Here is a 42898-nt window from a genome sequence, read left to right as displayed (position 1 = left end):
AAAAAAACAAAAGACACCCCCCCCCCCCCCCCCAACACACCCCCCCCCCCCCCCCCCCCCCCCCCCCCCCCCCCCCCCCCCCCCCCCCCCCCCCCCCCCCCCCCCCCCCCCCCGGGGCCGGGTCGATCAGTGGTCGGTCACTTCCAGGACCAGTCCTGGAAGTACATGAAGTTCATCGGGTCCTGCGGCTCGACGCCCTGCAGGCCGGACCGGTACGCCGAGACCTGGTACACCGGGTTCGGCATCCAGAGCACCGGCAGGTCCTTGGCGAGGAAGTCGTTGTACGCCTTGAGCGCGCTCTCGTCGCCGGAGAACTGCGTGGCCTCGATGAGCTTGTCGGCCTCGGGGTTGCTGTAGCTGCCCAGGTTGACCGGGGCGCCGGTGGCGAAGAGCCGCTCGCCGCTGGCGAAGGCCGGGTAGTACCAGCTGCCCTGCGAGCCGAAGAAGGACATGTCCCAGGAGCAGGTAGCGTCCGTCGGCTTGCAGGCCGGGGTGACGGCGACCGAGTCGGGCACCTCCTTGATGGTCAGCTGGATGCCGAGCTTGGCCATCTGCGACTTGATCTCGGCGAACATCTTGGTGGTGGCGGCGAAACCGGTCTGGCTGGTGACGGTGAAGTTCAGCGCCGTGCCGGCGGCGATGCCGTCGCCGCACTGGTTCGGCCCGGTGCCCGGGGTCTGGCAGGTGGTCTTCCCGTCCGGGGTCACCTTCCAGCCGTGGCTCTCCAGGAGTTCCTTGGCCTTGGCCGGGTCGAAGGAGTAGGCGCAGCCGGTGGCGTCGGTGCCGTTGGTGCCCGGCTTGGCCGGGACCGGGCCGCAGGTCGGCGCGGCCGTGCCGGACCAGATCACCTTGCTGATCGTCGGCTGGTCGATGAGCATCTGCATCGACTGCCGCAGGTACGGCTGCTTGAACAGCACCCCGGTCTTCGGGTTGTTGAAGTTCAGCTGCAGGTAGGTGACGGACCAGCCGTACCAGGGAGAGACCGTGTAGCCCTTGGACGTGAGGTAGTCCTTCTGGGACAGGTTGGCCGCCGGCACGTACCCGTAGTCGATGTCACCGGCGCGCAGCACGTTGAACTCGGCGTCGTCGCCGGTAAACGGCCGGAGCACGACCTTGGCCAGCTTCGGCTTGTCCGTGCCGGAGTAGTTCGGCTGGGCGGCGAGGGTGACCTCGCCGTTCGGCACGTACTTCGCCAGCTTCCAGGGGCCGCTGGTGACCTTCCACAGCTCGTTGGAGTCGTACGTCTTGGGGTCCTTGGCGGCGGCGGTGAGGAAGGCGAAGACCTTCTTCGCGCCCTCCGGCGTGCTGGCCAGGTTGCTCACGGCCGCGGTGGCGGAGTCCTTGTCCCAGGCGTGCTCCGGCATCGGGGTGATCTTGTTGAGCTGGTTGTCCACGAACCAGGCGGTGTTGTAGACCTTCGTGGTGGTGATCGAGAAGGTCTTGTCGTCCTTCACCGACCACTGCGCGATGTTGTCCGGGAGGCCGCCGGCCCGGTAGGACGCCCACTTGTCCTTGTTCGCGGTGACCAGGTCGTACCAGAACTGGATGTCCTTGGTGGTGACGGGCTTGCCGTCGGACCAGGTGTTGTCCTTCAGCGTGATGGTCAGGGTCTTGCCGCCGTTGCTGACCACCGGCGGTTCGGCCATCGAGCGCTGCGGGTCGATGTTGTACTGCGCCGTCCCGTCCAGCTTGTACTGGTAGAGCGACCGGTACAGCGCCTGGCCGAAGATGGCGTTCTCGCCCTGGGTGAAGCCGGGGGCCGAGATCGGCAGGATCCAGTTGGGGGTGCGGAAGGCGACGGTCACGGTGTCCTTGCCCTGACTACCGCCGTCCTTCGACGAACCGCTGCCGCCACCGCAGGCGACCAGGCCGGCCCCGAGGGCGACCGCGCCGGCTACCGCCACCGCGCCGCGGAGGGCGCGACGGGGAAATCTGCTCCTCATGAATCTCCTCGATTGATCTGCATGTGCCCGCGTCTCCGGGCGCCGGCGGCGCTGCCGCGCGTCCAGCCGCCCGGTGCTGCCTCGTCGTCGACGCGGAGAATGTATCCGCGCCGAAGTGCCGAGTCAACGAAAATTAACCTCTTTGTTCGCGGACTTTGGTCAGGATACGATCAAAGTCGGCGAAGCATCGAACGATGCTCTTCGCGTGGACTCCGGAGCGCAACCGGGCTTTGGCACTGCGACACACTGGGGCGGCGCCGGAGGACCGCCCGAACAAGGAGAGACATCTTGGAACCACCGATCTCCGCCACCCTGCGCGACCAGACGCTCAGCCTGCTGGCCAGCGGCGCGGCCACCTCGCGCGCCGACCTGATCGAGGCGTTGCAGGTCGCCCCCTCGACCGTCACCACCGTGGTGCGCCGGCTGCTCGAGGAGGGCGCCATCCTGGAGGAGGGGGTGGGCCGGTCCACCGGCGGGCGGCGGCCCCGGATCCTGCGCCTGCGGGAGACCAAGGGGGTCCTCGCCGTCGCGGAGTTGGGCGGCAAGCACGCGCGGGTGGGGTTGTGCGCGCCCGGCGGAGGGCTGAACACCACCGAGGAAGTGGCGATCGACATCGCCGCCGGGCCCGAGAAGGTTCTCGAGGTCGTCGCGGCGACCTTCGCGCGACTCCAGGCGGCGACCGCGCCCGGCCAGGCGTTGCTCGGCGTCGGCGTCGCCCTGCCGGGCCCGGTCGAGTTCCCCCAGGGGCGGGTGATCGGCCCGGCCCGGATGCCCGGCTGGAGCGGCGTCGACGCGAAGGCGCTCCTCACCGAGCGTTTCCAGGTGCCGGTGATCGTCGAGAACGACGCCAAGGCCGCGGCGATCGGTGAGTACGTCACCCGGGGTCAGGAGTCCGGCGACATGATCTACGTCAAGGCCGGCACCGGCATCGGCGCCTGCCTGGTCAGCGACGGCCAGGTCTTCCGCGGCGGCCGCGGCCTCAGCGGCGACGTCACGCACGTACGCGTGGAGGACAGCGGCGAGCGGACGTGTTCCTGTGGCAGCCGAGGCTGCCTGGAGACCGTCGCCAGCGGCGCGGCCCTGGCCCGCGAGTTGGCCGAGCAGGGTTCGTCGGCGACCACCGTCCGGGACATCATGGCGGCGGTCAGCGACGCCGACCCGACCGTGGTGACCATGGTGCGCCACGCCGGCCGGCTGCTCGGGGTGGCGCTCTCCGGACTGGTCAACTTCCTCAACCCCGACGCCGTCGTCATCGGCGGTGCCCTGTCCAGCCTGGACGTGTACGTGGCCGCCACCCGCGGGATGCTCTACGAGCGCTGCCTGCCGTCCATGACCCAGTCCCTGACCATCGAAGCCAGCGTCGCGGGCCCGGATGCGGCCCTGGTCGGCCTCGGGCACCTGCTGCGCACGACGGCCGACGTACGAGTTTTCTGAGGAGCCACCACCCGTGCCCCGTCCCCTCCGCGTCGCCATCGGCGGCATCCACATCGAATCCAGCACGTTCTCCCCCCACCTGAGCACCGCCGACGACTTCGAAGTCACCCGGGGCGACGCGCTGCTGGCGCGATACGACTGGCTCTCCCCCGCCCAGCCCTGGGCCGTCGACGTCGAGTGGATCCCGCTCGTGCACGCCCGCGCCCTGCCCGGCGGGGCGGTGGACCCGGAGACGTACCAGGTCTGGGCCGCGGAGATCGTGGAGAAGCTCGGGGCCGCCGGCCCGTTGGACGGCATGCTGCTGGACATCCACGGCGCGATGAGCGTCGTCGGACACGACGACGCGGAGGGCGAACTGGTCACCGCCATCCGGTCGGTGATCGGCCCGGAGCCGTTCATCTCCGCGGCGATGGACCTGCACGGCAACGTCTCGCCGGTGCTCTTCGACGCCTGCGACCTGCTCACCTGCTACCGCACCGCCCCGCACGTCGACGTGTGGGAGACCCGGGAGCGCGCCGCCCGGAACCTGGTCGAGGCGCTGCGCCGACGGCAGCGTCCGCACAAGGCGCTGGTCCACGTGCCGATCCTGCTGCCGGGTGAGATGACCAGCACCCGCGAGGAGCCGGCCCGGGGCCTCTACGCGAGGATCCCCGAGGTCGAGGCCCGGGACGGCATCATCGACGCGGCGATCTGGATCGGGTTCGCCTGGGCCGACCAGCCGCGCTGCCGCGGCGCGGTCGTCGTCACCGGCACCGACGCCACCGCCGCCGCCGAGGCGGCCCGGGAGCTCGGCGGGCAGTTCTGGGCGGCCCGCGACGAGTTCGCCTTCGTCGCGCCCACGGGTTCGATGGACGAGTGCCTCGACACCGCCGTGGCCGCGGTCGCCGATCCGACCCGCCGGCCGTTCTTCATCAGCGACTCGGGCGACAACCCGGGCGCCGGTGGCGCCGACGACGTGACCTACGCCCTCGAGCGGCTGCTGGCCCGCCCCGAGATCCGCGACGGCTCGCACCGCGCCGTCTTCGCCTCGCTGGTCGACCCGGAGGCCGTGGCGCAGATCGCCGACCGGCCGCTCGGCTCACCCGTCCAGGTCGCCGTCGGCGGCCGGATCGACTCCCGGGACCCGGGTCCGCTCACCCTCGACGGGACCCTGGAGGCGGTCGCCGACGATCCCGACGGCGGGCGGTGCGTCAGCGTACGGGTCGGCGGACTGAGCGTCTTCGTCACGTCCCGCCGGATGCAGTACCGCCTGCTGGACTCGTACGCGCGGCTGGGGATCGCGGTCGACGCGATGGATCTCGTCGTGGTCAAGATCGGCTACCTCGAGCCCGAACTGTTCGATGCGGCCGGCGACTGGCTGCTCGCGCTGACGCCCGGCGGCGTCGACCAGGATCTCGCGCGGCTGCCGTACCAGAAGGTGGCGCGACCGGTGTTCCCCCTGGACCGCGACTTCACCGCGGACCTCACCGCGGTGACCGGGTGATCGCGTGACGCAGCCCGAAGGCCGGTCCGTCCTCGCCGTCGACGTCGGTGGGACGACCATCAAGGGAGCCGTGGTCGGCGACGACGGCCGGTTCCGGCAGTCGCTGATCGTGCCGTCCCGGGCCGACGACGACCCGGTCGCGGCGGTCCGGTCCCTCTGCCTCCAGTTACGCGACGAGGCGCGCGCCCTCGGCACCGCGCCCGTCGCGATCGGCGTGGTCACCCCCGGCCTCGTCGACGAGACCGAAGGCGTGGTGCGGTACGCCGCCAATCTGCGCTTCCGTGACGTGCCGCTGCGCGCCCTCGTCGGGGACGATCTCGGGCTGCCGGTGGCGGTCGGGCACGACGCCCGGGCGGCCGGCGTCGCCGAGGCGGTGGCCGGAGCGGCCGACGGGCTGGACAACTTCCTGCTGCTCCCGCTAGGTACCGGCATCGCCGCGGCGGTGGTGGTGCATGGCGCGCCGGTGGCGGGCGCGACCGGCGCGGCCGGCGAGGTCGGCCACATGCCGGTCTACCCGGGCGGGGAGCCGTGCAGCTGCGGGCAGCGGGGATGCCTGGAGGTGTACGCCTCCGCCGCCGGTCTGGCCCGCCGCTACGCCCGACTCGGCGGGACACCGGGGCTGGACAGCCGGGCCATCGCCGACGCCGTGCCCACCGACCCGGTGGCCCGCGCCGTCTGGGACGACGCGACCCAGGCGTTGGGGACCGCCCTGGCCACGCTCACCCTGACCCTCGACCCGGCGCGCATCGTGCTCGGCGGTGGGCTGGCCGACGCGGGCGCGCTGTTCTTCGACCCGGTACGCGACGCCCTCCGCGCGGCCCTCGCCTGGCGGACCCCGCCGCCGGTCCTCCGCTCCGCCTTCGGCGCCCAGGCCGCCCAGGTCGGTGCCGCCATCATGGCCCGACGGGAGGCCGGTCTGCCGGTGCCGGCCGGCTGGGGCGCCCCCGGGCTCGTGCTGCCCGTGGCGTGACGGCACGGGGATCGGGCACGGCCGCCACTACGTGGCGAAGATCTGCGACTCGTCCCGGAACGACTTGAACTCCATGGCATTGCCGGCCGGGTCGCGGAAGAACATCGTCCACTGCTCGCCCGGCTCGCCGGCGAACCGCAGATACGGCTCGATCACGAACTCGGCGCCGGCGGCGCGGATCCGGTCCGCCACAGCATGGAAGTCCTCGATCGACAGGATGAGTCCGAAGTGCGGCACCGGCACGTCGTGTCCGTCGACCGGGTTGCGCCCCGCATCGGACGGCCGAGCCGCCGGTACGACGTGGGTCACCACCTGGTGTCCGTAGAAGTTCCAGTCGACCCAGGCGTCGGAAGAGCGCCCCTCGGCGAGTCCGAGGACGCCACCGTAGAAGGCGCGGGCCCGCGCCAGGTCATCGACCGGAATCGCGAGGTGGAACCCGGCACGACTCGTCATCATCTGCTCCTTCTCGTGACCGGAACGCCGGTTCGCACGCGTCCCCTTCGCATAGAGGGGTGTAACAACCAGCCTGCCTCTGCCGCAAGCCGTGTTTCCGACCGCGCACCGCTCGGGCATGTAGTGCGGGTGCGGTCGGAAGGGGAGTGACAGCAATGCTGGTGACCGGTTATCTCGGCGCCGTACTCATCGGTGCCCTCGTCGGCATGCTCGGACGGCTCGTCCTGCCGGGCAGGCAGCGGATCGGCGTGTTCGCGACCTTCATCATCGGTGTCGGCGCGGCAGTGCTGGGCACCTTCGTCGCGCGGATGCTCGACGTCGACCACGCTGCCGGCGTCGAACTCTGGGTGCTCCATTGGGACTGGATCGTCCTCGCGCTCCAGGTCGGGTTCGCGGTCGTCGGGGTGGCGCTGGCGAACATGCTCACGTACACCCGGCTCGCCGGCGGTGATGACGCTCCCGCCAGGCGGTCCGGTCGTGCCCGCGCCAAGGGATGAGAGAGCGGGTGAGGGGACAACGACGTGGTGCGCGAGGCGCAGGGGAACGCCAGTTACCGATGAAGGCAGTAGACCTGGTCGCTGACGAGTCTGGCGGCACCGATGACGCCAGCTTGGCGGCCCGCGTCGCTCATCGTGATCCGAAGATTCCTGGTGGCGAGGGGCAACGAGCGGCGATAGATCACGCTGCGCATCTCGGCGAGCAGGACGTGTCCCAGCTTCGTCAGTCCGCCACCGAGGACGATGAGGCTCGGGTTGAAGAATGACACCAGGCCCCTCAGCACCTCGCCGACGCGCCGTCCACCGTCGCGCACCAACTGCACGGCCGTGGCGTCGCCGGCGCTGACCGCCTGGCCTACCTCCGCCGCGGTCAAGGTGCCGTTGCGGTCGAGAAGCTCTCGGAGAAGTGGTGAGCGACCCGATCGGGCCGCGGCAAGAGCTTCGCGGCCCAGTGCGGCTCCGCCGAAGGACGCTTCCAGGCATCCTGTGTTGCCGCACAGGCAGAGGACGTCGGAGTCGGGGACCCGGATGTGCCCTATGTCCCCGGCGCATCCGTCCATGCCGCGGTAGAGCTCGCCGTTCGCCACGACGCCACAGCCGATGCCAGTGCCGATCTTCACGAACAGGAAGTCGTCGACGGCGGTGGCTGCGCCTGCCAGCTGCTCGCCCAGGGCCATGACGTTGACGTCGTTGTCCATCGCCACCGGACAATCGAACTGTCCGGCGAGGAGATCGCGGACGGGGTAACGATCCCACTTGGGCATGATCGGTGGTGACACCGAGATCCCGCGACTGAAGTCGACCGGGCCGGGGACGCCGACACCGACCCCGAGCGGCTTGTTCACCCCCAGGTTCGAAAGGAGTTGGCGGCTCAGCTTCATCGCGAGTTCGAGCACCGGTTCCGGGCCCTGACGTACGTCGCACTCCGTTCGCTGCAGCTCAAGCACCTGTAGCCGACCATCGGTCACCGCGATGGACACCGAGGTGGCGCCGATCGCGATGCCAACGAATCGGACATTGCCGGATATGTCGACGGCCGTGGAGCGGCCGCCGCGAGACCCTGCCGGCTTGATCTCCTCGACGAGGCGAAGTCCGGTGAGCCGCTTGAGCTCGGTGGCGATCGCCGTACGTGTCACCTCGAGGTGCTCCGCCAACTGGAGGCGGGACTGCGGACCGGCCTCACGCAGTCGCGTCAGCACTCTGGCCGGCAGCGGCATCTCGGCGCGGCCCGGCAACGAGGTCGCCATCCGGTGCGCCTTCCACCAGGGATCGCGTCGACTGTCCTGGGCGCTCGATCGCTGCCTCAGGCGCTGATCGGTGCCGCCGCGGCCATCAGCCCGCATGGAGGAAGGCCTCTGCGCAGCGAGCTGGGGCGCGCCGAGAGCGCTGCCGGCAGGACGGGCCGCCGGCATCGAGCGCCCGGTGGTGCGCGAGGCGACACCGCGCCTGCGGCGGCCGACCGGAATGATCCCGAGGCACCGCCCCGCTCGCGCCGTTGACAGCGCGAGCGGGGCGGCGAGCCGGCGGCTCAGCCACGGAGTGCGGCCATGTTGCCGGCGCTGATCTTCGCGAAGCGCAGCGACCGGCCCGGGTCGGCGCTGCCGCCCGGGGCGTTGTCCTGCTCGTAGTTGGGGTTGTGGTAGCCCTTGGCGCCGATGTTCCCGAAGAACGACTGGAAGTTGATGTCGCTGCGCGGGTCACCGAAGGGGATCATGGTGTAGCCGTCGCCGACGCCGTCCGGCTGCGTGGTGGCGTCACCGTCCTTGGCGTGGAACAGCGCGTAGCGCATGGTCTGCGTCGCCACCTGGGCGGTCGGGTCGAAGATGTCCTCCACCCGCCGGCCGTTTTCGTCGTAGCGCCACCGCCACTGGTGCTGTGCGACGTGCGCCCAGTAGATGTCCATCTCGACGACGACCAGCCCGGGATCCGTGACGTCGAGGTAGTGCTGCATGAGCCGCTTGCCGGATTCGGCGCGCACCACGGTCGGCGCGATCGGCGCGCCGGTGACGCGGTCCTCGGTGACGGTGACCAGCGGGCCGTCCTGGAGGAAGTTGTATGCCGGCGAGTGGTTGTGGGTGTACATCTGAATGCCCCACTGGAGGCTGATCCGGTTCAGCGCCTCCCACTTCTCCCCTGCGACCGTCCACGGCTCGATGTTGCGGTTGTTGGCGCTCGTCGGGTCGCTGCCGGTGCCCATGTAGGGCATGCCGAGGATGGCCGCGAACTCCAGTTCGGTCTGCAGCCGGTTGTAGTCCTCGGTCGACATGGCCCCGCCGGGGCTGTTCGGGCCGTTCCACGTGTTCGGGACGAACCCGTGGTTGCCGATCGCCTGCAGGCCGTAGGCGTCGAGGAAGCCGCGCAGCGTGCGCGCGTAGGCCAGGTAGGCCGCCCGAGACTCGGGCGTGGTCACCCCGCCCGGCGCGGGGTTGGGCGCGGCGCCGCCGGCGTTGGCGGCGTGTTGCCCGTAGCCGGCGAACTCGATCTGCTTGAATCCGCAGCCCGCCAGGAACTCGAACAGCTCCACCCAGCCGCCGGGCAGCGGCACCAGTGGGCCGAGGTCGTTCGGGTCCTGGGGGAAGGTCGGGCCGCCCAGGTAGCCCATCGTCGGGGCGACGCCCATCGCGGCGCTGGCCGCGATGCCGACCCGGGTGGGCACGTCACGCTGGCTGTACGTGATGTTGCCCAGCTTGCCGTCCGGGATGAGCCGCCCGTTCGCCGCGCTCGCCAGACTCGGCGAGAACACCGCTGCCGGGCCGAGCGGGCTGAACGCCGCGGCGGCTGCCGCGCCGGCGCCGGCCATGAGTCGCCGGCGGCTGATCCTGCTGTCAAAGGCCATTGTGGTTCCTCCCTCGGAGAGTGATCGATGCGATTTGGGGGCGGGTGCGCCGCGCGGTGCGGCGCACCCGCCCGCGTGTACTAGGGGCCGCTCACCCCTTGTCCGCCGAACTCGGTCCAGTTGAGGTTGACCAGGTTGCCGCCGGTCTGACCACCGGTGACCGACCGGAACACGAGGTAGACCTTGTGCAGGCCACCCGGATCCGTGATCGGGAACGTCTGGCTCTGCCAGGTCGCCGTGTCACCGGTCGAGGTGAGCGCCGCGGTGGTCAGGATCGGTCCGTTGACCGTGTCGAGGTGGACTTCCACGGCGGCCATCGGGCCGCCCGCCGGTACCTGCGTCGACGTGCTCGCCACCCGGAAGGTGAGCGAGTTGATGTTCTGCAGGTTGAAGGGGCCGTTGAGCGCGATCCAGTCGCCGCTGCCGAGGCTGCCGCGGTGCTGGCTGCCGCCCGCCGGGTCGTTCGTCGTGGCGACGTTCGTCCCGGACTCTTCGGCGGCGAACTCGACCTCCTGCCGCTTCTGGCGGACGTTGTTCTGCGCGACCGTGGTCAGCGCCGGCACCCCGCCCGGACCGCCCAGGTCGGTGTAGGAGGCGCTGATGACGCCGAAGACGTTGCCGCCGTGCGACACGTCGTTGGCGTCGGTCGGCAGGACCCCCGTGCAGCCGTTGACGGTCTGCTCGGCGTGCCCGTGGGTGTCGTGGCCGAGCACGAACGTCACCGCGACGCGGCTGCAGTCGATCGTGCCGTCCTCCGGGTCGGTGACCGTCACCGAGAACGGGATGTTGTCGCCGAAGGCGAACGTGCCGCCCTCCACCGGGGTGTTGATGGTCACCTTGGGGGCGGTGTTGCCCACCGTGATGGTGGTGTTCGCGGACGCGGACTTTCCGCTGGAGTCCAGCACGGTCAGCCGCGCCGTGTACTGGCCGGGCGTGGTGTAGGTGAACTGCGGGTCCGGGTCGGTGGAGTCGACGACGCCGTCGCCGGTGAAGTCCCACTCGAACCGGATCGAGTCACTCGGGTCGGGGTCGCGCGAGCCGGCGCTGGAGAACTGCACGGTCAGCGGCGCGGCGCCGCTGGTCGGGGAGGCGGCGAGTACCGGGGTCGGCGCGCGCTGGCCCTTGACGTAGTCCCACCGGTAGAGGCCGGCATCGTTGTTGATGTTGAAGAAGCCGTCGCCGTAGCCGAGGAGGTAGAAGTGTCCCTTCCCGTCGAACTGCATGTCCATCGGGTTGTCGCACTCGAACGGGTTGCTCGTGTCCGGCACCCGCCGCGCGTTGAGGCCGCCGCAGTCCAGCACATTGTTGATCTTGAAGACGCGGTTCTGCGAGTCGAGCCGGACCTCGCGCAGCGTGTCCCGGGTGAACTCGCCGACGAAGACCGCGTTGTCGTAGTAGGGCGGCAGCTTCGTCGGGTCGGCATTGTTCGGGTCGAAGTGGTACTTCGCCGACCCCTGCGGGCCCACGCCGCCGGTGCCCAGCTCCGGGAACAGCCGCGGGCAGGTCGTGGCGCCCGAGCCGTTGTAGTACGCCAGGCACGGCGTACCGATCGGGTTGGTGGCCCGGTTCTCCGGCGTGTACGAGTACCAGATGTCCGGGTTGGTGATCGGCGGTCCGTACTCGAGGCCGGGCTCGACGCTGGGCCCGCCGTTGAGGTTCCAGCGCGAGTTGTTCTGCGGTCCCCGGGTCGGGTTGTCACACTCGAACGTCTGAGCCGGGTTGTCGAGTGGGGTGGAGGTGTTGAAGTCCCACCGGTAGTACGGCAGGTCGGTCTTGTAGCACAGTGGCCACCCGTAGTTCGCCGGCTTGCGGACGATCTCCACCCGGCCGGTGCCCGCCGGGCCGCGGAAGTTCTGCGGCGTCTGTGAGTCGGGTGAGTAGTCGGTGATGTAGGCGACGTCGTTCTCGTCGACCTGGATCCGGAACGGGTTCCGGAAGCCCATCGCGTAGATCTCCGGGCGGGTCTTCTCCGCGCCGACCGGGAACAGGTTGCCCGTCGGCGCCGTGTACGCCCCGCCGAAGTGGTTGGCCTCGCCGGACGCGATGTCGCCGTCCTTGACCGTGATCCGCAGGACCTTGCCGCGCAGGTCGTTGGTGTTCTGCGCGGAGCGCCGGGCGTCCACGAACGGGGCGTTGTACTGCCCGGTCGTGGTGAGCTGGTCGTTGAACGGGGAGAAGCCGCCGGAGTTGCCGCCGCCGGCCGGCGTGTCGTCGCCGGTGACCAGCCAGAGGTTGCCGTGCTTGTCGAAGTCGATGTCGCCGGCCACGTGGCAGCAGGCACCGCGGTTGACCGGCACGCGCATGATCTCCTGCTCGGACGCCGTGTCGAGGTGGGCCGGCGTGTCCGCCGTCGCGTCCACGAACTTGAAGCGGGAGAGCTGGAAGTAACCGACCCAGGGGTCCCACACCGCCGGTGAGTCGCCGGTGTTCGGGGCGTTGGCCGTCGGCGTCGTCTGGGTGACGATCTCGCCGGTGGACAGCTTCACGTCCTTCACGGTCGGCGGCGCGTAGTAGAGGTAGACCCAGTGGTTGGTCGCGAAGTTGTTGTCGATGCCCGGCCCGTACAGGCCGTCCTCGCTGGCCGTGTAGACCGGGATCTGGGCCAGCACGGTCGTGGTGTTGGACTTGGGGTCGTGCAGGCGGACGCCGCCGCGGCGGTCGGTCTGGATGACCCGGCTGTCGGGCAGGACGTCGAAACCGATCGGCTCGTTGGTGTTGGGCGGGAGCGCGACGGCGGTCTGCTGGTAGTTGGCGAGCACGGTCGCCCCGCAGTCGGAGTAGACCGGGTCGGCCTGCCCCGCGGCCCACTTGATGGCGCCGCCCAGATGGGATCGCAGGTTCGCCTCGCCGAAGCCGGCGGCGGTGTTGCCGAGCGCCGTGTAGAACGAGCGGCCGCCCTGCCAGTCCTTGCACCACGTGACCGGGTGGTCGGCGCCCATGGTGCCACCGGTGATGCCCGTGAGCGTGCCACCCCACGACTGCTGCGCGAAGGTGTCCTCGACGACGGTGGCGAGGACGTGGCTCTTTCCACGAACGTTGGACTGGAAGTTGTACCAGGCGTCGCTGCGGGTCCAGTACTCCGGCAGGTTCTTGGACGCGTCGTGCACGCGATCGGCGACCTTGATGGTGCCGGACTGGACGCCGGTCCGGCCGGAGGCGCGGGTGCCGAGCACATCGGACAGGAACTGCCAGCCGGGCTGGGCTTCGATCGCCGAGCCGATGCCGACGAAGCCGCCGCCGGCGCGGTAGTACGACTCGAACGCCGCCTGTTGGGCCGCGTTGAGCACGTCGCCGGAGGTGTTGAGGAAGACGACCGCGCGGAACTTCTTCAGGTAGGCGAGGTCGAACTTGCGGGCGTCGTCGGTCGTCTGGACGCTGAACCGCAGCTGCTCGCCGAGTTCTCTGATGGCTTCGACGCCGGCGGTGGTCGCCGCCGGGTCGGCGCTTGTGGACTTGGTGAAGACGAGCACCCGGTACTGGATGCCGTCGCTGGCGGGGGCGGGTGCCGCCGCCGCGGGGGTGGGAGCGGACGCCGGGCCGATGAGCGTGGCGCCGACGAGCGTCAGCACACCGGCGACGGCGGTGAGGCGACGGCCGAGAGGTCTGCGCATGGAACCTCCTCGCAAGGGCATGACCGACTGGCGGACCGTCGCGAAGAGGCGGCCCGGGAACGGTGCGGTCAGGAACCGTGTGGAACGGGAATGGTGTGGTCGGCGGGATGCGCCGGTACGGCCGGAGAGACGGCGTACGGGGATAGACGGTCGCTGTGTTGCTGTGCGGTGCGCCGAGGTCCACCTCAGTGTCGCCGGGGGTGCCGCTCGGCGGGCGAGTGACTGGTTGGCGGCCTTCGGCGTGACTCTATATCTGCATGTCGCGCAAAGAAAGAGTCTGTTGCACGGAAGTTTCCTTGCAGATACGGCTGCTTTTGTTCGTGTCAACGAAAGTTCTTGCCAGGTGAAGGCCGCGACCCGCTCCGGTCCTTCGCATGGCCGTTGCCGGGCCGGGTACGCCAGGGGGCGTGACCACGGGCCGGCATCCGACGCGGCGGGAGTGAACATGGGGCGCTACGACGACGAGGTGACCGGGCTGGCAGCGCCGCTGGCCGACCCGGGTGACCTGGACGTGCTGCTGGACCGGATCGGGAACGCCCGGGTGGTGATGCTCGGCGAGGCGAGCCACGGCACGCACGAGTTCTACGCCTGGCGCGCGGCGATCAGCCGGCGGCTGATCGAGGAGAAGGGCTTCTCGTTCGTCGCCGTGGAGGGCGACTGGCCCGACTGCGACCGGGTGGACCACAGTGTCCGTTGCCAGGCCGGCGCGCCCAGCGACCCGCGGGACGCGCTGGCCACCTTCGAACGCTGGCCGACCTGGATGTGGGCCAACGAGGAGGTCGTCGACTTCACCCGCTGGCTGCGTACCCGCAACGCGCGGGTGGACGAGCCGGACCGCGCCGGGTTCCACGGCCTGGACGTGTACTCGTTGTGGGAGTCGTTGCGCGAGATCATCACCTGGTTGCAGGAGCACGACCCGGAGCAGGTGCCGGCGGCCCTGGCCGCGTACCGCTGCTTCGAGCCGTACGACGAGAATCCGCAGCAGTACGCGTTGGCCACCCGGTTCGTGCCGAACAACTGCGAGAACGAGGTGGTGGACCTGCTCGTGGGGCTGCGCGAGCGGGCCGTCGCCGACGGTGCGGGCCGCTTCGGGGCCTGGCAGAACGCCGAGATCGTCGCCGGGGCCGAGCGCTACTACCGGACGATGGCGCGCGGTGGCCGGGAGTCGTGGAACGTGCGAGACCGGCACATGGACGACACCCTCGACCGGCTGTTGCGGCACTACGGGCCGGGGTCGAAGGCGGTCGTCTGGGCGCACAACACCCACGTCGGGGACGCCCGCGCCACCGACATGACCGACGCCGGAGAGGTCAACATCGGTCAGCTCGCGCGGGAGCGGTACGGCCCGGACCAGGTCGTGCTGGTCGGCTTCGGCACCCATCACGGCACGGTGGTGGCCGGTGACGCGTGGGGCGCGCTGATGGAGGTGATGCCGGTGCCGCCGGGCCGCCGGCACTCGTTGGAGGAGGTACTGCACGGCGCCGCACCGGCGCAGACCCTGTTCGTCTTCCCGGACGACGGCAAGCCCGACGTGCTCACCGACGAACTCGACCACCGGGCAATCGGGGTCGTCTACCACCCCGAGCGGGAGAGCTACGGCAACTACGTGCCGACGGTGCTCGGCGACCGCTACGACGCCTTCTGCTGGATCGACGAGACCCAGGCGGTCCGGCCGCTGCGCGTACGCCCCGTCAGCCTGGCCGAGCCCGAAACGTATCCGTCGGGCGTCTGACGGCGATCATCGCGCCGGCCGTTTGCCGCCGGACGTCGCGGGCAATCGCGCGGCGGATTACGGAGAGGAGCACGTGATGAAGATCCACGACCCGTCCAGCCAGGCGATGCAGAAGGACTACGACGTCACCGACATCGAGCGCCTGATGGGCAAGAAGGACTGGAAGAGCTACGACGACGTGATCGGCTGGCTGAAGAAGTCGGGCGACGAGGACCGACGGTTCACCCCCGGCGAGGTGCAACACATGATCGACGACTTCTCCCGGGCACGCGACCGGAAGATGGACTTCGTCCGCGATCCCCAGCAACTCTGCGACCAGCTCAAGAAGAGCCGGTAGGACGTCAGGTTCCGGCCCGTTGCCGACTCGGCAACGGGCCGCGACATCGCATCGGTGGAGAGCCGAGGGACGTGATGCGGCGCAGCATCAAAGTGGAGCCGGAGGTCACCGGCGGGGAGTCGGTGGGCCTGGCCGACGTGGTGTGGGACAACGCGCGGCGGGACCCGGGCGCGGTGCAGTTCCGGCGCCCGGACCTAGACGCCCGGACGTGGCCGCACCCGCCCGGTGACCCGACGGCGGTGACCTGCCGGCAGTTCCGCGACGACGTGCTGGCCGTGGCGCGGGGGCTCATCGCGGCCGGCGTGGCGCCCGGGACCCCGGTGGCGCTGATGAGCCGCACCCGGTATGAGTGGACCCTCGTCGACTACGCGGTGTGGGCGATCGGCGCGGTGACCGTGCCGGTGTACGACACGTCGAGCGCCGAACAGCTGGCCTGGATCCTCGCCGACTCGGGCGCGGTGGCGTGCGTGGTGGAGACGGCCGACCACGCCGCCCTGCTGGCCGGCGTACGCGACGGGCTGCCGGAGCTGCGCGAGGTGTGGCAGATCGACTCCGGCGACCTGATCCAGCTGGCTGAGCGGGGCCGGGCCGTCGACGAGGAGGTCGCCGACCGCCGGCGTGCCGCGGTGTCGGGCGCGGACCCGGCCACGATCGTCTACACCAGCGGGACCACGGGCCGGCCCAAGGGCTGCGTGCTGACGCACCGGAACATCCACCTCGACGTCGGCAACGCGGTCGCGGCGCTGCCGGAGCTGTTCAACCAGACGGCGTCGACGGTCCTGTTCCTGCCGCTGGCCCACGCCTTCGCCAGGATGGTCCAGGTGGGGATGGTGCAGACCCGGGCGACGATGGTGCACAGCCCCAGCGCGCGCGGCGTACTGGACCAGCTACGCCGGTACCGGCCGACGTTCGTCCTCGCGGTGCCGCGGGTGTTCGAGAAGGCGTACACGAGCGCGCGGCAGAAGGCCGCCGACCAGCATCGGGGGTGGCTGTTCGCCATCGCGGACCGGGTGGCGGTGCGGTACAGCCGCGCGCTCGACGCCCCGTCCGGCCCCGGTACGGGCCTGCGGCTACTGCGGGGTCTGCTGGACCTGTTGGTCTACCGGAAGCTGCGGGCCGCGTTCGGCGGCCGCTGCCGAGTCGCCGTCGTCGGCGGGGCTCCGCTCGGTGAGCGGCTCGGGCACTTCTTCCGGGGTGCCGGCCTGACGGCCCTGGAGGGGTACGGGTTGACGGAGACGTCCCCGGCGCTGGCGGCGAACCGGCCCTCGGCGATGCGGATCGGCACCGTCGGCCGCCCCCTGCCCGGCGTGGAGTTGGCCATCGCCGACGGCGGGGAGATCCTCGTCCGCGGGGACGTCGTGTTCCAGGGCTACTGGCACAACCCGGCCGCGACCAGCGAGACGTTCACCCCGGACGGCTGGTTCCGCACCGGCGACCTCGGCAGCCTCGACGACGACGGCTATCTGCGGATCACCGGACGCACCAAGGAGATCATGGTGACCGCGGAGGGAAAGAACATCGCTCCCGCCCCGCTCGAGGACCGGGTCCGCGCCCATCCGCTGGTCAGCCAGTCCATGCTGACCGGAAACGGCAAGCCGTACGTCGCCGCCCTGGTGACCATCGACCCGCAGGCATGGTCCCGGTGGCGCGACGCGCACGGCCACCCGCGCGCCTCCGTCGCGGAGTTGCGTGAGGACCCCGCCCTGCGCGGCGAGATCCAGCACGCGATCGACCAGGCGAACCGGGCGGTCTCCCACGCGGAGGCGATCAAGACCTTCCGGATCCTGCCCGACGACTTCACCGAGGCCAACGGTGAACTCACTCCCACCCTGAAGATCAGGCGCGAGGCGGTGCAGCGGCACCGCGCCGCCGACATCGACGTGCTCTATCGCGGCCACTGACCCGGTTCAGGTGACGGTGAGCCGCTTCGGTGTGGTCTTCGAGTCCAGCCAGGTGTTGATGAGCTTGGTGAAGTCGCGCCCGGTCTGCTTGTTGACGAAGGCGATGAACGACGACCGATCCTGCTGGGTGTTGCGGTGTTCCTGCACCCAGGCGCGGGCCAGCGCGAAGAACGCCTTGTCGCCCAACTGGCGGTGAATCTCGTGGAGCATGGCTTCCGGGCACAGGTAGACGTTGCCCTCGGCGAAGTTCTTCGGACTGGGCTTGCCGGGTGGGCCGAGCTTCTTGCGCGACGCGGCGTCGGCGTCCCGCAGGTACCGGTCCAGGCTCGCGTCGCTGAGGTGCAGGGTCTCCTTGGTGTGCAGGTCCTGGGCGTACTGGGCCCAGCCCTCGTTCAGCCACAGATCCGTCCAGGTGGTCGGGGTGACGGAATCTCCGAACCACTGGTGGGCGTACTCGTGCAGCAGGTCGCTCCCCCAGCGGTCCCGGCGGGCCTTGGTGTTGTCGATCTTCCGGCCCATCGTGATCATCTGCTGGGTCTCCATGCCGGACTCCGAGTCGACCACCACGACGCCGCCGGAGGGGAAAGGATAGGGACCGAACTTCTTCTCCAGCCAGGCCAGATACTGCGGGGACTTCTTCAGGTACGGCAGCAGCTTGTCGTCAGCGCCCTTGCGGTACCAGTAGGTCAGCGGGATGCCACGCGGCCCCTTGGCGGTCAGCTTCTGGTACTTCCCGACCGCGAGGGTGGTCAGGTAGGTCGCCACCGGCTCGGTGCTGTGATAGGTGAAGGTGGTGCCGGACTGGCCGGCCGCGGTGCCGCTGGCGATCGCGGACCAGCCCGCTGGGACGGTCACCCGGATGTCGTAGAGGGCTTCGTCGGACGGCTGGTCGTTGGCCGGGTACCAGGTGAAGGCGCCGAACGGCTCCTGCATGGTCCACAGGCCGCCCTCCTTGGTGACGGTGAGGCCCAGATCCTCCACGTCCTTGCGGTGCGACGGCATCGGCGTCGTCTTCGGCCTGCCGTGGTACTTCAGCACCAGGGTCACCGGCTGGTCGGCGACGACCGCGGCGGTCACGGTCAGCTTCTCCTTGGCCACGGTGCCGGTGACCGCCGCGCCGTCCAGGGTCACCCCGTCGACCTGATACGGCATGAAGTCGAGCACCAGATCGGAGGCGTCCTTGGTGGGCCGGATCCGCAGCGTGGCGGTGCCGGTCAGCGTCCTGGTCGACGGTGCCCAGTCCAACTCCAGGTCGTAGTGCAGGACGTCCAACGCCGTGGTGCCCCGCGCGGGGTAGACCCGGTCGGCCACCGGGGCGGAGCGCCCGGCCTGCCAGACGGTGTAGTCGACCGCGGGCGCGGTGGAGCTCGGGGCGGTCGTGGGCGCGGCGGACGAGCCGGTGGCCGAAGTGGCCGGGTCGGCGGTGCAGCCGGCGATGAGCAGCGGGCCGAGGAGCAGGGCCAGTGGCAGGCGGTGACGCATCAGCGCACCCTACGGTAGAGATCGACTTCCGTGGGTCCCATCGCGGCGTCGCTGCCCGCGTGATCGACGACTCAGGCGAACGTCATTGTCGTGTCTTCGATGCCGGAGAGACAGCCCGCCAAGTGCCCCGGCGCCGCACGTCCTGGTTGCAGAACGAGCCCGTGATCACGTGTGGCCGGTCTACTCGCCGGTCGTACCGCGATCGACATGATCAAGAGCGGCGGATACCGGATCGGGGCGGGCGAGGTGGCGAACGCGCTGCTCGCTCACGGGGCGATGCGGGAGGCCGCGCGGTGATCGGCGCGCCCCGCCCCGACCTCGGGCAACCGGTGTCGCCTATGTGGTCGCCGACGCGGCGACCGAGGCCGGGCGCCGGCCGGACGTCCTTCACCGGTATGCCAGCGACTCGACCGGCCCCGACGGCCTATCGCCTGTTCGGCAGGGTGCGTCGGCCGAGGGCGACGGCCAGGTCGTACGCGTGCTGGGTGGGGCCGAGGTGGGCAATGCCTCTGCCGACGATCTCGAACGCGGTGCCGTGCGACGGGGTCGCTATCGGTACCGGCAGGCCACCTTGGACGGTGACCCCTCGATCGAACCCCATCAGCTTCATCGCGATCTGGCCCTGGTCGTGGTACATGGTGACCACACCGTCGAAGTGGCCGTCTCTGGCCTTGATGAAGATGGTGTCGCAGGGGTATGGGCCGGTGGCGTCGATTCCCTCCGCCCGGGCGGCCTCGATGCCGGGCGCGATGTGATCGATCTCCTCTCGGCCGAACTGTCCGTTCTCGCCGGCGTGTGGGTTGAGTGCGCAGACGGCGAGACGGGGGGCCGCGTTCCCCGATCCCTTGAGCACGTCGTCGAGGAGGCGGACGGCCGCGCGGACGGAGTCGGCGCTGATCCGTGCGGCAACCTCCTTCAGCGGGATGTGTGAGGTCACCCGGGAGGTCACCAGTCCAGGCACGAAGTTCAACTCCGAGGTGGTACCGGCGTAGCCGAGGTTCTTGGCGAACCAGCGAAGTTCGTCCTCCTCGTCCATGCCAGCCAGGTGCAGCGAGGCCTTGTTCAGCGGGGTGAACATGATGGCGTCCACCGCGCCCGCCTGGAAGAGGCTCAGCGCCTTGTGGAGGTCGCTCATCACCCGCTCGCCGGCCTCTCGGCTGACCGCCCGGCGCGCCACCGTTCGCCCGGACAGGTCGCTGCCGACGAGGACGGCGTGGCCCGGGGTGGCTACGTCGGCCACCGGGACGTCCACGCCGAACTCGCTGACGACCGCCTTGAACTCCGCGGCGTCGCTGAGGACGTACACCTCTGCCCGGTCGAGGTTGCCGGGCGTGGCCAGCAGCCGGACGGCGAGTTCCGGGCCGATGCCGGCCGGGTCACCCAGCGTCAGGGCGAGCCGGGGCAGGATTCCTTCGGTGGTTTTCTGCAGCATCTGGTTCCTCTTCTGGGCATCTCGGCGCTCGTTCCGCGGGAACGCATCCACGGACCATGTTTCCTATAGGGTTCCTGTCCCAGCGTCGGTCCGTCAAGCACGGACCGTACGTCAGCTCTCCGCCAAGGACCGGGCCCGTACGCCGAGCAGATGGGCACGCATGGCATCTTCGGCCCGCTGGTTGTCGCCGGACGCGATCGCCTCGAGGATCAACCCGTGCTCGGCCACCGCCTGGTCCACGTCGGTGAGGCCGTGGCCGAGTGACTGGCGCATCCGATGGACCTGGGGCGAGAGAAACTCGACCAACTGCAGCAGGTATTGGTTGCCGCAGTGGTGCAGGATGACCCGGTGAAAGGCCCAGTCCGCGGTGTAGTACCGGCGGACGATCGACCAGCTTGTCTCGTCGCCGGCCCCCCTGCGCTTGACGTACTCGGCCGCCAGCACGTGGTCGGAATGCGCGGCTTTCAGCTCCAGCAGTGCCTCGGCGGTCATCGGCACGGCACCGCGGACGGCGGCGACTTCCAGGAGCGTGCGGGCGTCGACCAGCTCGGACATGCGATCCGCCGACAGGGGCGGCGCCACCCGATAGCCCTTCAGCGCGGCCCGGGTGACCAGGCCGGTGTGCTCCAGCTGCACCATCGCCTCGCGAACGGGCGTGGGTGAGACGCCGAGCTGCCGGGCGAGGGCGTCGATGCTCAGCGACGCGCCGGGTTTGACCCGGCCTTCCAGGAGTAGCTCCAGGATCGCGTCGTAGACGCCATCCCGTAGCGCGCGTCGCTCGACGGTGCGGGCCACATCGGGCTCCAGCGACGCGGGATTCAAGGGCGTTGTCATGGTGGCTGAGATCCTACCGGCGGTACCTCTGGACACATGGCGCACGATCGTGGATCCTACAGGATCTACGGACAAGGATGTCGGCGAGCGACGGCAGTGGGACGGCCATCACCGGCGGCGACGTGGATCGGAGACAGGAATGGTTTGGACGGCAGAGCGGTGGCCCATCGGCGCTGCCCTGATCCAGTTCCCCGGGCAGTCCCGGGCGGGGAGAAGTGTCCAGGACGCTGGTCCCGCCGAATGGGGCAGAGTCTTCGCCGAGATCAGCGCCTGCGGCTTCGATCACGTCGACATCACCGACAGTTGGCTGCGTCCAGGTGACCTCGATGACCGCCAGCGGGCCGAGCTGGCCGGCACGCTCAAGGAACGCAACCTGGGGGTGACCGCCATCTCGGTCGTCCGGCGCAGCATCCTCGACCCCGACGACGGCGAGGCCAACCTTCAGTACGCGTTGCGCACGGTCGAAGCCGCAGCAGCCATCGGCACAAGCGTGGTCTGTCTGGGACTGCACCGCCCGCTGACCGTCCGGCAGCAGGCGGCCCAGTGGTTCTGGACCGAGCCCGGCCCGGCCGACACCCAGCAGGACCAGGCGAGCTTCGAGCTCGCGGTCAACCGGTTCGCGCAGATCGGGCGGCACGCCGCCACCTTCGGCGTCGCGCTGTCCCTGGAGATGTACGAGGACACCCTCCTCGGTACGGCGGACGGCGCGGTTGCGCTCGTGAGGGCCATCAACCTGCCGAACGTCGGACTGAACCCGGACATCGGCAATCTCATCCGCCTGCACCGGCCCGTCGAGGACTGGGAGCAGCTGCACCTGACCACACTCCCGTACGCCAACTACTGGCACATCAAGAACTACTACCGCGACCATGACCCAGCCACCGGGGCGTACTTCACCGTCCCCGCCCCGGCCGAGTCCGGCCTGATCAGCTATCGGCGGGCCATCGAGATCGCCATCGACGCCGGTTTCCAGGGCCCGATTTGTGTCGAGCACTACGGCGGTGACGGGTTGGGTGTGTCCGCCCGCAACCGCGACTACCTGCGCGGTCTTCTCCGGACCAGGCTGGGGGCCATACGATGACGCGCCTGGTCAATGCCGCCGCAGAGTTTGCCACGGAAGCGCTTGAAGGATTCGTTGCCGCCCATCAGGAGTACGTCCTCGCGGTACCCGGCGGTGTCGTGCGCGCCGCAGCCGCACCGGCCGGTCAAGTCGCGATCGTGCTCGGCGGCGGCTCCGGGCACTACCCAGCCTTCGCCGGCTGGGTCGGCCCCGGGTTCGCCCACGGCGCCGCGTGCGGCAACACCTTCGCCTCGCCCGCGGCGAACCAGATCTACTCGGTCGCCCGCGCCGCCGACGCCGGCGCCGGCATCATCCTTGGCTTCGGCAACTACGCCGGGGATGTCCTGCACTTCGGCCAGGCCGCCGAGCGGCTGCGCGCCGAAGGCATCGATGTCCGCACCATCGCCGTGATCGACGACATCGCCTCAGCCCCGCCAGAGCAGCGGCACCGCCGTCGTGGTGTCGCCGGTGACCTCATCGTCTTCAAGATTGTCTGCGCGGCGGCCGAGGCGGGCCTTGACCTGACCGGCGTCGAGGCGGTCGGCCGGCGCGCCAATGCCTCCACCCGGTCCATCGGCGTCGCCTTTCACGGCTGTACCCTACCGGGCGCCGACCGCCCGTTGTTCACCGTCGACAGCGGGCAGATGGCCATCGGGCTCGGTATCCACGGGGAACCGGGGATCGGCGCGAAGGCGCTGCCCAGCGCCGACGAGGTGGCGGACCTGCTGGTCGACGAGATCCTCGATGAGGCCGGCGCCGGCGCATCGCGCGGTCGGGTGGCGGTGCTGGTCAACGGCCTCGGGTCGAGCAAGCACGAAGAGCTGTTCCTCATCTACCGCCGGGTCGCCCACCGGCTGGAGCGGGCCGGCCTGGGCATCGTCCGGCCGGTGGTCGGTGAGCACGTCACCAGCCTGAACATGGCCGGGCTGTCGCTGAGCGTCACGTTCCTCGACGAGGATCTGGAGGCGTACTGGGTCGCCCCTGCCGACACGCCCGCCTTCCAACGCCGTCCGGTGCCGCAGCACCCGCCCCGCCCGCTGTCGCCGGTGGCCCCGCCCCGGCCGCGGCCGCGCCCCGGATCGCCGGCCGCCCAGGCGTGCGCCGCTCGGGTCGCGCAGGCACTGGCCGCTGTCCGGGACGTCGTACTCACGCACGAGGGCCGGCTCGGTGAGATCGACGCGGTGGCCGGCGACGGAGACCATGGCATCGGCATGGCCCGGGGCAGCGCGGCCGCTGCCGAAGCCGCTGCGGCGGCGGTCGGTGCGCAGGCGGGAGTCCGTGGACTACTGGTCGCCGCCGCCAACGCCTGGGCCGAGCGGGCCGGGGGCACCTCGGGTGCGCTCTGGGGCGCCGCCCTCACCGCCGCCGGCGCCGCTCTGGATGACGAGCGGCCACCGACGCCCGACGACATCGTCCGTGCGGTCGCGGCGGCCGTCGAGACCGTTGTCCGGCTGGGCGGTGCGCAACCGGGTGACAAGACAATGGTCGACGCCGCCGTGCCGTTCCTGCACGTCCTGAGGGCCGAGACAGCGGCGGGAACGGCGCTGCCCGCCGCCTGGTCGGTGGCCGCCGCGGAGGCGGCCGTGGCCGCCGCGGAAACCGCCCGGATACCTGCCCGGCTCGGCCGGGCCCGCACCCACGGCGACCACAGCATCGGCACGCCCGACGCCGGGGCGGTCTCCTTCGCCCTGATCGCCACCGCCCTCACCGACCACATCTCCACCGTTCAGCCCGGGGAGGAAGGATGACACTACGAATCGTCGTCGGCGCGGACAGCGCCGGCTTCAGCTACAAGGAGACGCTCAAGGCCGACCTGGCCGCCGATCCGCACGTGCGGGAGGTCATTGACGTAGGCGTCAGCTCCGACGAGGACACGGACTACCCGCACATCGCCGTTGCCGCCGCCCGTCTGATCGTCGAGGGCACCGCTGACCGCGCCCTGCTGGTCTGCGGCACGGGTCTGGGTGTCGCCATCGCCGCGAACAAGGTGCCCGGCATCCGGGCGGTCACGGCTCACGACTCGTTCTCGGTTGAACGCGCGATCCTGTCGAACAACGCCCAGGTGCTCACCTTCGGGCAGCGTGTCATCGGGCTGGAGCTCGCGCGGCGGCTGGCTCGGGAGTGGCTGGCCTACTCGTTCGATCCCACCTCCGCCTCCGCGGCCAAGGTCGCCGCGATCTGCTCGTACGAGGGAGGCTGACGGCGTGGTCCTCTGGATCGGCACCAGCTGGAAGATGAACAAGACCCGGGCCGAGGCGGCCCGATACGCCGACGGCCTGCGGGATGCGACGCCGCCGGGCGGCTGGCCCGGCGTCCAGGCGTTCGTCATCCCCCCAGCCACCGCCATCTCCGTGGTCCGCGACGCGCTGCCGCCGACATCGCGGGTCATCGTCGGTGCACAGAACGCGCACTGGGCGGACAGCGGCGCCTGGACCGGAGAGCTCTCGGTGCCACAGGTCGCCGACGTCGGCGCGACGGTGGTCGAGATCGGACACTCCGAGCGGCGCCAGCACTTCGGCGAGACAGACGACTCGGTCAACCGGAAGGTCCACGCGACGCTGCGGCACGGCCTGACGGCCCTCGTCTGCGTCGGGGAGCCGGCGCACATGCGGGCCGCTGGTGGGGCTGCCGAGTACGTACTCAGGCAGACCGCCGCCGCCCTGGAGCAGGTGACCGATCCGTCGGCGGTGCTGCTGGCCTATGAGCCGGTCTGGGCGATCGGCGAGCACGGCCGGGAGCCCACGGTCAGCGAGGTGGCCGAGGTCACCGAGGCGCTCGCCACCGAGTACGGCGACGGCGTGTCCGCCGTGCTGTACGGCGGCTCGGTCAACGCTGGAAACGCCCGGCAGTTGCTGCATGCGCCCGGCGTGCGCGGACTGTTCGTCGGGCGCAGTGCGTGGACCGTCGACGGCTACCTCAGGTTGCTCCACATCGCGGCCGACGTGGCACAGCAACTCGGCCCCGTACCGGCGTAGCCGTACCCGGACAGGGGTGGGAACTCCACGACCGACGTCGGCCCACACCCTCCATCACTGAGCAAAGACCCTGCCTACCCCCACCACCACACCACGAAGGGCTCATCATGAAGCGCAGTACTTCGCTGCTCACCGCAGTCGCGGCCGCTTCGCTCCTCGCCGCCAGCGGCTGCACCAGCAGCGCCAACGGCCAGAAATCGGACGGCGGATCGTTCAAGCCCAGGGGCAACGTCACCATGGTCGTCCCGTTCGGCGCGGGCGGCGGTAGCGACGTGTCCGGCCGGTCGATCGCCGCGGGTCTGGAGGCTGTGGTCCCGGGCCTGCGCGTCAACACGGAGAACCGGGACGGCGGCTCGGGTGCGGTCGGCTACTCCTACTTCCTGAGCAAGCAGGGCGACCCCAACTACCTGCTGCCCAGCGAGACCGCCCTGCTGGCCCTGCCGCTGAACACCAAAGTCAACTTTGACTACACGTCCTTCACCCCCATCATGAAGATCGGCGATGACTTCACCCTGGCCGTCGCTCCCACCAGCTCCCCCTGGCAGACCTGCACGGACGTGGTGAACGCCAGCAAGACCGGTCGAGTGCTCGCCGGTGTCTCTGGCGCGACCAGCCTGGACAACGTGGTCTTCACGCTGACCGAGCAGGCCACCGGCGCCAAGTTCGACCGGGTTCCGTTCGAGTCCGGCGACGAACTGCTCGCGGCGTTGCTGGGCAACCAGATCCAGGTCGCGTCGCTCAACCCCGGAGAGGTCGTCGAGCAACTCAAGGCCGGCAAGCTGAAGGCGCTGTGCTCCTTCTCCGAGAAGCGGTACGAATACCCCGAGCTCAAGGACATCCCGACCGCCAAGGAGCAGGGCGTCGACGTCGCGTATGCGCAGTTCCGGGGCATGATCGCGCCCGGTGGGATCAGCCCGGAGGCCAAGCGGTTCTGGATCGACGCCAGCCGGACCTTCGTCGATTCCGACAAGGCGAAGCAGTACATCGCCAGCAACTACCTACAGCCGAACGCCCTGTTCGGGGACGACTTCACGCGGTACCTGAAGGACAACAACGACCTGCTCAAGACAGCGCTGGGTAAGTAGGTGAGTACGCTGACTCGGCTTCGTGGCAGCGGCGAGGCAATGGCGTACGCCGTCCTCGCCCTGCTCGGCCTCGCCGCAGCGGCGGGAGGCTTCTTCTACGGCGTGTTCGTCGACGACGGCCGGGTCGGTCCCGGCTTCCTCCCGGTCGTCGCCGGCGGACTGACCGCGGTGCTCAGCAGCTGGATCGCGATCCGGCCGGCGGCAGCGCCCGTCGGTGCGGGCGAAGCGGCGGAGCGCTCGGACGCCGACGACGACGACATCGACGTCACCGGACGCAGCCAGCGGGAGCGGGTCCGCAACCTCTGGGCAGTGTTCGCGCTGACCTTCGGCGCGATCCTCCTGGTACAGGCCGTCGGATTCCTGGCGGCGTTCGCCGGGCTGGTCTTCGTGATCTCCACCTGGATCGAACGGCAGTCGCCGGTGAGGTCCGCACTCATCGCCGTGCTCACCGCCGCCCTGGTCTACGGCATCTTCGGCCTGTTCCTCAAGGTGCCCCTGCCCGGCGGGCTACTCGGACTCGGTACGGAGGGCTGATCGGTGATCGACAACATCCTGCTCGGCTTTCAGACCGCACTGACGCCCGAGAACCTGCTCTGGTGCTTCGTCGGCGTACTCGCCGGTACCGTGATCGGGCTGCTTCCGGGCCTCGGGTCGACCACCGGCGTGGCCGTACTCCTGCCGCTGACCCTGGACTTCGAGCCCGTCACCGCGCTCATCATGCTCGCCGGGATCTACTACGGCGCGCAGTACGGCGGAACGATCACGTCAGTGCTGATCTCCACGCCCGGTGAGGCGTCGAGCGTCGTGACCACGCTCGACGGCTACCAGATGGCGCGTAACGGCCGGGCCGGCGCGGCGCTGTCCATCGCCGCGATCGGCTCCTTCGTGGCGGCGATCTTCTCGCTCGTTCTGCTGATGGTGCTCGCACCACCGTTCGCGGGCTTCGCGCTGAAGTTCGGACCGGTCGAAAACCTGGCTATCATGATCCTCGGCCTGGCCACCATAGTCAGTTTCTCCGGTGACTCACGTATCCGCGGCTTCGCGATGGCCGCTGCCGGGTTGCTGCTGGCGACCGTCGGCTTGGACGCCGGCACCGGCACCTCGCGCTTCACCTTCGACAGCATCAACCTGCTCGGCGGGGTGCCGTTCGTCGAGGTCATGATCGGACTGTTCGCCGTCGGCGAGGTGATGTACCAGATCCGCGTCGGTGCCGCCGCGCCGATTCGGACCCGATTCCGGGATCTGCTGATCACCAGAAGCGAACTGCGCCGCAGCATCGGCCCGATCGGACGCGGCAGTATCCTGGGCTTCCTCCTCGGCTGCCTGCCCGGATCCGGCTCGACGCTGGCCTCCTTCATCGCCTACGGGGTGGAGAAGCGGGTCGGCAAGAACAAGGATCAACTCGGCCGCGGCGCGATCGAAGGGGTCGCCTCGCCGGAGAGCGCCAACAACGCAGCCGCCAACGCCAACTTCGTACCGACTCTCACCCTCGGCATTCCCGGGGGCGGTACGACCGCAGTGCTCCTCGGCGCATTCACCATCTACGGACTGCAGCCCGGCCCGCTGCTGTTCGAGAGCCAGCCAAAGCTGGTCTGGGGCCTGCTCGTCTCGTTCTTCCTCGGCAACGTCATGCTGCTGGTGCTCAACCTGCCGATGGCCCCGATTTTCGCCCAAATGCTGCGCATTCCGTACGCCTACCTGTATCCGATCATTCTGTTCACCAGCTTCGTCGGCGCATACTCCATCGACAACAACATGTTCAGCGTCTGGGTCGTCTTCGCTGCGGGTATCGCCGGCTACGTCATGCGGCGCTACAACCTACCGATGGCGCCCCTGGTCCTGGGTCTGGTGATCGGCCCGCTCTTCGAGAAGGCGCTCACCCAGACGTCGGCCCTCGGGAACGGCAACCTGCTGATCGTCTTCGCCCACCCGATCGCTCTGGTGGTGCTGGCGATGGCCCTCCTGCTGGTCGCCGGCCCATGGCTGGTACGGCTGCTTCCGCAGCGGGACACATCGGCCAGGGACCGCGAACCCGCCGGCGTGTGAGGTGACGGTCCGGCGGTTACGAGCACCGGTGGCGTGGCGACCATCGTCGCGTCACCGGGCTCGTGGGTCTTGTGCGAAGCGGTGGGTCGCCCTGGTCGACGAGCCGATCGACCTCGGGTAGCCTGACCTGCCCGTACCGGCGCTGCCTGAGCGGAAACCCGAGGAGAGCGAAGCCATGCGGGTCACCACGGTCGTCAACCTGAAAGGTCACCGCGACGACCCGGCGTACGCGGACGTGGTCTATGTCGGCCGTGCCATGTACCGCGGTGGTTGGCATCTCCCGCAGTCCCCCTTGTCCAGCCCGTTCCGGCCGGGGCCGGACGGCAGCCGGGACGAGGTCGTCGAGAAGTACCGGGCGTACCTGCTCGGCCGTCCCGACCTGCTCGCCCTTCTCCCCGACCTGCGCGGGCGCCGGCTCGGTTGCTGGTGCGTGCCGGAGCGCTGTCACGCCGAGGTGATCGCGGACCTCGCCGACTCGCTGCCGCCGTCAGACCGCTCATAGTGGGCTGATTTACGGCAATTAACGCTGAATGCGGCGTTCCGAACATGGCACAACCCGTATGGCCACCCAGAGTGACGTGCAGCAGCATGGAGGGAGGCTCTAATGGGGTGGTTCGCGTGGTCAGCACCTACCAGGCGGTCCGGAACTTTCGCCAGTTCCCGGCGGCGGCCCAGCGAGTGGCGGAAGCGGCGGCGGAGGAGCGGGAGCAGCGGCTCCGTACGGTCACCAGGAAGCGCAGCAGCAGAGCCGCGAAGGTGGCGGCCGACGCGAGCCGGCGGCTGCGCCGCCTGCTGGGCGACGACACCTGGGCGGATCTGCGGGAGCTGATGCGGCAGGAACGGATGACCGTCCGTGACCTGCTTCAGCCGCCCGAGGGGTTGACGCGACGCTACGACAAGCTGAACAAAGCCCGGAGGCGGAAGGCCGACGCCTTCCTGCGGAGCCGAGACGTCCGGCGGGAGGAGATCGTCGCGATAGCGGCGGACTACCACCGGGCCATCGCCGACGTCTTCGTGGCCAATGACAACATCAGCCCCGGGTTCCACCTCTCGAACAACCTCGACAGGTGGCTGAGCCTGTCCCCCTTCCACGACCGCGCCCTGCCCTGGGGGGTCTTCGAACCGGACGACAGCGATGACCCGCACCGGTGGGAGGTCTTCCGGCCGCCGTTCTTCGGGTTCAACTTCGGGTTCGTCCCGGTGCGCAACGACAACTTCGTCGTCGATCGCCTCCACACGCTGAACCCGTCCGTCGGAGACGTCGGCATCTCCATCACGATGGACGACGACGACGCCAGCGACTTCGACTACGCGTCCGGCGACGGCTTCAGCGCGGTGGCGTTCGCCTTCGTGCCGCCAACGACCGGCCTGGTCGAGGTCCTCATCGACGCGCAGTGCGTCCAGGCGACGCACCGCTTGGACACGACCGACGAATGGGGATGGTCGAACTCCAGCACCGGGCAGCAGAACTTCCTGATGCTCGACGTCCTGCATCCCAACGTCTCCGAGCCCTCGTACGCCGAGATGTCGGCCTTCGCCGAGGAGACCGACGACGACGAGAGCTTCCTGCAGGTGAAGTTGACCCGCGGCGCCCACTACTTCGCGCAGTTGTTCAGCGCCGGCCCGGTGCCGGCGGGTCAGTCGGTGATCGTGTGCGCCGGGACGCGCTCGTTCGACATCAGCGGCACGAACGACGTGTCCATCCACAGCACGTCCGACTTCCGGTGGTTCATCAGCTCGGTCGAGGTGCGCATCTCTCCGTGATGAGCAGGTTGGGCTCGGGAGGCACGGTCATGGTGCTACACCTCCGCGTCCTGGCCGGTCGTGGCGAACTCCGGTGCGCCGAGCCGCGTCGCGGCCTTCGCGCCGAGGCTCGTGCCGATGTGCCGCCGCATCACCTCGGCGGCGCCGCCGGCGTCGCCCGAGATGACGCACTGCAGCAGCGTCTCGTGCTCGGCCGCCTTCTGGTCCCGCTCTTCCTGGCTGCGGACGACCTCGAGGCCGAACCGGCGGTACCGGTCCGCCTTGTCCCACAGGGCGTCGAGGGTGCTGATCAGGATCTCGTTGTGCGACGCGGTGTAGATGGCGGTGTGGAAGCGGCGGTGGGCGACGAGGTCGACGAAGGCGGGGTTGCTCGGCAGGGGCTTCAGTCCCTGGATTGCCTCGCGCATCTCCCGGATGTCGGCGGTGCTGCGCCGTTCAGCGGCGAGGGCGGCGGCCAGCGGATCGAGTGAGGTGCGGATCTCCAGCAGGTCCCGTGCCTCCTCGGCGCTGAGCGGGGTGACCCGGGCGTCGCGGTGGGCGTCCAGTTCCACCAGTCCTTCGGACTTCAGGCGGCGCAGTGCCTCGCGCAGCGGGGTGGTGCTGATGCCGATCGTCCTGGCCAGCACCGCCTGGTTGAGGACCGTCCCCGGCTCGTACTCGCCGGAGAGGATCTGTTCCCGCAGCCTGCTGTAGGCGAAGTCGCTCTTCCTGGGGAAGAGCTCCGGCGTCTGACTCATCCGACCTCCCACGTTGGTCGTTATAACCTACCCCACTCCCGGGAACCTCGACGGGCACCCTCGACCCGCCCTCCCATCGTCGCCCTTGCAAGCCGGCCGAATTGTGGCCTTCCTGCCGGACTGGTGCTCCCGTCACCGGCTCACGGCAACTTTTTCAGCCCGGCCTGTTGACGGCTATAGGTTATAACCTCCATCGTGGGGTGGCTCCCACACCGACGTTTCCTTCCCATCAAGGAGCGGTAAATTGACCACCACCTTTGCGGGCCGCCCGCCCGCCTTCGGTCGTCGCCGCCTGCTGATCTCGCTCGCGGCGCTCACCCTCGTCACGCCCCTGGCCGCGTGCGGCGGCGGTGCCGAGCCGACGGCGCCGCCCAACGTGATCACCGAGGGCAAGGCCCCGGACTACTACCCGGCCGACTACAGCAAGATCATCGAGGCGTCCAAGGGTGAGGGCGGCGAGCTCACCATCTACTCCAACACCGACCAGGAGAACTGGGCGCCGGTCTTCCGCGACTTCCAGAAGAAGTACCCCTGGGTGAAGAAGATCTCGGCGAACAACCTCGACAGCGACGAGGTGTTCCAGCGGGCGCTGAGCGAGCAGGCGACGGGCCGCTCCCCGGTGGACATCCTGGTCTCCAACGCCGCCCAGGCGTGGGCGGAGTACAACGTCGAGGGCAAGAACCGCCTGATGCCCTACTCCTCCCCCGAGCTCGCCAAGCTGCCGACGTTCGCGACGCTGATGCCGAACGTGTACGCGATGTCGATGGACCCGATGACCATCGCGTACAACACCTCGCTGGTCCCCGAGGCGCCGACCGGTCTGGCCAGCCTCGCGGCGATCGTGGCGAAGGATCCGAAGAAGTTCGACAACAAGATCACCACCCGGGACGTCAAGGGGGCGTTCGGCTTCACCGTCTCCCACGCGTACACCCAGGCGCACCCCGACGGCTGGACGAGCTTGGAGAAGCTGCTCCCGCTCGCGCGGCCGGAGACGTCGTCCGGGACGCAGACCGAGAAGATCCTCGCCGGCGAGTACCTGGTCGGCTTCTTCATCTCCGGCGCCCCGGCGTATCCGGTGGTCAAGAACAGCGGCGGCCTGTTCAAGGTGACCTTCCTCGACGACGGCACCGTGGTGCTGCCCCGTGGCATCGGCATCGCGCCGCAGGCCCCGCACGCCAACACCGCCAAGCTGTTCACCGACTTCGTGCTCTCCACCGAGGGGCAGCGCGCGGTGGCCGAGGGCGGGCTGACGTCGTACCGGGACGACGTGAAGCAGGCCGACGGGCTGCACACCTACCAGGAGATCGTCGACAAGGTCGGCGAGCAGAACGTGATCCCGGTGAAGTACGCGCTCGTGCCGGACGCCGAGGTCCAGCAGTTCGTCAGCCGGTGGAACGGGCTGCTGGCCCGCTGAGCGGCCGCCCCTCATGAGCGGAGCGACAACGATGACAACCGTCACCACGCCGGCCGAGGCGTCGCGTCACGCGACGGGACCCGTCCCGGTCCCGCCGCGCTACCGGCGCCCGGCCGGCGTCGGCCGGGAACTGTGGGTGCAGTACGGCGTACTGGTCCTGCTGGCCCTGCTGGTGCTGGCGCCGGTCGTACCCACCCTCTACCAGTCGATCCTGGACCGGCCGCTGTACGAAGCCGGCGGCATCCTGACCGCGGACAACTACGTCCGGTTGTTCACCGAAGCGGGCTTCGGCCGGGTGGTCCTGAACACCGCGTTGTTCGCCGTGGCGACGACGGTCCTCACCCTGGTCATCGCGGTGCCCATGGCGATCATGGTGGTACGGACGAGGCTGCCCGGCGCGCGGCTGTTCGCCGCGGCGATGCAGTGGCCGTTCTTCATCTCCTCGCTGATCCTTGGCTTCGGCTGGATCACCCTGTACGGGCCGGCCGGCTTCGTCAGCGTCCAGGTCCGGCAGTGGATCGGCACGGTGCCGTGGAACTTGTACTCGATCCCCGGCATGGCGGTCACGGAGGCCGTGGCGCTGGCGCCGATCGCCTACGTGTTCTGCGCCAACGCCCTGCGGCAGTCCGACGCGTCGCTGGAGAGCGCGGCCCAGGTGTGCGGGGCTCGTCCCCTGCGGATCCTGTTCTCGGTCGTCGTACCGCTGCTGCGGCCGCCGATGGTCTACAGCTCCATCCTCGTGTTCAGCATGTCGGTGGAGACCCTCAGCGTCCCGCTGCTCTACGGACAGCCGGTCGGCATCTCGGTCTTCTCCACCTTCCTGTACAGCAACGGTCTGCAGTCCATCAACCCGGACTACGGGGTCCTCGGCGCCGCGTCCACGCTGATCCTGCTGGTCACCGTCGCGCTGGTGGCCGCGCAGGCCAAGCTGTTGAAGGACGCCCAACGGTTCGTCTCGGTACGGGGCAAGGCGACCCGGCCGCGGCGGCTGGACCTCGGTCGGGTCCAGTGGGTGGGCATGGCGGCTATCACGGTGTACGTCGTCTTCGGTGCCCTGCTGCCGATCGGCGGCCTGGTCTTCCGGTCGTTCACCCTGGTCTTCACCCCCCTGCAGTCGCCGCTGAAGACCCTCAGCACGGCCAACTACGAGCGGATCTTCGGCTTCGAGGCGTACGTCCAGTCGATCTGGAACAGCCTGATCGTCGCCGCGGGCGGCGCCGTCCTGGTCAGCCTGTTGTCCCTGGTGGCCGTGGTGGTGGCCCGCCGGTCGAGCTTCCGGTTCGCCCGTGCGGTGGAGTACCTGTCCCTGGCGCCGCAGGCCATGCCCGGGATCATCATCGGCATCGGTCTCTTCTGGGCCTTCGCCTACGCCCCGTTCGGCGTCGGCGGCCTGATCCAGGGCACCCTGCTCGCACTGATCATCGGACTCGGGCTGCGCGCGCTGCCCAGCGGCTTCGGCTCCATCGCCCCGTCGGTCATGCAGATCGGCCAGGAACTCGACAACGCCGCCCGCGTGTCCGGCGCCGACTGGCTGCGCACCTTCACCCGCGTCCTCGGCCGGCTGCTCGTACCGGCGTTCGCCGGGGCGGTGATCCTCACCTTCGTCACCATGCTCAAGGAGTACTCACCGGCGATCTTCCTCAAGTCGGCCGACTCCAACATCCTGGGCACCACGATGCTCGAGCTCTGGGTCCAGGGCAACACCGGATCCGTGGCCGCGCTGGCCACGGTCCAGATCGCCATCACCGCCGCCTTCGTCGGCCTGGCCGGGCTACTCATGAGAGGGCATCACGATGCCTGAGGTCACCATCACCAAGTTGTTCAAGACGTTCGGTCCCGTGACCGTGCTGCACGAGATCGACCTGACCATCCGCGACGGCGAGTTCTTCACCCTGCTCGGCCCGAGCGGCTGCGGGAAGTCCACGACGCTCAACTGCGTCGCGGGCCTGGAACGCCCCACCGGCGGCACGATCAGCGTCGGCGGGATCACCTTCGTGGACACCGCCGGCCGGCGGTTCCTCCCGCCCGAGGAGCGCAACCTCGGCATGGTGTTCCAGTCGTACGCGCTGTGGCCGCACATGACGGTCGAGGCGAACCTCGCCATGCCGCTCACCATCCGCAAGGTGGGCCGGAAGGACCGGCAGGAACGCATCACCGACGCGCTGGACAAGGTCGGCCTCGCCCACCTCAAGGACCGCTACCCCCATCAGCTCTCCGGCGGGCAGCAGCAGCGCGTCGCGCTGGCCCGCGCGCTCGTCTACTCGCCGTCCGTGCTGCTGCTGGACGAGCCGCTGTCCAACCTCGACGCCAAGCTCCGCGAGCAGGCCCGGGCCTGGCTCAAGCGACTCCAGGAGGACCTGGGCATCACCACCGTCTACGTCACCCACGACCAGGACGAGGCGCTCGCGCTCAGCGACCGGATCGCGGTGATGTCGGAGGGCCGCGTGCTCCAGGTCGGTACCCCCCGGGAGATCTACGAACGCCCCACCGCACCCGAGGTCGCCGCGTTCGTCGGCCGGTGCAACTTCCTGCCCGGTCGGGTGACGGAGATCGCGGACGGCCGTAGTCGCATCCGCCTGGACTGCAGCGGCGACGTCGTCGAGGTGCGCGGCGCCGAGGCCGTCCGGCCGGGACAGGAGGTCACCGTGGCGATCCGCCCCGAGCGGCTGGCGGCGCTGCCCGCCGGCGACCCCGTCCCCGAGGTCAACAGCCTGACCACCGAGGTGCTGACCAGCTCCTACGTCGGGTCCCGCTACGAGTACGACCTCAAGCTGGGCACCCAGGTGGTCCAGGTGGCGACGTCCCGGCCCGGACTCACCGGGACGGTGTGCCTGACCTTCGAGCCCGACCAGGCGCTGCTCTATCCCCAGGCGGTCGTCCCGTCGGCGGAGGTCGCGGACCTGCTCACCATCCCGGCATGACCCCCATCAGGCCCGACACTTCGCGAAAGGCACCCCCACACATGACCAGCACCACCCGCTCCGGCCGTTACTCACTCGGGGTCCTGCACGGCGACGGCATCGGGCCGGAGATCGTCCCGGCGTCCGTCGCCGTGGTCGACGCCGCCGTCGAGGCCGCCGGGCTCGACCCGGTCAACTGGGTCGAGCTGCCGCTGGGCGCGGCGGCCATCGCCGACCACGGCACCGCCGTCCCGCAGTCGACCCTCACCGCGCTCGCCGACCTCGACGGCTGGCTGCTCGGCCCGCACGACAGCGCCGCCTACCCGCCCGAGCACCGCGCGCAGCTCAACCCGAGCGGCACCATCCGCAAGCACTTCGACCTGTACGCGAACATCCGGCCCGCCAAGGCGTTCGACGGCGGCAAGGCCGTGGTACCCGGCACGGACCTGGTGATCGTCCGCGAGAACACGCAGGGCTTCTACGCCGACCGCAGCACGTACGCCGGCACCGGCGAGTTCATGCCCTCACCGGACGTGGCCATCGCCCTCGGCATCATCACCCGACCCGCGGTGGAGCGCATCGCCCGGTCCGCCTTCGAGCTGGCCCGCCGACGGAGCAAGCGGGTCACCATCGTGCACAAGGCCAACGTGCTCAGGATGACCACCGGGCTCTTCCGCGACGTGTGCCGCGAGGTCGGGCGGGACTACCCCGACGTGAGCGTCGACGACTTCCACATCGACGCCATGACGGTTCACCTGGTCCGCCGGGCCGACGACTTCGACGTCATCGTCACCGAGAACATGTTCGGCGACATCCTGTCCGACCTGGCCGGGGAGATCGCCGGGTCGCTGGGCATCGCACCGTCGATCAACTCGTCCGACACCCACGCGATGGCCCAGGCGGCGCACGGCTCGGCGCCGGACATCGCCGGCCGCGACATCGCCAACCCGATCGCCATGATCCTGTCCAGCGCCATGTTGCTCGACTGGCTCGGCGCGAAGCACGCCGACGGGCGGGCCCGGGACGCCGCGACCCGGGTGGAGCGGGCCGTGGCGGCCACGGTGGGCGCCGGCACCACCACCCGCGATCTGGGCGGATCGGCGTCGACGAGCGCCTTCTCCGCCGCCGTGGTCGACGCGGTCCGCGCCGGCTGAACCCGACCGCCTGGCGGGCGGCACCGGACGGTGCCGCCCGCACGGAAGCCTGCCCACCAGAAGGAGCACCGTTGAGCGACCGCCCACCCACCGTCGCCGTCATCCACGCCACCCCGGCGTCGATGCCACCGGCGACCGACGCCTTCGCCGCCGCGTTTCCCCGGGCCCGCGTCTGGCACCTGCTGGACGACCTGCTGCTGACCCAGGCCGAGGAGCACGGCGGGGTCACCGCGCCGTTGCGGCGACGCATGAGCGGCCTCATCGGGTACGCGGTCGACGGCGGGGCGGACGCGGTCCTGCTCAGCTGCTCTTTGTACGGGCCGGTCGCCCAGGACCTCGCGCCCGCGTACCCGGTCCCCGTGCTCGCCTCCGACCAGGCGTTGTTCGACGAGGTCGCGCGGCGCCGGCCGGCCCGGGTGACGGTCCTCGGTCCGGCACGGAGCGGCGTCGACGACACCGTCACCCGCCTCGGCGCCCACGTCGCGGCGGCCTCGGTCGACGTCCACGTCGCCGGGGCGGTGGTGGACGGCGCCCGCACGGCCGGCGACCGGGAGGCCCTGGCCCGGCTCGTCGGCGACGCGGCACGGCGGGTCGAGCGGCAGAGCGACCTGATCCTGCTCGGCCAGTTCTCGATCTCACCCGGACTCGCGGCGGCCCGGGCGGCGGTCGACGTACCCGTGCTCGGCGCGGCCGACACCGCGGCCACGGCACTGAGTCGCCGGCTCGGCGCGGAGGTCGCGCGATGAGTGGCAGGCCAGCCGGCCCGATGCTGGGCTGCATTGCCGACGACTACACCGGCGGCACGGACGTGGCGGCCGCGCTCCGGCGCGCCGGGCTGCGCACGGTCCTGCTGTTCGGCTCCCCCGATCCTTCGCGCGGGCTGCCCCCCTGCGACGCGGTGGTCGTCGCGCTCAAGTCGCGAACCGCCCCGGCCGTCGAGGCGGTCGCGCGGTCGCGGGACGTCCAGCGCTGGCTGCGCGGCCGCGGCGTCGAGCGGGTGTACTTCAAGTACTGCTCCACCTTCGACTCCACCGACGCCGGCAACATCGGTCCGGTCACGGACGCCTTGCTGGACACGGCCGGCGACCCGATGACGCTGATCTGCCCGGCCTCGCCGGAACACAGCCGCACGGTCTATCAGGGTCACCTCTTCGTCGGGGACACGCTGCTGTCCGAGTCGCCGATGCGGCACCACCCGCTGACCCCGATGACCGACGCCAACCTGGTCCGGATCATGGGCCGGCAGACCCCGCACCCGGTCGGCCTGCTCCCGCTGGACGTGGTGCGCGCCGGCCGCGAGGCCGTCGCGGCGCGGCTGGCCCGGCTGCGCGCCGACGGCGTACGCCATGTCGTGGTCGACGCCACCGACGACGCCGACCTCGACGTCGTCGCGGCGGCCGCCGGGTCGCTCGCGGTGTTGACCGGCGGCGCCGGCCTCGCCCGGGCCGTCGGGGCCGCCTTCCGGGAGGGCACGACGGACGGGGCGCCCGTCCCCGCCCCGCTTCCCGCGGGTCCCGGCCTGGTGCTCGCCGGCAGCTGCTCCGCCGCCACCCTCGCGCAGGTCGACCACGCCCGCTCGGCGTTCCCCTCCCACCGCCTCGACCCGGCGGCGACCCCCGACCCCGACGAGCTGCTCGCCACGGCGACCACCTGGCTGCACGAGCACCTCGCCGAGGCACCCCTGATGATCTACTCCTCCGCCCCCGTCGAGCAGCGCCGGGCAGCCGTCGCCGCCCTCGGGCCCCGCACCGCCGAGATCCTCGAACAGACCCTCGGGGCGCTGGCGCGTACCGCCGTCGACCTCGGGGTGCGCCGCCTCGTGGTGGCCGGCGGCGAAACGTCGGGCGCCGTGGTGTCGGCGCTGGGTGTCGACGCCGTGGTCGTCGACCGCGAGGAGGACCGGGGCGTGCCGTGGTGCGTGACCACCGAGCCGCCGGTGCTCGGCCTGCTGCTCAAGTCCGGCAACTTCGGCCGACCGGACCTGCTGGTCCGGGCCGCGAAGGGAGCGGCATGACCCACGACGCCCGGCAGCAGATCGCCGCGCTCGGCGCCTCGCTGTTCGCCCGCCGGCTCACCTTCGGCCGCACCGGCAACCTCAGCGTCCGCGACGGCGGCCGGATCCTGCTCACCCCGACCGGAGCCAGCCTGGGCGCCCTGGACCCGGGGCACCTGTCGGTCGTCGACCTGGCCGGCGAACACGTCGCCGGGCCCGCCCCGTCCAAGGAGGCCTTCCTGCACGCGGCCGTCTACCGGGCCCGCCCGTCGGCCGGTGCCGTCATCCACCTGCACAGCACCTACTCGGTCGCCGCCTCCTGCCTCGCGGACCTCGACCCGAGCGACGTCCTGCCGCCGTTGACGGCCTACTACGTGATGCGCGTCGGGCGGCTGCCGCTGCTGCCGTACCACGCCCCCGGCGACACCGGGCTGCGGACGCTCGCCGAGGACATCGCCCGGGACCACCACGCGTTCCTGCTGGCCAACCACGGCCCGGTGGTCGCCGGCGCGGACCTGGCCACGGCCGCCGACGCCGTGGAGGAACTGGAGGAGACCGCCCGGCTGTTCCTGCTCCTGGCCGGTCACCGGACCCGGCCACTGACCCCGCAGCAGGTCGAGGACCTCACCGCGCGATCCCGCCGCCCGCCCGCCGCGCCCACGAAGGGAACCCCACGATGACCCGCACCCGGATCGACACCGATCGGCTCACCGCCTTCGGCGCCCGGATCCTCACCGCGGTCGGCGTGTCCGACGCCGACGCCCGGCTGGTCAGCGACAGCCTCGTCACCGCCGATCTGTGGGGACACCCGTCGCACGGCATGCTGCGGCTGCCCTGGTACGTCGCGCGGCTGCGCTCCGGCGCGATGCGACCGGTCACCCGGCCGGAGACCGTGGTCGACTCCGGGGCCGTCGCCGTCCTCGACGGACACGACGGCATCGGACAGGTCATCGCCGACCACGCGTGCCGGGAGGCGGTCGCGCGCGCCGGTCGCCACGGGGTCGCGGCGGTGGCCGTCCGCAACAGCAACCACTTCGGCACCGCCGCCTACTGGACCCGGCGGATGGCCGGGGCGGGCTGCGTCGGGATCCTCACCACCAACGGCAGTCCCGCCATGGCGCCCTGGGGCGGACGGGAGAAGACCGTCGGGGCGAACCCCTGGTCGATCGCCACCCCCGGGGGCAGCGAAGGACCCCTGGTCCTCGACATCGCCAACACCGCCGTGGCCCGCGGCAAGATCTACGCCGCCCGCCAACGCGGCGAGACCATCCCGGCGGATTGGGCCATCGACGCCGACGGGCGGCCGGTGACCGACCCGCACGTCGCCGTCGACGGCATCCTCGCCCCGATGGCGGGGCACAAGGGCTACGCGATCGCGTTCATGATGGACGTCCTGTCCGGCGTCCTCACCGGCAGCTCGTACGCGACGGACGTGACCGGGCCCTACGTGCCGGACCGGCGCAGCGGCTGCGGTCATCTGGTGCTCGCCCTGCGCGTGGACGCCGTCGGAGACCCGGAGACGTTCCGGCGGCGCGTCGACGACCTCGTCACCACCACCAAGCGGGTGCCGCTGGCCGCCGACGCGACCGAGATCTACTACCCCGGCGAGATCGAGGAACGCGCCGAGGCACAGGGCCGGTCGGCCGGGGTGCTCCTGCCCGAGCGGACGGTGCTGGACCTCCGGGACCTCGCCGGCTCCTGCGGCGTGCCGTTCGACCTCACCGACGCGATCGTGCGGCGCTGATGTTCACCGTCGTGGTCCACCTCGAGGTGCTGCCCGACCGGCTCGACGAGTTCCTGGCCGGCATCGAGGCCAACGCGCGGGCCTCGCTGCGGGAGCCGGGCTGCCTGCGCTTCGACGTCCACCGCATCGCCGGCGACCCGAACCGGTTCCTGCTCTACGAGATCTACCGCGACGAGGCGGCCTTCCAGCAGGAACACCGGTCGGCGCCGCACTACGCGCAATGGCAGCAGGTGGTGGCCCGCTGCGTGCCGCCCGGCGGCCGGACCAACACCTACGCGACGCCGGTCTTCCCGGCCGACATCCCCGAATCGCAGCAAGGACGAACATGAGCAGCAACTCCTTCGGTACGGCCGCAACCCTGCGCGTCGGCGACGTCCGGTACGCCGTGCACCGGCTGGCGGACGTCGCGCCGCCCGATCTTCCGTACAGCCTCCGGATCGTGCTGGAGAACCTGCTGCGGCACGAGGACGGCGACGGCGTCACGGCCGAGCCGATCCGCGCGCTGTTGAACTGGGGGAACCAGGCCGCACACGAGGTGGCCGTCGACCTCCACCCGGCCCGGGTGTTCCTGCACGACACCAACGGCGTGCCCACCCTGGTCGACCTGGCGGCGATGCGCGACGCCGTCGCCCGGGTCGGTGGCGACCCCGACCGGGTCAACCCGTCCATCCCCGCCGAGCTCGTCGTGGACCACTCCGTCGTCGCGGACGTGTTCGGCCGCCCGGACGCGCGGGAGCGGAACGTGGAGATCGAATACTCGCGCAACGCCGAGCGGTACCGCTTCCTGCGCTGGGGCCAGACGAACCTGTGGAACCTGGCCATCGTCCCGCCGGGCACCGGCATCATGCACCAGGTCAACGTGGAGCATCTGGCCCGGGTCGTGATGGCCGACCAGGGGTGGGCCTACCCCGACCTGTGCCTGGGCACCGACTCGCACACCACCATGGTCAACGGGCTCGGGGTGCTGGGCTGGGGCATCGGCGGCATCGAGGCCGAGGCCGCGATGCTCGGGCAGCCGCTGTCCATCCGGCTGCCGCCCGTCGTCGGCGTACGACTGCGCGGGTCCCTGCCGGAGGGCGCCACCGCCACCGACCTCGTCCTGACCATCACCGAACTGATGCGCCGGCACGGGGTGGTGGGCAGCTTCGTCGAGTTCTCCGGCCCCGGCGTCGGCGAGATCACCCTGGCCGACCGGGTCACCATCGCCAACATGAGCCCCGAGTTCGGCTCCACCTGCGCGTACTTCCCCATCGACGAGGAGACCCTGCGCTACCTGCGCTTCACAGGCCGGCCCGCCGCGCAGGTCGCCCTGGTCGAGGCGTACGCGATGGAGCAGGGCCTGTGGCACGACCCGGACCGGCCCGTCCGGTATTCGGAGGTCGTCGACCTCGACCTCGGAGCGGTGGTGCCGTCCCTGGCCGGGCCGCGCCGGCCGCAGGACCGGGTGGCCCTGAACGCCGCGAAGCCGGCGTTCCGGCAGGCCCTGCGCGACGCGCGGCACGCCGACGGTGGGCACCGGCCGACGCCGGTGGCCGTGGTGGTGGACGGGGAACCGGCCACGCTCGACGACGGACACGTCGCCATCGCCGCGATCACGTCGTGCACCAACACGTCCAACCCGTCGGTCATGGTGGCCGCCGGTCTGCTGGCCCGTAACGCCGTGCGGCGCGGCCTTCGCCGCCAGCCCTGGGTGAAGACCAGCCTCTCCCCCGGCTCCCGGGTCGTCACCGACTACTACGACAAGGCCGGCCTCACCCCCTACCTCGACGCGCTCGGCTTCCACCTCACCGGGTACGGCTGCATGACCTGCATCGGCGCGTCCGGCCCGCTCATCGACGAGGTCTCCGTCGCCGTACGCGAGCAGGACCTCAGCGTGGTCTCCGTCCTGTCCGGCAACCGCAACTTCGACGGGCGCATCAACCCCGACGTGCGGATGAACTACCTGGCGTCACCGCCCCTCGTGGTGGCGTACGCGCTGGCCGGGACGATGGACATCGACCTGACCACCGAGCCCGTCGGCACCGATCCGGCCGGGCAACCGGTCCACCTGCGCGACATCTGGCCCACGCCGCACGAGATCCAATCCGTCATCGACGCCACCATCGATCCCGGCATGTTCACCACCGCCTACGCCGACGTGCTCGCCGGCGACGACCGGTGGCGTGCTCTCGACGCGCCCGCCGAACCCACCTTCGGCTGGGACGACGCCTCCACCTACCTGCGGCGACCGCCGTACTTCGACCACCTCCGGCCGGAGCCGGCACCCCAGGCCGACATCGCCGGCGCGCGGGTCCTGGTCAGGCTCGGGGACTCCGTCACCACCGATCACATCTCCCCCGCCGGCGCCATCCCGGCGGGCACCCCGGCCGGCCGCTACCTGCGCGACCTGGGCGTCGCGCCGTTCGCCGTCAACACGTACGCGTCGCGGAGGGGCAACCACGAGGTGATGATGCGCGGCACGTTCGCCAACGTCCGGCTGCGCAACCAGCTCGTGCCCGGCGTCGAAGGCGGCTACACCCGGTTCCTCGACGGGGACGACGAGGTCACCACGGTCTTCGAGGCGGCCATGGCCTACCGGGCGGCAGCCACTCCGCTGCTCGTCCTCGCCGGCAAGGACTACGGCAGCGGCTCGTCCCGGGACTGGGCGGCGAAGGGGCCGGCGCTGCTCGGCGTGCGGGCGGTGCTTGCCGAATCCTTCGAACGGATCCACCGCGCCAACCTCGTGGGCATGGGCATCCTTCCCCTGCAGTTCCTGCCGGGCGACAGTGCCGACTCCCTCGGCCTGACCGGGACGGAGAGCTACACGATCTCCGGGTTGGCGGCCGCCACGGACGGACGGACCCGCGCCAGGGCCACCGTCTCCGCCGGAGACGTGGTCTTCGACGTGACGGTGCGTCTGGACACGGCGCGGGAGGCCGCCTACTACCGGCACGGCGGCATCATGCCCTACGTGCTGCGCGCCATCGGCCGGCACGACTCCACCGGTTCTTGATCCGTGGTGGGGGGGGGGGGGGGGGGGGGGGACGGGCGGGGGGGGGGGGGGGTTTTTTTGTGGGGGGGGGGAGGTGACGGGGGAGGAGA

At 70.6% G+C, this 42898-nt stretch carries 35 protein-coding genes and 1 pseudogene; 27 read left to right on the top strand and 9 right to left on the bottom strand.

The features are described from left to right. Window positions 1-137: 137 nt before the first annotated feature. Window positions 138-1943 carry a peptide ABC transporter substrate-binding protein gene (locus ACZ6S5_RS29315; RefSeq protein WP_466005460.1) on the bottom strand — a complete coding sequence of 602 codons (1806 nt, stop codon included), beginning with the start codon at window positions 1941-1943 and terminating at the stop codon, window positions 138-140. A gap of 288 nt (window positions 1944-2231) precedes the next feature. On the opposite strand from ACZ6S5_RS29315, the gene ACZ6S5_RS29310 reads away from it, so the two are divergent. The 3 genes from ACZ6S5_RS29310 to ACZ6S5_RS29300 are packed head-to-tail and all read left to right on the top strand — an operon-like array spanning window position 2232 to window position 5830. Next, the gene (locus ACZ6S5_RS29310; RefSeq protein WP_466005459.1) at window positions 2232-3377 is read left to right on the top strand and encodes an ROK family transcriptional regulator; all 1146 of its coding nucleotides are present in this window, start codon (window positions 2232-2234) and stop codon (window positions 3375-3377) included. Between the two features lie 13 nt (window positions 3378-3390). Next, window positions 3391-4860: a M81 family metallopeptidase gene (locus ACZ6S5_RS29305; RefSeq protein ID WP_466005458.1), complete on the top strand. Its 1470-nt coding sequence runs from the start codon at window positions 3391-3393 to the stop codon at window positions 4858-4860. A 4-nt stretch (window positions 4861-4864) separates the two neighbouring features. After that, window positions 4865-5830: an ROK family protein gene (locus tag ACZ6S5_RS29300; protein WP_466005457.1), complete on the top strand. Its 966-nt coding sequence runs from the start codon at window positions 4865-4867 to the stop codon at window positions 5828-5830. A gap of 27 nt (window positions 5831-5857) precedes the next feature. Here ACZ6S5_RS29300 and ACZ6S5_RS29295 read toward each other — a convergent pair whose 3' ends face one another. Further along, the gene (locus tag ACZ6S5_RS29295) at window positions 5858-6283 is read right to left on the bottom strand and encodes a VOC family protein (RefSeq protein WP_466005456.1); all 426 of its coding nucleotides are present in this window, start codon (window positions 6281-6283) and stop codon (window positions 5858-5860) included. A 155-nt stretch (window positions 6284-6438) separates the two neighbouring features. Between ACZ6S5_RS29295 and ACZ6S5_RS29290 the strand changes: the two genes are divergently transcribed. Next, a complete protein-coding gene (locus tag ACZ6S5_RS29290) occupies window positions 6439-6780 on the top strand; it encodes a GlsB/YeaQ/YmgE family stress response membrane protein (protein WP_466005455.1) in 342 nt (113 codons plus the stop codon). 53 nt (window positions 6781-6833) lie between these two features. Here the strand turns inward: ACZ6S5_RS29290 and ACZ6S5_RS29285 are convergent, their stop codons facing one another. From ACZ6S5_RS29285 to ACZ6S5_RS29275, 3 genes are all read right to left on the bottom strand, one after another. Continuing rightward, window positions 6834-8027, bottom strand: coding sequence for an ROK family protein (locus ACZ6S5_RS29285; RefSeq protein ID WP_466005454.1), 1194 nt, complete (start codon window positions 8025-8027; stop codon window positions 6834-6836). Between the two features lie 281 nt (window positions 8028-8308). Beyond that, entirely contained in the window at window positions 8309-9616 is a 1308-nt protein-coding gene (locus tag ACZ6S5_RS29280) for a sugar phosphate isomerase/epimerase family protein (RefSeq protein ID WP_466005453.1), read from the bottom strand. 80 nt (window positions 9617-9696) lie between these two features. Next, complete coding sequence (locus tag ACZ6S5_RS29275) at window positions 9697-13227, bottom strand: ThuA domain-containing protein (RefSeq protein WP_466005452.1); 3531 nt, start codon at window positions 13225-13227, stop codon at window positions 9697-9699. 445 nt (window positions 13228-13672) lie between these two features. Between ACZ6S5_RS29275 and ACZ6S5_RS29270 the strand changes: the two genes are divergently transcribed. The 3 genes from ACZ6S5_RS29270 to ACZ6S5_RS29260 all read left to right on the top strand — a co-directional run bounded on the left by ACZ6S5_RS29270 (window position 13673) and on the right by ACZ6S5_RS29260 (window position 17197). Further along, entirely contained in the window at window positions 13673-14959 is a 1287-nt protein-coding gene (locus ACZ6S5_RS29270; protein ID WP_466005451.1) for an erythromycin esterase family protein, read from the top strand. A 76-nt stretch (window positions 14960-15035) separates the two neighbouring features. After that, window positions 15036-15296 carry a hypothetical protein gene (locus ACZ6S5_RS29265; RefSeq protein WP_466005450.1) on the top strand — a complete coding sequence of 87 codons (261 nt, stop codon included), beginning with the start codon at window positions 15036-15038 and terminating at the stop codon, window positions 15294-15296. A gap of 74 nt (window positions 15297-15370) precedes the next feature. Beyond that, entirely contained in the window at window positions 15371-17197 is a 1827-nt protein-coding gene (locus ACZ6S5_RS29260) for an AMP-dependent synthetase/ligase (RefSeq protein WP_466005449.1), read from the top strand. Window positions 17198-17203: 6 nt separating this feature from the next. On the opposite strand, the gene ACZ6S5_RS29255 is transcribed toward ACZ6S5_RS29260, so the two are convergent. Next, on the bottom strand, window positions 17204-18679 hold the full coding sequence (locus ACZ6S5_RS29255; RefSeq protein ID WP_466005448.1) for a M1 family metallopeptidase: 1476 nt from the start codon (window positions 18677-18679) through the stop codon (window positions 17204-17206). A gap of 183 nt (window positions 18680-18862) precedes the next feature. Here ACZ6S5_RS29255 and ACZ6S5_RS29250 point away from each other — a divergent pair. Beyond that, a pseudogene (locus tag ACZ6S5_RS29250) lies at window positions 18863-19046 on the top strand (AMP-binding enzyme); the annotation flags it as partial. 57 nt (window positions 19047-19103) lie between these two features. Here ACZ6S5_RS29250 and ACZ6S5_RS29245 read toward each other — a convergent pair. Together ACZ6S5_RS29245 and ACZ6S5_RS29240 are read right to left on the bottom strand one after the other, a co-directional pair. After that, window positions 19104-20111 carry a 4-hydroxythreonine-4-phosphate dehydrogenase PdxA gene (locus ACZ6S5_RS29245; protein ID WP_466005447.1) on the bottom strand — a complete coding sequence of 336 codons (1008 nt, stop codon included), beginning with the start codon at window positions 20109-20111 and terminating at the stop codon, window positions 19104-19106. Between the two features lie 111 nt (window positions 20112-20222). Further along, on the bottom strand, window positions 20223-20906 hold the full coding sequence (locus ACZ6S5_RS29240; RefSeq protein ID WP_466005446.1) for a GntR family transcriptional regulator: 684 nt from the start codon (window positions 20904-20906) through the stop codon (window positions 20223-20225). A gap of 178 nt (window positions 20907-21084) precedes the next feature. Between ACZ6S5_RS29240 and ACZ6S5_RS29235 the strand changes: the two genes are divergently transcribed. The 9 genes from ACZ6S5_RS29235 (at window position 21085) to ACZ6S5_RS29195 (ending at window position 29875) form a co-directional block, all read left to right on the top strand. Then, window positions 21085-22026: a sugar phosphate isomerase/epimerase family protein gene (locus ACZ6S5_RS29235; protein ID WP_466005445.1), complete on the top strand. Its 942-nt coding sequence runs from the start codon at window positions 21085-21087 to the stop codon at window positions 22024-22026. Beyond that, window positions 22023-23753, top strand: coding sequence for a dihydroxyacetone kinase family protein (locus tag ACZ6S5_RS29230; protein ID WP_466005444.1), 1731 nt, complete (start codon window positions 22023-22025; stop codon window positions 23751-23753). Before ACZ6S5_RS29235 ends, ACZ6S5_RS29230 begins: the two co-directional genes overlap by 4 nt. After that, entirely contained in the window at window positions 23750-24205 is a 456-nt protein-coding gene (locus ACZ6S5_RS29225; RefSeq protein ID WP_466005443.1) for a ribose-5-phosphate isomerase, read from the top strand. Before ACZ6S5_RS29230 ends, ACZ6S5_RS29225 begins: the two co-directional genes overlap by 4 nt. Before the next feature lie 4 nt (window positions 24206-24209). Beyond that, window positions 24210-24980, top strand: coding sequence for a triose-phosphate isomerase (locus ACZ6S5_RS29220; protein ID WP_466005442.1), 771 nt, complete (start codon window positions 24210-24212; stop codon window positions 24978-24980). Between the two features lie 107 nt (window positions 24981-25087). Then, window positions 25088-26065, top strand: coding sequence for a tripartite tricarboxylate transporter substrate binding protein (locus tag ACZ6S5_RS29215; RefSeq protein WP_466005441.1), 978 nt, complete (start codon window positions 25088-25090; stop codon window positions 26063-26065). After that, entirely contained in the window at window positions 26066-26599 is a 534-nt protein-coding gene (locus ACZ6S5_RS29210; protein WP_466005440.1) for a tripartite tricarboxylate transporter TctB family protein, read from the top strand. It begins immediately after the preceding gene. A gap of 3 nt (window positions 26600-26602) precedes the next feature. Next, the gene (locus ACZ6S5_RS29205; protein ID WP_466005439.1) at window positions 26603-28111 is read left to right on the top strand and encodes a tripartite tricarboxylate transporter permease; all 1509 of its coding nucleotides are present in this window, start codon (window positions 26603-26605) and stop codon (window positions 28109-28111) included. Window positions 28112-28286: 175 nt separating this feature from the next. Beyond that, the gene (locus tag ACZ6S5_RS29200) at window positions 28287-28613 is read left to right on the top strand and encodes a DUF4326 domain-containing protein (protein ID WP_466005438.1); all 327 of its coding nucleotides are present in this window, start codon (window positions 28287-28289) and stop codon (window positions 28611-28613) included. 116 nt (window positions 28614-28729) lie between these two features. Then, complete coding sequence (locus tag ACZ6S5_RS29195) at window positions 28730-29875, top strand: hypothetical protein (RefSeq protein WP_466005437.1); 1146 nt, start codon at window positions 28730-28732, stop codon at window positions 29873-29875. A 35-nt stretch (window positions 29876-29910) separates the two neighbouring features. On the opposite strand, the gene ACZ6S5_RS29190 is transcribed toward ACZ6S5_RS29195, so the two are convergent. Then, complete coding sequence (locus tag ACZ6S5_RS29190) at window positions 29911-30612, bottom strand: GntR family transcriptional regulator (protein WP_466005436.1); 702 nt, start codon at window positions 30610-30612, stop codon at window positions 29911-29913. Window positions 30613-30856: 244 nt separating this feature from the next. Between ACZ6S5_RS29190 and ACZ6S5_RS29185 the strand changes: the two genes are divergently transcribed. The 10 genes from ACZ6S5_RS29185 (at window position 30857) to acnA (ending at window position 42809) form a co-directional block, all read left to right on the top strand. After that, window positions 30857-32026 (top strand): ABC transporter substrate-binding protein, encoded by a 1170-nt coding sequence (locus tag ACZ6S5_RS29185; protein ID WP_466005435.1) that lies wholly within the window; start codon window positions 30857-30859, stop codon window positions 32024-32026. Between the two features lie 31 nt (window positions 32027-32057). After that, complete coding sequence (locus ACZ6S5_RS29180) at window positions 32058-33827, top strand: ABC transporter permease (RefSeq protein WP_466005434.1); 1770 nt, start codon at window positions 32058-32060, stop codon at window positions 33825-33827. Further along, window positions 33820-34947 carry an ABC transporter ATP-binding protein gene (locus ACZ6S5_RS29175; protein ID WP_466005433.1) on the top strand — a complete coding sequence of 376 codons (1128 nt, stop codon included), beginning with the start codon at window positions 33820-33822 and terminating at the stop codon, window positions 34945-34947. Before ACZ6S5_RS29180 ends, ACZ6S5_RS29175 begins: the two co-directional genes overlap by 8 nt. Before the next feature lie 41 nt (window positions 34948-34988). Further along, window positions 34989-36080, top strand: a complete 1092-nt coding sequence (locus ACZ6S5_RS29170) for an isocitrate/isopropylmalate dehydrogenase family protein (RefSeq protein WP_466005432.1) — start codon at window positions 34989-34991, stop codon at window positions 36078-36080. A gap of 71 nt (window positions 36081-36151) precedes the next feature. Next, complete coding sequence (locus ACZ6S5_RS29165) at window positions 36152-36826, top strand: aspartate/glutamate racemase family protein (RefSeq protein ID WP_466005431.1); 675 nt, start codon at window positions 36152-36154, stop codon at window positions 36824-36826. Next, entirely contained in the window at window positions 36823-38094 is a 1272-nt protein-coding gene (gene otnK / locus ACZ6S5_RS29160; protein ID WP_466005430.1) for a 3-oxo-tetronate kinase, read from the top strand. The genes ACZ6S5_RS29165 and otnK overlap by 4 nt, the downstream gene beginning before the upstream one ends. Beyond that, a complete protein-coding gene (gene otnC, locus ACZ6S5_RS29155; protein ID WP_466005429.1) occupies window positions 38091-38753 on the top strand; it encodes a 3-oxo-tetronate 4-phosphate decarboxylase in 663 nt (220 codons plus the stop codon). The genes otnK and otnC overlap by 4 nt, the downstream gene beginning before the upstream one ends. Continuing rightward, window positions 38750-39817 (top strand): Ldh family oxidoreductase, encoded by a 1068-nt coding sequence (locus tag ACZ6S5_RS29150; RefSeq protein WP_466005428.1) that lies wholly within the window; start codon window positions 38750-38752, stop codon window positions 39815-39817. Before otnC ends, ACZ6S5_RS29150 begins: the two co-directional genes overlap by 4 nt. Next, window positions 39817-40146, top strand: coding sequence for a putative quinol monooxygenase (locus ACZ6S5_RS29145; protein WP_466005427.1), 330 nt, complete (start codon window positions 39817-39819; stop codon window positions 40144-40146). The genes ACZ6S5_RS29150 and ACZ6S5_RS29145 overlap by 1 nt, the downstream gene beginning before the upstream one ends. Further along, window positions 40143-42809 carry an aconitate hydratase AcnA gene (gene acnA, locus ACZ6S5_RS29140; protein WP_466005426.1) on the top strand — a complete coding sequence of 889 codons (2667 nt, stop codon included), beginning with the start codon at window positions 40143-40145 and terminating at the stop codon, window positions 42807-42809. Before ACZ6S5_RS29145 ends, acnA begins: the two co-directional genes overlap by 4 nt. The last annotated feature ends 89 nt before the right edge of the window (window positions 42810-42898 follow it).

Source organism: Micromonospora sp. NPDC051924, from assembly GCF_055586005.1.
Note: the sequence above shows the minus strand (reverse complement) of the source record. Positions and strands in the feature narration are given on the sequence as shown.

Coding starts and splice junctions, on each gene's coding strand:
- ACZ6S5_RS29285 (WP_466005454.1), bottom strand. CDS start 8,027: ATGGCGACCTCGTTGCCGGGCCGCGCCGAGATGCCGCTGCCGGCCAGA.
- ACZ6S5_RS29145 (WP_466005427.1), top strand. CDS start 39,817: ATGTTCACCGTCGTGGTCCACCTCGAGGTGCTGCCCGACCGGCTCGAC.
- ACZ6S5_RS29150 (WP_466005428.1), top strand. CDS start 38,750: ATGACCCGCACCCGGATCGACACCGATCGGCTCACCGCCTTCGGCGCC.
- ACZ6S5_RS29175 (WP_466005433.1), top strand. CDS start 33,820: ATGCCTGAGGTCACCATCACCAAGTTGTTCAAGACGTTCGGTCCCGTG.
- ACZ6S5_RS29260 (WP_466005449.1), top strand. CDS start 15,371: ATGCGGCGCAGCATCAAAGTGGAGCCGGAGGTCACCGGCGGGGAGTCG.
- ACZ6S5_RS29265 (WP_466005450.1), top strand. CDS start 15,036: ATGAAGATCCACGACCCGTCCAGCCAGGCGATGCAGAAGGACTACGAC.
- ACZ6S5_RS29215 (WP_466005441.1), top strand. CDS start 25,088: ATGAAGCGCAGTACTTCGCTGCTCACCGCAGTCGCGGCCGCTTCGCTC.
- ACZ6S5_RS29245 (WP_466005447.1), bottom strand. CDS start 20,111: ATGCTGCAGAAAACCACCGAAGGAATCCTGCCCCGGCTCGCCCTGACG.
- ACZ6S5_RS29230 (WP_466005444.1), top strand. CDS start 22,023: ATGACGCGCCTGGTCAATGCCGCCGCAGAGTTTGCCACGGAAGCGCTT.
- ACZ6S5_RS29255 (WP_466005448.1), bottom strand. CDS start 18,679: ATGCGTCACCGCCTGCCACTGGCCCTGCTCCTCGGCCCGCTGCTCATC.
- otnK (WP_466005430.1), top strand. CDS start 36,823: ATGAGTGGCAGGCCAGCCGGCCCGATGCTGGGCTGCATTGCCGACGAC.
- otnC (WP_466005429.1), top strand. CDS start 38,091: ATGACCCACGACGCCCGGCAGCAGATCGCCGCGCTCGGCGCCTCGCTG.
- ACZ6S5_RS29200 (WP_466005438.1), top strand. CDS start 28,287: ATGCGGGTCACCACGGTCGTCAACCTGAAAGGTCACCGCGACGACCCG.
- ACZ6S5_RS29180 (WP_466005434.1), top strand. CDS start 32,058: ATGACAACCGTCACCACGCCGGCCGAGGCGTCGCGTCACGCGACGGGA.
- ACZ6S5_RS29275 (WP_466005452.1), bottom strand. CDS start 13,227: ATGCGCAGACCTCTCGGCCGTCGCCTCACCGCCGTCGCCGGTGTGCTG.
- ACZ6S5_RS29225 (WP_466005443.1), top strand. CDS start 23,750: ATGACACTACGAATCGTCGTCGGCGCGGACAGCGCCGGCTTCAGCTAC.
- ACZ6S5_RS29235 (WP_466005445.1), top strand. CDS start 21,085: ATGGTTTGGACGGCAGAGCGGTGGCCCATCGGCGCTGCCCTGATCCAG.
- ACZ6S5_RS29290 (WP_466005455.1), top strand. CDS start 6,439: ATGCTGGTGACCGGTTATCTCGGCGCCGTACTCATCGGTGCCCTCGTC.
- ACZ6S5_RS29170 (WP_466005432.1), top strand. CDS start 34,989: ATGACCAGCACCACCCGCTCCGGCCGTTACTCACTCGGGGTCCTGCAC.
- ACZ6S5_RS29190 (WP_466005436.1), bottom strand. CDS start 30,612: ATGAGTCAGACGCCGGAGCTCTTCCCCAGGAAGAGCGACTTCGCCTAC.
- ACZ6S5_RS29315 (WP_466005460.1), bottom strand. CDS start 1,943: ATGAGGAGCAGATTTCCCCGTCGCGCCCTCCGCGGCGCGGTGGCGGTA.
- acnA (WP_466005426.1), top strand. CDS start 40,143: ATGAGCAGCAACTCCTTCGGTACGGCCGCAACCCTGCGCGTCGGCGAC.
- ACZ6S5_RS29280 (WP_466005453.1), bottom strand. CDS start 9,616: ATGGCCTTTGACAGCAGGATCAGCCGCCGGCGACTCATGGCCGGCGCC.
- ACZ6S5_RS29295 (WP_466005456.1), bottom strand. CDS start 6,283: ATGACGAGTCGTGCCGGGTTCCACCTCGCGATTCCGGTCGATGACCTG.
- ACZ6S5_RS29270 (WP_466005451.1), top strand. CDS start 13,673: ATGGGGCGCTACGACGACGAGGTGACCGGGCTGGCAGCGCCGCTGGCC.